Origin of the sequence: Neobacillus bataviensis LMG 21833 (assembly GCF_000307875.1) — a bacterium.
GTDB classification, from domain to species: Bacteria; Bacillota; Bacilli; order Bacillales; family Cytobacillaceae; genus Neobacillus; species Neobacillus bataviensis.
In genome coordinates, this window is the sequence record NZ_AJLS01000134.1 from 1 (window position 1) to 43747 (window position 43747).

The 43747-nt window shown below is 38.1% G+C and carries 46 protein-coding genes and 1 other annotated feature; of the genes, 36 read left to right on the top strand and 10 right to left on the bottom strand.

Going from position 1 to position 43747, the window contains the following annotated elements:
* The first annotated feature begins 82 nt into the window (after positions 1-82).
* Both BABA_RS20080 and BABA_RS26750 read left to right on the top strand, forming a co-directional pair.
* On the top strand, positions 83-943 hold the full coding sequence (locus BABA_RS20080; protein ID WP_007087075.1) for a CvfB family protein: 861 nt from the start codon (positions 83-85) through the stop codon (positions 941-943).
* A gap of 64 nt (positions 944-1007) precedes the next feature.
* Positions 1008-1139, top strand: coding sequence for a DUF3941 domain-containing protein (locus BABA_RS26750; RefSeq protein WP_007087076.1), 132 nt, complete (start codon positions 1008-1010; stop codon positions 1137-1139).
* 36 nt (positions 1140-1175) lie between these two features.
* On the opposite strand, the gene BABA_RS20085 is transcribed toward BABA_RS26750, so the two are convergent.
* Together BABA_RS20085 and BABA_RS20090 are read right to left on the bottom strand one after the other, a co-directional pair.
* Positions 1176-1514 (bottom strand): DsrE family protein, encoded by a 339-nt coding sequence (locus tag BABA_RS20085; protein ID WP_007087077.1) that lies wholly within the window; start codon positions 1512-1514, stop codon positions 1176-1178.
* 15 nt (positions 1515-1529) lie between these two features.
* Complete coding sequence (locus tag BABA_RS20090) at positions 1530-1838, bottom strand: metal-sulfur cluster assembly factor (RefSeq protein WP_007087078.1); 309 nt, start codon at positions 1836-1838, stop codon at positions 1530-1532.
* A gap of 279 nt (positions 1839-2117) precedes the next feature.
* Between BABA_RS20090 and BABA_RS20095 the strand changes: the two genes are divergently transcribed.
* The 3 genes from BABA_RS20095 to BABA_RS20100 all read left to right on the top strand — a co-directional run bounded on the left by BABA_RS20095 (position 2118) and on the right by BABA_RS20100 (position 3385).
* On the top strand, positions 2118-2933 hold the full coding sequence (locus BABA_RS20095; protein WP_007087079.1) for a Cof-type HAD-IIB family hydrolase: 816 nt from the start codon (positions 2118-2120) through the stop codon (positions 2931-2933).
* A 112-nt stretch (positions 2934-3045) separates the two neighbouring features.
* Positions 3046-3198, top strand: coding sequence for a hypothetical protein (locus BABA_RS27745; protein ID WP_007087080.1), 153 nt, complete (start codon positions 3046-3048; stop codon positions 3196-3198).
* A 1-nt stretch (position 3199) separates the two neighbouring features.
* Positions 3200-3385 carry a DUF3813 domain-containing protein gene (locus BABA_RS20100; protein ID WP_007087081.1) on the top strand — a complete coding sequence of 62 codons (186 nt, stop codon included), beginning with the start codon at positions 3200-3202 and terminating at the stop codon, positions 3383-3385.
* Between the two features lie 51 nt (positions 3386-3436).
* Here the strand turns inward: BABA_RS20100 and BABA_RS20105 are convergent, their stop codons facing one another.
* Entirely contained in the window at positions 3437-4279 is an 843-nt protein-coding gene (locus BABA_RS20105) for a YitT family protein (RefSeq protein ID WP_007087082.1), read from the bottom strand.
* A gap of 86 nt (positions 4280-4365) precedes the next feature.
* Here BABA_RS20105 and BABA_RS20110 point away from each other — a divergent pair, with 86 nt between their 5' ends.
* Positions 4366-5226 (top strand): DegV family protein, encoded by an 861-nt coding sequence (locus BABA_RS20110; protein WP_007087083.1) that lies wholly within the window; start codon positions 4366-4368, stop codon positions 5224-5226.
* A gap of 147 nt (positions 5227-5373) precedes the next feature.
* Positions 5374-6501: a TIGR04053 family radical SAM/SPASM domain-containing protein gene (locus BABA_RS20115; protein ID WP_007087084.1), complete on the top strand. Its 1128-nt coding sequence runs from the start codon at positions 5374-5376 to the stop codon at positions 6499-6501.
* 49 nt (positions 6502-6550) lie between these two features.
* Here the strand turns inward: BABA_RS20115 and BABA_RS20120 are convergent, their stop codons facing one another.
* On the bottom strand, positions 6551-7249 hold the full coding sequence (locus BABA_RS20120) for a Crp/Fnr family transcriptional regulator (RefSeq protein ID WP_007087085.1): 699 nt from the start codon (positions 7247-7249) through the stop codon (positions 6551-6553).
* A 358-nt stretch (positions 7250-7607) separates the two neighbouring features.
* Between BABA_RS20120 and moaA the strand changes: the two genes are divergently transcribed.
* A complete protein-coding gene (gene moaA, locus BABA_RS20125; protein WP_007087086.1) occupies positions 7608-8624 on the top strand; it encodes a GTP 3',8-cyclase MoaA in 1017 nt (338 codons plus the stop codon).
* Between the two features lie 67 nt (positions 8625-8691).
* Here moaA and ric read toward each other — a convergent pair whose 3' ends face one another.
* The gene (gene ric, locus BABA_RS20130; protein ID WP_007087087.1) at positions 8692-9390 is read right to left on the bottom strand and encodes an iron-sulfur cluster repair di-iron protein; all 699 of its coding nucleotides are present in this window, start codon (positions 9388-9390) and stop codon (positions 8692-8694) included.
* Positions 9391-9623: 233 nt separating this feature from the next.
* Between ric and BABA_RS20135 the strand changes: the two genes are divergently transcribed.
* The 3 genes from BABA_RS20135 to BABA_RS20145 all read left to right on the top strand — a co-directional run bounded on the left by BABA_RS20135 (position 9624) and on the right by BABA_RS20145 (position 12273).
* Positions 9624-10889, top strand: a complete 1266-nt coding sequence (locus BABA_RS20135; protein ID WP_007087088.1) for a molybdopterin molybdotransferase MoeA — start codon at positions 9624-9626, stop codon at positions 10887-10889.
* A complete protein-coding gene (mobB, locus tag BABA_RS20140) occupies positions 10877-11425 on the top strand; it encodes a molybdopterin-guanine dinucleotide biosynthesis protein B (RefSeq protein WP_007087089.1) in 549 nt (182 codons plus the stop codon). Before BABA_RS20135 ends, mobB begins: the two co-directional genes overlap by 13 nt.
* A 119-nt stretch (positions 11426-11544) precedes the next feature.
* Entirely contained in the window at positions 11545-12273 is a 729-nt protein-coding gene (locus BABA_RS20145; protein ID WP_007087090.1) for a YwiC-like family protein, read from the top strand.
* A 38-nt stretch (positions 12274-12311) separates the two neighbouring features.
* Here the strand turns inward: BABA_RS20145 and BABA_RS20150 are convergent, their stop codons facing one another.
* Positions 12312-13004: a Crp/Fnr family transcriptional regulator gene (locus BABA_RS20150; protein WP_007087091.1), complete on the bottom strand. Its 693-nt coding sequence runs from the start codon at positions 13002-13004 to the stop codon at positions 12312-12314.
* A 307-nt stretch (positions 13005-13311) separates the two neighbouring features.
* On the opposite strand from BABA_RS20150, the gene BABA_RS20155 reads away from it, so the two are divergent.
* Together BABA_RS20155 and clpB are read left to right on the top strand one after the other, a co-directional pair.
* Entirely contained in the window at positions 13312-13491 is a 180-nt protein-coding gene (locus tag BABA_RS20155; protein ID WP_007087092.1) for a YjzC family protein, read from the top strand.
* A 121-nt stretch (positions 13492-13612) separates the two neighbouring features.
* The gene (clpB, locus tag BABA_RS20160) at positions 13613-16207 is read left to right on the top strand and encodes an ATP-dependent chaperone ClpB (protein ID WP_007087093.1); all 2595 of its coding nucleotides are present in this window, start codon (positions 13613-13615) and stop codon (positions 16205-16207) included.
* A 47-nt stretch (positions 16208-16254) separates the two neighbouring features.
* Here the strand turns inward: clpB and BABA_RS20165 are convergent, their stop codons facing one another.
* A complete protein-coding gene (locus BABA_RS20165; protein WP_007087094.1) occupies positions 16255-16440 on the bottom strand; it encodes a YjzD family protein in 186 nt (61 codons plus the stop codon).
* A 185-nt stretch (positions 16441-16625) separates the two neighbouring features.
* Between BABA_RS20165 and BABA_RS20170 the strand changes: the two genes are divergently transcribed.
* The 4 genes from BABA_RS20170 to BABA_RS20185 all read left to right on the top strand — a co-directional run bounded on the left by BABA_RS20170 (position 16626) and on the right by BABA_RS20185 (position 19620).
* Entirely contained in the window at positions 16626-17348 is a 723-nt protein-coding gene (locus tag BABA_RS20170) for an alpha/beta fold hydrolase (RefSeq protein ID WP_007087095.1), read from the top strand.
* Between the two features lie 81 nt (positions 17349-17429).
* Entirely contained in the window at positions 17430-18266 is an 837-nt protein-coding gene (locus BABA_RS20175; RefSeq protein ID WP_007087096.1) for a hypothetical protein, read from the top strand.
* A 193-nt stretch (positions 18267-18459) separates the two neighbouring features.
* Positions 18460-19407, top strand: coding sequence for a BMP family ABC transporter substrate-binding protein (locus BABA_RS20180; RefSeq protein WP_007087097.1), 948 nt, complete (start codon positions 18460-18462; stop codon positions 19405-19407).
* A gap of 18 nt (positions 19408-19425) precedes the next feature.
* Complete coding sequence (locus BABA_RS20185) at positions 19426-19620, top strand: ComZ family protein (protein ID WP_007087098.1); 195 nt, start codon at positions 19426-19428, stop codon at positions 19618-19620.
* Between the two features lie 30 nt (positions 19621-19650).
* Here BABA_RS20185 and BABA_RS20190 read toward each other — a convergent pair whose 3' ends face one another.
* The gene (locus BABA_RS20190) at positions 19651-19953 is read right to left on the bottom strand and encodes a hypothetical protein (protein ID WP_007087099.1); all 303 of its coding nucleotides are present in this window, start codon (positions 19951-19953) and stop codon (positions 19651-19653) included.
* A 206-nt stretch (positions 19954-20159) separates the two neighbouring features.
* Between BABA_RS20190 and BABA_RS20195 the strand changes: the two genes are divergently transcribed.
* The 11 genes from BABA_RS20195 to BABA_RS20245 all read left to right on the top strand — a co-directional run bounded on the left by BABA_RS20195 (position 20160) and on the right by BABA_RS20245 (position 33039).
* Positions 20160-21092, top strand: a complete 933-nt coding sequence (locus tag BABA_RS20195) for a beta-ketoacyl-ACP synthase III (RefSeq protein WP_007087100.1) — start codon at positions 20160-20162, stop codon at positions 21090-21092.
* Between the two features lie 101 nt (positions 21093-21193).
* The gene (fabF, locus tag BABA_RS20200) at positions 21194-22432 is read left to right on the top strand and encodes a beta-ketoacyl-ACP synthase II (RefSeq protein WP_007087101.1); all 1239 of its coding nucleotides are present in this window, start codon (positions 21194-21196) and stop codon (positions 22430-22432) included.
* A 133-nt stretch (positions 22433-22565) separates the two neighbouring features.
* The gene (locus tag BABA_RS20205; protein ID WP_007087102.1) at positions 22566-23783 is read left to right on the top strand and encodes a MerR family transcriptional regulator; all 1218 of its coding nucleotides are present in this window, start codon (positions 22566-22568) and stop codon (positions 23781-23783) included.
* Positions 23784-23899: 116 nt separating this feature from the next.
* Positions 23900-25195, top strand: coding sequence for an MFS transporter (locus tag BABA_RS20210; protein ID WP_007087103.1), 1296 nt, complete (start codon positions 23900-23902; stop codon positions 25193-25195).
* 99 nt (positions 25196-25294) lie between these two features.
* Entirely contained in the window at positions 25295-26068 is a 774-nt protein-coding gene (locus BABA_RS20215) for a DUF2268 domain-containing putative Zn-dependent protease (RefSeq protein ID WP_007087104.1), read from the top strand.
* Between the two features lie 161 nt (positions 26069-26229).
* The gene (locus tag BABA_RS20220; RefSeq protein WP_007087105.1) at positions 26230-27252 is read left to right on the top strand and encodes an ABC transporter ATP-binding protein; all 1023 of its coding nucleotides are present in this window, start codon (positions 26230-26232) and stop codon (positions 27250-27252) included.
* On the top strand, positions 27252-28262 hold the full coding sequence (locus tag BABA_RS20225; protein ID WP_007087106.1) for an ABC transporter ATP-binding protein: 1011 nt from the start codon (positions 27252-27254) through the stop codon (positions 28260-28262). Before BABA_RS20220 ends, BABA_RS20225 begins: the two co-directional genes overlap by 1 nt.
* Before the next feature lie 77 nt (positions 28263-28339).
* The gene (opp4A, locus tag BABA_RS20230) at positions 28340-30058 is read left to right on the top strand and encodes an oligopeptide ABC transporter substrate-binding protein (protein WP_007087107.1); all 1719 of its coding nucleotides are present in this window, start codon (positions 28340-28342) and stop codon (positions 30056-30058) included.
* A gap of 151 nt (positions 30059-30209) precedes the next feature.
* On the top strand, positions 30210-31175 hold the full coding sequence (opp4B, locus tag BABA_RS20235; protein ID WP_007087108.1) for an oligopeptide ABC transporter permease: 966 nt from the start codon (positions 30210-30212) through the stop codon (positions 31173-31175).
* Positions 31176-31186: 11 nt separating this feature from the next.
* Positions 31187-32098: an oligopeptide ABC transporter permease gene (opp4C, locus tag BABA_RS20240; RefSeq protein WP_007087109.1), complete on the top strand. Its 912-nt coding sequence runs from the start codon at positions 31187-31189 to the stop codon at positions 32096-32098.
* Between the two features lie 194 nt (positions 32099-32292).
* Positions 32293-33039, top strand: coding sequence for a YjbA family protein (locus tag BABA_RS20245; RefSeq protein WP_007087110.1), 747 nt, complete (start codon positions 32293-32295; stop codon positions 33037-33039).
* A gap of 54 nt (positions 33040-33093) precedes the next feature.
* On the opposite strand, the gene trpS is transcribed toward BABA_RS20245, so the two are convergent.
* The gene (gene trpS, locus BABA_RS20250; protein WP_007087111.1) at positions 33094-34083 is read right to left on the bottom strand and encodes a tryptophan--tRNA ligase; all 990 of its coding nucleotides are present in this window, start codon (positions 34081-34083) and stop codon (positions 33094-33096) included.
* 47 nt (positions 34084-34130) lie between these two features.
* Positions 34131-34384 (bottom strand) — a binding site (T-box leader).
* Positions 34385-34881: 497 nt separating this feature from the next.
* On the opposite strand from trpS, the gene BABA_RS20255 reads away from it, so the two are divergent.
* From BABA_RS20255 to BABA_RS20285, 7 genes are all read left to right on the top strand, one after another.
* Complete coding sequence (locus tag BABA_RS20255; RefSeq protein ID WP_051186067.1) at positions 34882-36480, top strand: peptide ABC transporter substrate-binding protein; 1599 nt, start codon at positions 34882-34884, stop codon at positions 36478-36480.
* 103 nt (positions 36481-36583) lie between these two features.
* On the top strand, positions 36584-37519 hold the full coding sequence (locus tag BABA_RS20260) for an ABC transporter permease (RefSeq protein ID WP_007087113.1): 936 nt from the start codon (positions 36584-36586) through the stop codon (positions 37517-37519).
* A gap of 3 nt (positions 37520-37522) precedes the next feature.
* Positions 37523-38446, top strand: coding sequence for an ABC transporter permease (locus BABA_RS20265; protein ID WP_007087114.1), 924 nt, complete (start codon positions 37523-37525; stop codon positions 38444-38446).
* Positions 38447-38450: 4 nt separating this feature from the next.
* Positions 38451-39518, top strand: a complete 1068-nt coding sequence (locus tag BABA_RS20270; protein ID WP_007087115.1) for an ABC transporter ATP-binding protein — start codon at positions 38451-38453, stop codon at positions 39516-39518.
* Positions 39519-40454 (top strand): ABC transporter ATP-binding protein, encoded by a 936-nt coding sequence (locus BABA_RS20275; protein WP_007087116.1) that lies wholly within the window; start codon positions 39519-39521, stop codon positions 40452-40454.
* A gap of 127 nt (positions 40455-40581) precedes the next feature.
* Entirely contained in the window at positions 40582-41442 is an 861-nt protein-coding gene (locus tag BABA_RS20280) for an ABC transporter permease subunit (protein WP_007087117.1), read from the top strand.
* Positions 41435-42415: an ABC transporter permease subunit gene (locus BABA_RS20285; protein WP_007087118.1), complete on the top strand. Its 981-nt coding sequence runs from the start codon at positions 41435-41437 to the stop codon at positions 42413-42415. The genes BABA_RS20280 and BABA_RS20285 overlap by 8 nt, the downstream gene beginning before the upstream one ends.
* Before the next feature lie 51 nt (positions 42416-42466).
* On the opposite strand, the gene BABA_RS20290 is transcribed toward BABA_RS20285, so the two are convergent.
* Positions 42467-42649: a hypothetical protein gene (locus tag BABA_RS20290; RefSeq protein WP_007087119.1), complete on the bottom strand. Its 183-nt coding sequence runs from the start codon at positions 42647-42649 to the stop codon at positions 42467-42469.
* A 584-nt stretch (positions 42650-43233) separates the two neighbouring features.
* Between BABA_RS20290 and spxA the strand changes: the two genes are divergently transcribed.
* Positions 43234-43629 carry a transcriptional regulator SpxA gene (gene spxA, locus BABA_RS20295; RefSeq protein ID WP_007087120.1) on the top strand — a complete coding sequence of 132 codons (396 nt, stop codon included), beginning with the start codon at positions 43234-43236 and terminating at the stop codon, positions 43627-43629.
* The last annotated feature ends 118 nt before the right edge of the window (positions 43630-43747 follow it).

Below are 43747 nucleotides of genomic sequence, written 5' to 3' on the forward strand. Positions count from 1 at the left end.
ATGACCCCGAGCCCCTAGGCTGCTTGCGCTAGACAGTAATTTCACAGGAAAAATCTCCGAAAAAAGAAAAGGGGAGTTATATATGTCACTCAACGAATTTATAGGTCAAGCTACCACGTTAACTGTTGCGCGGAAAGCGGAATTTGGCTATTTTTTATCAGATGGAACTGAAGATGTTTTACTGCATAGTAATCAAGCACATCAGGAATTGGCAGAAGGGGACGAAGTCGAAGTCTTTTTGTTTGTTGATTCACAAGGGAGAATCTCGGCTTCGATGACGATTCCGGAAATCTCAGTTGGAGAATACGCCTGGGTAAAAGTAACAGATACGAATCCAAAAATCGGCGTCTTTTTGAATATTGGCCTGCCAAAAGATATTCTGTTAGGGGCGGATGATCTTCCTGCCCATCAATCGGTCTGGCCGAACATCGGTGATATGGTCTATGTTACCTTAAGAGTAAATCGCAATCATCTGATTTATGCGAAACAAGCCAGTGATCAAGTGATTCAATCCATTTCAGTCCACGCAACTGAGAAAGATTTTAATAAAAATGTTCAAGGGCATATATACCGTACAGCCAAGGTAGGCAGCTGGGTCTACACAATAGAAGGCTTTAAAGGTTTTATTCATGAATCACAACGCGGTAACGAGCCCCGGTTAGGTGAAAAAGTGGAAGGACGGGTTATTGACGTCAAGGAAGATGGAACCATAAATGTTTCTTTGCTTGCAAGAAAAGAGGAATCACAAGATCTGGATGCAGCCAAAATTTACGAATATTTAATGAGTAGAAACGGGGCCATGCCATATAGCGATAAAAGCGCGCCGGAAGATATACAAGAACGGTTTGACCTAAGCAAAGGGGCATTTAAACGCGCACTGGGGAAACTGATGAAAGAGGGCAAGGTCTACCAAGAAGGCAGCTGGACATATGTAAAAAACTAACTTACATACTCACTTTCTTATTGCTTACACTAAGGTTGCAAGGAATTTTGAAAGGAGCATGTAAATGCCGCACACTTCTGATAATGATAAAAAAGCAAAAGACAATAATGCCCTTCACCACGAAAAGAATATGATGCGTGAAAAAAACCGTCAGGCAGGGAAAAACCAATATTCAAAGAAAACAGACCATAAATAAAAGGAATGAGGTGCTAAGCACCTCATTCCTTTCTCTTTAAGAAATCGTTAAAACCTCATATTTTGCTGCCAAATCAATAAAGTCGCCCATTCCACTAATTTTTCCAACTTCTAATTTGTCGGATACTTCATAGTGGTCGGCACATGTCTTACATGCTAAAATATCGACACCTTTTGCTTCTAATTCCTTTAAATGAACTGAGACAAGAGAATCCTCGGTCATGGTCAGCACTCCACTATTCATACAAAAAACGGCTGCTGGGAGCTCTTCCTTTTGCTTTAGTATCGTAAAAAAAGTTTCAAGGATACTCTCACCGAGTAGTTGATCGCCCTTGCCAAGTTGGTTTGAGCTCACTAAAATCACTTTGTTTTTCATTTGCTTTATATCTCCTTAACGGATACCTAAGGCAATTTTTGCATAACGGGACATCATTTCTTTATTCCAAGGCGGATTCCAAACAATATTTACTTCCGTTTCCTTTATCTCAGGGATATCAGTTAGTGCTCTTTTCACTTGGTCGACAATGGTTCCGGCAAGTGGGCAGCCCATAGCTGTTAACGTCATCGTAACCGTAGCCATCCCCTCTTCATCCATTTCAACATCATATACTAAGCCTAAATTGACGATGTCAACACCTAACTCAGGGTCGATAACTAACTCTAAAGCACCCATAATATTTTCTTTTAATTCTTCATTCATATGGTTTCACTCCTTATCATATTTTTATTTACTTCAGGGCATGTTTTTATTACAATTTCCAAAAGGCGGTAATTAAATCCACTTTTGTTGAACATATAAAAGTATATAGCTTTTTTATCGCTATTGGTGTGAATTTTTTTACAGTATAGATATAAAATTGTTAACATAGTAAATATAGAAATAATATTAATCATTCCTACAAGTAGTGTATCATGTTATCTGATTTTTTTCTAAAGCAATGCATTCACTAGTGAAAATTTGAAATAAGAAGGAGTTTATATGGCAGAAAAGCATTTAATCGCATTAGATTTAGATGGAACATTATTAAAAGATGATAAAACCATTTCTCAAAAAAATAAGGAAATCATTCAAAAAGCAAAAGCTGAGGGTCATATTGTCATGATTGCAACCGGCAGGCCTTATCGTTCAAGCGAAATGTATTATCGTGAGTTAGAACTGAACACACCAATTGTTAATTTTAACGGGGCTTTTATGCATCACCCGCTTGATTCAAGCTGGGGATTCTATCATGAACCGCTTGATGTTAAGGTAGCAAAGGACATTGTAGAAGCCTGCAGAAGCTTTCAGTTCCACAATATTATTGCCGAAGTGATGGACGATATTTATTTCCATTACCATGATGAAAAGCTTCTAGATATTTTTAGCTTTGGCAATCCCAAAATCACTACAGGCGATTTACAAAACTTTTTAAACGATTCACCTACAAGTTTGTTAATTCATACAGAAGAAGATCAGCTTAAACAAATTCGTGATCATCTATCTGAAATCCATGCGGAAGTGATTGACCAACGAAGCTGGGCTGCCCCGTGGCATGTAATCGAAATCATTAAGGTTGGCTTAAATAAAGCTGTAGGCTTGAAAAAAGCAGCAGATTACTTTGGGATCCCAGCTGAAAGAATTATTGCTTTTGGTGATGAGGACAATGATCTGGAGATGCTTGAATATGCCGGTCATGGAATTGCCATGGGAAATGGGATTGACCAAGTAAAAAATATCGCTAATGAAGTAACCTTAAGTAATGAAGAAGATGGTGTGGGGGTATATTTGGCTGATTTGTTAAATATTAAATTTTAACCCCATTAAGCCAAGCTTTTCCTAAATGAACCGCCCATATTTGGAGCATACTATTTCCTGAGGCAGCGTTGCTGTTTCAATATGAGCTTTTTAGCATATTGGAGGGATTCGCATGGGTAGATCAAACAAATCAAAACGCTTTGTCCAGCAAGGAAAGGATACTGTTAACAAGCATGCCGAACGTATTCCTTATCACATGACCTACGCTGAAGCGGAAGCTCAGAAGATGGCCAATGTGCACGAATCCTCGCTTGGAGGAATTTAACATGGGAAACCAATTGTTCCAGGAAGCACGGAGATTTGTGGAGATGGCGAAATCCGCTAACCCTAATGACCTTGATTCTGCAGTTGTAAAAGCAAAGAACGCTCTAAGTTCTGCATTTGCAAACTCGACAGTTGCAGAACAAGCCCAGCTCCAACAAATGCAACAAGAGCTTGATCAGATCCAATAGCTGTACAAAGAAAAGCGGAAGTGCCCATATATGGCTCTTCCGCTTTTCTATCTAATCCCTTCGAAAAAATCCATAGACCCCTGTTGTCTGTACGATGTTCGTAAACGCATGGGGATCCACTTCCTTAATGATTCTTTCTAAATCATAAAGTTCATAGCGGGTGATGACAATCATCAGCATGTCCCTTGTTTCATTGGAAAATGCCCCTTTAGCAGGAATCATCGTGATGCCTCTAACAAGAGTTCCATGTATCGCTTTTTTCAAGTCTTCCGCCTTTTTCGTAATAATCATCGCTGTCAGCTTGGCATGCCTTGTATGGATCGCATCAACCACTCTCGTAGAGGCATATAAGACCACGAGTGTATAAAGGGCTTTTTCCCATCCAAATAAGAAGCCGGCGGTCACAACGATAATCCCGTTTAACACGAACATATAAGGCCCTACTGGTTTATCTTTCAGTCTAGATAAAACCATCGCAATGATATCGACGCCGCCTGTTGATGCTCCCCATTTTAAGGTTATACCAACTCCAATTGCTTGAATGACGCCGCCAAATACCGCATTCAGTAAGATATCATGTGAAAATTTATGGATTGGAATTAATGTTAGAAACAAGGAGGAGAGTAACACACTCAAAAAACTATAAATGGTAAATGATTTACCTACCTTCTTCCATCCGAGAATCGCTACCGGAATATTAAGTACAAGCAATAAGAACCCCATTGAGACATGAATGGGTGTATAATCACTTAGGACTTTCGAGAGTAATTGGGCAATTCCGGTAAAACCGCTGGAATATACATTTGCTGGAATTAGAAATAAGTTCATGGCAAGTGCATTTAACAATGCACCGACTGCAACAATAAAAGCTTTTTTCGTCTGAAGCCAAATCAATAGTATACCCCCTAATTTAAATTGTATTTTTAGGCTGAAACCGATAAACTGAAACTAAAATATATGTTATGAATGAGGTGAGCTTCATGCCGGTAAAAATACTTGCTGACAGCGCATGCGATTTACCCAAAAGTTTTTATGAAGAAAATCACGTTACGTTATTTCCTTTAAAAGTTGAAATCAAAGGACAAGAATTTGAAGATGTTAAAACCATTGATCCTAAAACGGTTTATGATGCTATCCGCAGTGGTGTAGTACCAAAAACATCTCAGGTGTCACCGCTTTTGTTTGAAGAAATTTTTACGGAAATGGCGGAAAAGAATGAAGAAGGAATTTACATAGCCTTTTCCTCCGCATTATCCGGTACATATTCAACCGCTGTTATGATTCTTGACCAAGTGAAGGAAAAATATCCAGACTTTTCTTTAACGATTGTTGATACGAAATGTGCATCCCTTGGATTTGGTCTGATTGTTCAAGAAGCAGCAAAGCTCGCGGCAAATAATGTTTCGAAAGAAAAGATTTTAGAAGATGTCCTATTTAGAAGCCAGCATATGGAGCATATTTTTACGGTAGACGATTTAGATTATTTGGCAAAAGGCGGCAGGGTTTCGAAGGCTTCTGCGTTTTTGGGTGGATTATTAAATATTAAGCCGATTTTAAATATGGAAGATGGGAAACTTGTACCCATTGAAAAAATCAGAGGAAAAAAGAAAGTATATCGCCGGATTATCGAAATCATGCACGAGCGAGGGTCTAATTTGCAGGAGCAGGTCATTGGGATTAGCCACGCAGATAATCTCGAAACGGCATTGGAGGTTAAAGCGATGTTCGAGGATGAATTTAATCCAAAAGAGGTGTATATCTCTTCGATTGGCTCAGCCGTTGGTGCACATACAGGGCCGGGTACCATTTCGATTTTCTTTTTAAACCAGCTGCCATCCTAAATTTTTATTTTTACAGCTTTCACAATTCGGACATATATGCCTCCTAGTCTGTGAGATAGTTCACTTTTTTCAAACATAGACACGTTTATAATACAAAGTATTAAAGCTGTTTGCGTTTGAAATAGCTGTTTTTAGGAGGCGTTTCATATGTCTTTTAACCGAGACTTTAATAAAGATCCATTTATCGTTATTTGGGAGCTGACACGTGCTTGCCAATTAAAATGCCTGCATTGTCGTGCAGATGCACAATACGCAAGAGATCCTCGCGAATTATCATTTGAAGAAGGCAAAAAGCTAATTGATCAAATACATGATATGAATAACCCAATCCTTGTCTTTACAGGCGGCGATCCCCTTATGAGGGAAGATGTTTTTGATATTGCTAAATATGCAGTGGAAAAAGGTGTAAGGGTTTCGATAACGCCAAGCGCTACACCGAATGTAACGATGGAGGCAATGCAGAAAGCAAAGGAAGTCGGCCTATCGCGCTGGGCTTTTAGTCTTGATGGACCAACCGCCGAGATTCATGACCATTTCCGCGGTACAGCAGGTTCGTTTGACCTGACAATGGAGAGAATTAAATATTTGCATGAACTGGAAATGCCAATCCAAATTAATACTGTTGTTTCTAGATACAATTATGAACATCTTGAAGAGATGGCTAAACTGGTTGGGGAATTAAAATGCGTGCTGTGGAGTGTCTTTTTCCTTGTTCCAACTGGAAGAGGCCAGGTAACTGACATGATTTCACCGGTGGAAACTGAAAGGGTACTCAGATGGCTGTACGACCTAAGCAAGCAGGTGTCATTCGATATTAAGACAACTGAAGCGATGCATTACCGTCGGGTTGTCATTCAGCAAAAAATGCGTGAAGCAAAGTCACAGACAGATGAAATTGATTATTTAAGTGCCTTAACGGAAAAAGGGTTAACAGGTTCCATTGATGGACTTGGACGCGCCCCTAAAGGTGTGAATGACGGAAATGGCTTTGTGTTTATTTCTCATATTGGTGATGTTTACCCAAGCGGACTGCTGCCAGTTAAAGCGGGGAATGTCCGTGAAACACCATTAGCGGAGATCTACCGGGAATCGCCAATCTTTAAGGCATTAAGAAATCCTGACGAATTCAAGGGTAAATGTGGTGTCTGTGAATTCCGTTATGTTTGCGGCGGTTCAAGATCAAGAGCCTATGCAATGACAGGTGATTATCTTGAGAGCGAACCATTCTGTGTATATATTCCTAAATCATTAAGAGAGAAACAAGCACAAAACTAGAAAAACAAGGCTGCCTCAATTAATTGAGACAGCCTTGTCAATAATGATGTTATTCTATATTACAATAAACAGCTGAGCAATTTTCACAGCCAATTTCATCTTTTAAATATTGTAAGTCTAATATTGTGATTTTCCCTTTTTTAATGGAAATAATCTTATCGCGCTTTAACTCACTAAGGATCCGATTGGTACTTTCTCGGGAGGTACCGCAGAAATTTGCCAGTTCCTGGTTGGTTAAGGGCAGGTCAATTAAGATTTCGCCCGCTTTGGGGATTCCATAGCTGTTAGACATCCGTATAAGTGTAGAAAATAAGGCACCCCGTTTTCCATTTAAGACAAGGTCGCGAAATTTAGTCTGCGTTTTGCGAAAATGATCACTCATCCATTTCATGAACTCGAAGGCAAGCTTACTATTTTGAAAAATTTCACTTTCAATTACTTCTTTTTTGATTGCAACAATTTCTCCTTCTTCTAGCACCTTAGCGCTTAAGAGATATCGTGGATTGTCAGTGAAAAGTGTTAACTCACCGCAAATATCATTGGCACTGCAAATTCGGAGCGAAAGTTCACGGCCGTCAGAAGTAATTTTACTGATTTGAATCTTGCCAGAAATAATAATGAAAAGCTCTTCTGCTATCATTCCTTCCTGAAACAGGAAACTTCCTCGTTCACTTTTAAATTTCCGGTCTGCAAATGTAAGTAATTCTTTTATCTCAATGGAATGAGTTGGCTTCATTGTTGCTGTCATCCTAAATCACCTCGTACTGATTTTTCTATACTAATCTATTTTCATTTGAATTAAGTTCGTTAGTAACATTTTATCTCATGATTAGTCGATAAAATCCAGTAAACAATGACAATATAGTGAAAACTTCGATGGATTTTGAAAAAATAAGCTAACCCATGTAGTATAAATTGATTGTAGAGAAAAGAAATAGTGGATAATGATTTCCAAAATCAATCGTTTAATCATTTACAATCATCTGTTAAGATAAGAATAATAGTAAAAAGGATTTTAATAGTGAATAAAGTAACAGCATTTTAAGTTAGTTCTTGTTACACTAAGTTATATAAAAGCTTCTTTGAAAATAATGGAGTTGAGACGAATGGAAAAAACCATTATTAAAGATAAATTAAATAGACCGTTACGCGATTTAAGAATTTCTGTCATTGATCGCTGTAATTTCCGCTGTCAATACTGTATGCCCGCTGATCAATTCGGCCCGGATTTTGAATTTCTACCTAGAAGTGCCTTGTTAACCTATGAAGAGATTGAACGTTTAGGAAAAATATTTGTCAGTTTGGGTGTAGAAAAAATCCGCTTAACCGGCGGTGAGCCACTCATGCGTAAGGATATGCCGATTCTTGTCAAAAAACTTTCTGCAATTGAAGGTTTAAGTGACATCGGCTTAACAACAAACGGTGTCCTTCTTCCGAAAGTAGCCAGTGAGTTAAAAGCAGCGGGCCTTAAAAGAGTAAATGTCAGCCTTGATACGTTAAATGATGAATTGTTTGGTCAAATTAACGGTCGCGGGGTAGGCACTGGACCTGTATTGGAAGGCATTGAAGCAGCTAAACAAGCAGGCCTTGGGGTTAAAATCAACATGGTTGTCAAAAAAGGGTTAAATGATACAGAAATCATCCCAATGGCTGAATACTGTAAAAAGCAAGGTTTAGAGCTCCGGTATATCGAGTTCATGGATGTTGGCGCAACAAACGGCTGGAAGATGGATGATGTCGTTACTAAAAAACAGATCTATCATTTATTAAAAGAGCATTTCGAAATGGAACCGGTTGACCCGGCTTATTATGGGGAAGTGGCAAAGCTCTATCGTTATAAAGATGCTGACGTGAATGTTGGGTTTATTACATCTGTTTCTGAATCTTTCTGCTCAAGCTGCACGCGTTCACGCCTGTCGGCAAATGGCCAGATTTTTACCTGTTTATTTAATGGCAATGGCCACGATATCCGGAACTTCATGAGAAATGGGGCAACCGATGAGCAAATTGCTGAGCGGATTACAGCCATTTGGAATGGCCGTGATGACAGATATTCAGATGAAAGAACTGCCGAGACACACAAAACACGTAAAAAGATTGAAATGTCCTATATTGGCGGCTAACCCCTCTCGCGAGAGGGGTTTTTATGTGCGCAAAAAAGCCCGCTTGTGATTAGCGGGCTACTGATTATTATGCGATATAACGAGGGAATAATATATTGTTTTCAAGATGAACATGCATGAAGGTTAATCCTTCTAATGCTTCCAAGCGTGCATAAACTAAACGGTACGTACCACAAGCATCTAATGGAAGTTCAAAGTCTGATGTTACTTCACGGATTTGTCGTAAAATTTCTCCCGCATGGTCGTGTTCTTTTTCAAGCTCGACTATCATATTAATGGCTTCTTCACGATTTTCAACTGTACCATCGGCAAGCTGTTTAATTAACGGGAATACGATGGCTTCCTCTTTTTCCATATGCTCAATTAATTCTTTTTTGAACTCATAAAACAGTTCATTCACTTTTAATAGTTCTGGATGGTTGTCACCATGTACACGTGATACCTTCGTAACATATGGGCTAAGATTCATTAGCTCTTCTTCCGATACACGATGATAATTTGAAATGACATGATCGATGATGGTGTTTGAATCTGAATCAGTCCAAACTTCAACATCTTTCTCAGTGTTTTCATATTTTTCAAAAACAACTTTTAATTCATCTAAAAGATTATCCATAATAAGGCCGTTTTGAGCAACTGCAAGGGATAACGGAATGTTTCCGCCACAGCAGAAATCGATGCGGTTCTTTTTGAATACGTCACTTGTTTTTGGTAATTCGTTCACAATATCTTTAACTAATGAATTTTCGGTAATAGTGAAAGTCATGGTATTTGCCTCCTAGAATTTTCATGTTAATTAACTTCTGACTCCATCATAATTGAAAATGAATCTTAATTAGGTGACCTACATCACACATCCGCTATGATTTTTTATTTTTTCCTTCAGTTTGTGACATTTGATATGTTTGCAAGGTTTTTATAGGCTTATAATGAATAGTAGTCGATTACTATTTATACATAGTATAAAATTGAATGTTTTAAGGCAGGAGCTGAATGAAATTGATAGAAAGAAGAAAACCGATTCCGATTGGGGAAGCAGTGCAAAAAATTATGGAATATCAATTACAAGGTTTAACGGAATATGTTTCGATAAATGAAAGTTTTGGCCGCTTTTTATCAGAGGATTTAATGGCAACCAGCGATGTGCCACACTTTGATCGGGCACCATATGATGGCTTTGCCGTCAGATCGATTGATACACGAGAGGCATCGCAGTCCAACTCGGTCGAATTTGAAGTGATTGACCATCTTGGAGCCGGAATGGTTTCACCAAAGGTTGTCGGGCAAAATCAAGCTGTCCGTATTATGACAGGGGCGATGATGCCAGAGGGAACAGATGCGGTCGTCATGTTTGAAGTCGCAAAAGACTACGAGAAAAATGAATCGCCGTATATGTCGATTAAACGAAGTTTTAACAAAGGTGACAATGTTTCCTTTGCAGGGGAAGACGCAAAAGAAGGTGAAGTGTTAGTAAAAAAAGGTACATTGATTAATCCGGGCATTCAAGCCATGCTGGCGACTTTTGGCTATAAGGATGTTCCAGTTGCAAAAAAACCGGTTGTCGGGTTATTTGCGACCGGAACAGAGCTATTAGAGGTGGATGAGTCGTTAGTTCCGGGGAAAATTCGCAACAGTAATTCTCATATGATTGCTGCACAAATTGAAAGAGTTGGCGGCATTGTTCAATACTTTGGAAAACTCCCGGATGAGTTCGACACATGCTTTGATGCGGTAAAAGACGCATTAACCAAAGTGGATTTATTAATTACTACCGGAGGAGTATCCGTTGGCGATTTTGATTACCTGCCAGCTATTTATAAAAAGCTGGGTGCAGAGGTTTTCTTTAATAAAGTGGCGATGCGCCCTGGAAGTGTGACGACAGTTGCAGGATACAAAGGGAAAATCCTCTTTGGTCTTTCCGGTAATCCTTCTGCATGCTATGTAGGCTTTGAATTGTTCGCGAGACCAATTATCAGAAGGCAGCTTTTTTCGAAAAAGCCACATTTAAGGAAAGAAAAGGCAGTACTAGAAGTGGACTTTCCGAAAGCCAATCCATTTACAAGGTTTGTCCGCAGCTCTACGTTTATCGAGGATGGCAGGCTAAAAGCAACGCCAAGCGGTCTGGATAAATCAAACATCATAATGAGCCTAGCAGGTGCCAATTCATTGATGATTCTTCCCGGCGGCACAAGAGGTTTTTCAGCGGGTGACGATGTAGATGTTCTATTACTTGAGGACCAGGTTGGCAGTGAGTGGCCTTGGTAAGACCGGTTATTTTTCAGGTGGTGGGTTATCAAAACAGCGGCAAAACAACGATTACATCCAAACTGATTGAAACACTGACCATCCAAGGCTTAAAAACAGTGACTATTAAACATCACGGACATGGCGGCAGGCCGGATGTGGCCGGACAAAAGGATTCAACAAAACATCTGTCAGCAGGTGCGGTTGCATCCCTAGTTGAGGGCGGTGGCAGATTGATTCTACATGCTGAGCAGTGTGAATATGGTCTTAATGAACAAATAGAATTGATGCAATTTTTTCATCCAGATGTCATTTTAGTGGAAGGGTATAAGTGGGAAGGTTATCCAAAGCTTTTATTGATAAGCGACAAACAGGATTTACCCTTAGTAGACCAGGTGAACAATGTTCAAGCTGTGGTGTATTGGAAGGAGGAGATGAACGTTCTCATTTACTCTAAATTGGATGTGCCGTCCTTTCACATATCTGATGAAGCAGCCATTGGCTGGGCTGTTGAATTCATAGAGAAACTTGTTCCTAAAATGGATGAAAAAGAGTGACAAATTGTTGAAAACAGAAGGCGAAAGCCTTCTGTTTTCATGAGTATGTGATACTCTTCACTTTTTTTTTCTAGTTGCTATCTTATAGTAATGGTAAGCAGGATTAAGGAGTGAAAGAGATGAAGTTATTTTTACCGAAACAACATGGTGCTTGGGCAATGTTGATCGTCCCTTTTTGGCTGGGTGTGATGGATGGAGGATTTTTGTGGCAGCATATTCCGTTTTTTCTAGGCTGGCTCTTATTGTATTTGGGAACTTATCCGATGCTCCTTTTATTTAAAAAGAAAAAGATTCCTTTTTATACAAAATGGACGCTCATTTATATGATACCGGCCTTATTTCTCTTACTAATACCCCTCATAGAAAGGCCTTCGATCGTTTTCTTTGGCCTTCTGATGATTCCGTTCTTTATGATAAATGCTTATTACACGTCAAGAAATCAAGACCGTGCATTTATGAATGATATAAGTGCGATTTTTGCCTTTTCGATCGCTGGCTTAGCAAGCAGTTATTTAGGGCAGGGCGTTATTGGGCTTGAAATGATCATCTTTCCCTTTTTAACATCCGTGCTGTTTTTTATTGGCTGTACTTTTTACGTTAAATCGATGATTAGGGAAAAGAAAAATATAACATTCAAATGGATCTCATGGATTTACCACTTACTGCTAGTGATAGCATGGATTGCCTGTGGCCTTTGGATTGTTGCTATTGCTTATATTCCGAGTTTACTTCGAGCCATTTTCTTTTACGGGAAAAAGTTATCTCCAAAACAAATTGGGATTTACGAAATTATTAATTCGGCGATTTTCTTTATTCTCATTGCGATTCAAATAAGTTTGCTAAAATAAAAAATCGGTCGAAATGACCGATTTTTTTATTTCTCTTCTTAGTCAACTTTACAAATTTCAATCGGACATTCCTCGCAATCGATCTCCCGTTTTAAATAATCTAGGTCATGGATAGTAATCGATCCTTTATCGCTGGAAATGATCCCAGCTTTTCTTAAATCGCTAAGCAGTCGATTGACGACTTCACGTGAGGTGCCGCAGAAATTGGCCAGTTCTTGATTTGTCAAAGGTAATTCAATCAAAATTCCTCTATTCGTTTTAACTCCATAACTATTACTGATTCGAATTAAGGTTGAGTACAAAGCACCTTTTTTTCCGTGGAGAACTAAATCACGAAACTTGGTTTGTGTTTTCCGGTATTGCAGACTCATCCATTTTATGAATTCAAAGGATAGAGGAAGATTTTGTGAAAGTTTTTCCTCTAGAGTATCTTTCATGATGACAGCCACTTCTCCACTTTCAATGACACGAGCGCTTAATAAATAACGAGAAGAGGGGGAGAATAAGTTTAATTCGCCAACAAAGTCACCTTTGGAGCACATTCTTAACGTAAGTTCTCTTCCATCTGGAATAATCTTACTAATTTGTAGAATCCCACTTTGCACGATATACAATTCATCGGCTCGCGATCCTTCTTGAAAGAGAAAAGATCCTTTTTCGATTCTTTTTATATGATGAACCGTATCAAAGAGATGGGACAACGTTACGGGCATTTCTTTTACTGACTGCATACTACTAACCACCTTTACAGGTACGAATGTTTTTTGAAAAAATAAATGCCAGTCAAGGTCGGAATTGCAAGATATTACTATAATTATATTGTTAACAAAGAATAATTAGCAATAAATGTAGAATAAGTTCATACAATCGTCAAAAACTCATCAAGTATTACTTTGGGAATTGTCTAGCTTCAGGCACCCTCCGCTTTTCTTATTTCTTAGGAAATAATGTCGATATCTGTTTGAATTTGAAAGAACTTCCTATTATGGACAAAACCAAAATGGAAACAATAAAGATGTAGATAAAGGAGGGAAGAAAGTGGGACAAAATCGTCAGTTTAAATCAGGAAAAAAGGCTCCGAATAATGGTATATATATTGAAATTGGTGAAACCGGAGATAATGTACTCCATCCTAAACAAATAAAGCTTAAAGCAGGAGATGCGTTCCCCGAGACATCCAATCATAACCGAGTTTGGACGTATCAGCGAAAGCCGTAAGAGGTTCAAAGAAGTCATCCAATTCGGATGGCTTTTTCCTTGTCCAAATTTTACTTCTATTTAGCATTTGATTTATAATTAAATTAAATAGGTCAATAATGGTCAAAAAGGAGTGAGAAAAGTGGACTTAAACCGAATGACGGAGCGGTTACAAAAAGGAATTATGGATGCCGAGACCCTGGCTATTCGAGAAAATCATCAGGAAATTGATGAACCACATTTATTTTTAACGCTAATGGATCAAGAGGATAGTCTCATTGCCGCCATTTTTGAAAAGGCAGGGATGCCCTCAGAAAAGGTAAAGAAAAATCTTTTGGATTCATTAGCCAAAAAACCTCAGGTTACCGGTAGCGGGGTTGAACAGGGAAAACTCTATATTACGGCAAAGCTGCAAAAATTATTGGTTAGCGCGGAGGAGTTTGCCTCAAAATTTGCTGATGAATATATATCGGTTGAGCATTTTTTATTAGCGGCAGCCTATGCGAATGATTCAGCAATTAAAAAAATTATCCAGGCATTTGGTAAAACACCGGAAACTATTTTAAAAGCAATAAAAGAAATAAGGGGGAACCAAAGAGTGACATCACAAAATCCCGAAGCAGGATATGATGCTCTTAAAAAATACGGCAGAGACCTCGTTGCCGAAGTAAAAGCAGGGAAAATGGATCCAGTTATCGGCAGGGATACTGAGATCCGGAATGTGATTCGGATTTTATCAAGAAAAACAAAGAATAATCCAGTGTTAATCGGTGAACCGGGGGTAGGAAAAACGGCGATTGTCGAGGGTTTGGCACAAAGGATTGTCAGAAAGGATGTCCCGGAAGGCCTTAAGGATAAAACGATTTTTTCCCTGGACATGAGCTCCTTAATCGCTGGGGCAAAATTTAGAGGCGAATTTGAAGAAAGATTGAAGGCCGTTTTAAACGAAATTAAGAAAAGTGAAGGGCAAATTTTGCTATTCATTGATGAAATTCATACAATCGTTGGCGCAGGAAAAACCGAAGGGGCGATGGATGCCGGCAATATGTTAAAGCCGATGCTTGCACGCGGAGAGCTTCATTGTATCGGTGCCACGACACTTGATGAACATAGAAAATATATTGAAAAGGATCCAGCCCTTGAGCGCAGGTTTCAACAGGTGCTTGTCCAAGAGCCGAATATAGAAGATACGATTTCCATATTAAGAGGATTAAAGGAACGCTTCGAAGTGCACCACGGGGTGAAAATTCATGATCATGCCCTTGTGGCCGCAGCAACGCTATCAGATCGCTATATTACTGACCGTTTTTTGCCTGATAAAGCGATTGACCTTGTCGATGAAGCATGTGCGATGATTCGCACCGAAATTGATTCCATGCCAACTGAACTGGATGAAGTGACACGGAGGGTCATGCAGCTTGAAATTGAGGAGGCAGCATTACGAAAAGAAAGTGATGAGGGAAGCAAATTAAGGCTTGGGGTGCTCGTAAAAGAACTTGCAGACCTAAAAGAACAGGCAAATACCATGAAGGCGAAATGGCTCCAAGAGAAACAAAGCATCCAGAAGGTGCAGGATAAAAGAGAGCAGCTTGAAAAGCTCCGCCGGGAGCTTCAGCAGGCAGAAGATAAATATGATTTAAACCGGGCTGCGGAACTTCGCCATGGGCAAATTCCATTGACAGAAAAGGAACTAAAGGAATTAGAGAGTGGAGCAGCCAAGGATGACCGTTTACTTCGGGAAGAAGTAACAGGTGAGGAAATTTCAAATATCGTCTCAAGATGGACGGGGATTCCTCTTTCTAAACTTGTTGAAGGTGAAAGAGAAAAACTACTGAAATTGGAATCCATATTGCACGAGAGGGTTATTGGGCAAAATGAAGCCGTTAACTTAGTTGCGGATGCTGTTCTTCGGGCACGTGCAGGAATAAAAGATCCAAACCGGCCAATCGGATCATTTTTATTTTTAGGGCCGACAGGTGTAGGGAAAACAGAGCTGGCAAAGGCATTGGCCGAGTCTTTATTTGACAGTGAGGAACAGATTATCCGGATAGATATGTCGGAATATATGGAAAAGCATTCAGTTTCACGTCTAATTGGTGCGCCTCCAGGTTATGTCGGTTATGAAGAAGGTGGGCAGCTGACGGAGGCAGTAAGGAGAAGGCCATATTCGGTTATTTTAATGGATGAAGTTGAAAAGGCACATCCCGAGGTATTTAATATTCTCTTACAAGCACTCGATGATGGGCGAATCACTGATTCACAAGGGCGGGTAGTAGATTTTAAAAACACCGTTATTATTATGACTTCCAATATTGGCTCACACTTCTTACTTGAACGAAGTGAAAATGAAATTGAAATTTCAGATGGAACAAGAGAAAAAGTAATGAGTCAATTGCGAACCCATTTCCGGCCGGAATTTTTAAATCGAATTGATGAGATCATCCTTTTTAAATCATTGTCATTAGCAGAAATAAAAAATATTGTTGTGAAAATGATGAAGGAACTGGAAAATAGGCTTAAACAGCAGCAAATCAATATCTCTATTAGTGAGGATGCGAAGGAGTTTATTGCCGTTAATGGATTTGATCCTATTTATGGGGCAAGGCCACTAAAAAGGTATATCCAACGGAATATTGAAACAAAGCTAGCACGTGAAATCATAGCCGGTCGCGTCTATGACCAATCGACAGTAGATATCATGATAGAAGATGGGGAAGTAGTATTAAACGTACATTAAATAAAAAAAGGTCATCCATAGATATGGAAGACCTTTTCCCCTATTTTTTAGTGTTGCTCAACAGGCTCATTAGGAATCACAGCAGCAGCAATGTAAATTAAAACAGTTACTCCCAAAGAAACAACAACACCTGGCATAAATTCAAATTTTGCACCTGGAGTCATCGAACTAACGACATATGTAAGCATTTGCACTAAAAGAAAAGACCAGAAAAAAGTCCAAAAGAATCGCACTATTTTTCACCTCTACCCTATTTTACATTAGTTATAATAGTACCATACGATAATAAAAAAATATAGAGAAAATGAATTTCTGATTTAACTTTTTGTGTAAAGTCTGAAATATGGGCAAACTCCCTTTCATCTTTTGTGAAATGGCATACAATATGTTGAGGAAATATGTAAAAGGAGATTTATCGATGGAAAATCGCAATTTTCAAATGGATGCCCAATGGAATATCATTCATTACCCCGAAAAGCCAACCGGATTTGGGATCTTAATCATCGGTGATGAACGGCATTTTGTAGATGAGAGCAAATGCTTTTGGACACAAAACGAAGGAAAGCTGGCCATAGTCAATGAACTAAAGGATGCAGGGTACACCATTTTTTCCTCAAATCTTTATGGGCGAAACTGGGGTAGTGAAAGTGCTGTCGAGCATGCTCAAAGATTATATCACCATGTGATAAGGAGCGAAATCCTTAATCATAAGATTCATATTTTGGCCGAAGGTATGGGGGCACTTGTTGCAGTCAGGTTATTGGAAAAAATGAAGGGCAGCATAAGGTCGATGATCTTACTCAACCCAATCCTGTCCTTAAAGTACCACCTTGAACAGGAAAAGGAACACAAATTTTTTTATAAAAAATTAATGAGGGAATTAACTAATGCCCACAACATGGAGCAGGCGCAGATGGAAAGTACCGTTTTTAGCATGGAAGATATTGTTCATCTCGAGTTCAACTGTCCAGTAAAGATTATTCACGTACTAGCCGGTGGAAAGTCATATACGCAATCAAAACTATACCAACAAATTATCAAGTCTCCAGTAATTAATCCTACTTACATTCTTCCAGAAAAAAAACCACAGCTCGGTAAAATATTCATAAAGTTTTTGACCAGTCATGAAACAGTACTTTAAGCTATCTTCCTCCCCAAAAAGAAATATTTCATGAATGAATTGCATAGGATTCAATAAAGCAGGTTTGGGGAGGAATTTTAAATGGACAAGGTTATTATTTTTGGAATATATGAATTTGTTAGTTTTCATACATGCAAAACCCTTTTGAATAAGGGTGTAGAGGTGACAGGGATTCACATTGATGCCCTTGAAAATAGCCCGTTTTTTGAAGAAAAACGACTTGAGGTGGGGAGAAATGCTAATTTTGTGGAACGATCCTTAACCGAGTGGAAATCACTACGAGAAGAAGTCGTGATTCCAACAACTTTCCTATTTTCAATCTATGATTTATATATGCTAAACAAAGAAACAATTTTACAAAAGGAAAAGGTCATAAAGCCGATTATCCAATTTATGGAGGAATATAAAAACAATGCGAGTATAGTGATCATTCTTCCCATCCAAATGCTCAGAGTGAAGCAAGAAAAGTCAATCGAAGCATTTATAGAACGGGTTAAAGGATGCTGCACAAACATCCAGATGGTTTATTTACCAGCCGTTTACGGGCCGTGGCAACCATCATCTTATCTATATCAAAAGGCGATTCTTTCGAAATGGATAAAGCAAGAAATCATAATGGATGAAAGAGAATGGACAGGTGATGTTTTATTTGTTGAGGATGTAACAAGGACACTCATAAAAACAATAGAAACCGGTCACCAAGGGAATTTCATAATAGAAAGTGGGGAGAAGAATTATTGGGAAGTGTGTGCCGATTATCTTCAAATAGATGGTGAATTAATTCGAGCGAACCGCAATGAACCATTGCCAGTTGATCATCAAATTGATGTCATATCTGTAGAAAAAGTAACACCATTTGAAGATTCCATCTCAAAACAAATGGAACTTGTACAACTTTTGTATTCCAAGGAATTGTAGAAAAGTGTTATTTTATGTCGAATTGGATTATAGTATGTAGAAGTATAGGAAAATTGTCTTTTCATTTCCCGAATCAAGGGTTAAAATATAAGGAAAATGAACGTCTTCTTTTCTTTTATAGGTTCAATATTTGCTCCCAGAAACAGAAAAGGACATGTATTGGAGTGTCAGCCGTTTAAAGGAGTTGCATGAAATGTTTAACCGTTTCGGGATCATGCTTTTATGTCTTCTTTTACTTGGGGCTTGCGGGGAAACAAAAACGCCTGGCAAATTACAGAAGGTGGGCTTGTTAGTTCCAGAAACAATTAATGACCAAGTATGGGGAACAAAAGGCTATAAAGGAATGTTAAAAATACAGTCAAAATTTAATGTGGATGTATTTTATAAAGAAGGAATGAATTCACAAGCCGTTGTTGAACGTGCAGTAGAGGAATTTGAGCAAAAAGGGGTTAATCTGATCTTTGGTCATGGGTCGGAGTATGCAGAATACTTTAACAATATTTCTAAAAATCATCCCAAAATACATTTCGTCAGTTTCAATGGTGATGCAAAGACCTCCAACACAACAAGTCTTAACTTTAAAGCACACGCGATGGGTTTTTTTGGCGGAATGATTGCTGCCCATATGTCTAAAACAAATAAAGTAGGAGTTTTAGCCGCATATGAATGGCAGCCGGAAATTGAAGGCTTTTATCAAGGTGCATTAGCTGAGAATAAAAAAACATCTGTCAGTATAGAATACGTTGGTAATTGGGATGATAGCACAAGGGCCACTCAATTGGCTCATCAAATGTTAGAAAACGGTGTTGATGTGGTTTATCCGGCCGGTGATGGGTTTAATGTACCTGTTATTGAGCAAGTGAAGGAAAAAGGTTCATATGTCATTGGCTATGTTTCTGACCAATCAGACTTAGGTGAATCAACTGTATTAACAAGCACACTACAGCAGGTGGACACATTATATGAAAAAGTAGCAGCACAATACAACGATGGCAAGCTAAAATCGGGTAATCTTTCTTTTGATTTTCAGGATAATGTAATTTCTCTCGGGAAGTTTAGTCCATTGGTCCCTAAAGATTTCATTGAAAATATGAACAAACAAATCAATCAATATAAGAAAACAGGAAAACTGCCCAAATAAATTTTTAAAGGAGTACATATGATTAATCAAGATAAGACATTACAATTTATGCAGATAGCGATGAAATACTTACCGGAAGCGAAAGATCAATTAGATCAAGCCGGAGTTGAATTATCAATGGAGTTAATTCAGCCATTTATGGATCTATTTACAAACGTTATGCAAGAAGCCTATGAACTTGGCAGAGCAGATGCCCTTGCTGAAAACGAATGAAGAAATAAGCTGCCCATCAAAAGTGGCAGCTTATTTCTTTTTCCAAAATTGTTCGATGACTGGATATATTTTATCGAATAACGGCTTTAGTCCCCGGACGGATTCATATAGGGTATCAATATTCATCATTAGTTCCTCATAATTGATAGTAGATTGGTTTTGCTCGGGTTCTTGGTGTTGATGATGGGGATGGTTCCGTTGATGAAGTTCTCTCCTAGAACCAAACATAAAACTAGTGAATCGGTCTTGCTCGGTATACTCCTGGGACTCCGCCCTTGTTTCCGAGAAAACCGAGCTTTTCTCCTCTTTCTCCTCTTGCACAATATTTTCCATTGTTTAGACCCTCCATTTTAGAAAGTATACTTAAAATAGAATATGACTAAACGAATAAAAGGAAAGTACATTAGCGGAGTATAGATAGTAAGAAACAGTTGCTTAATGTAGGTTTTATTTGTTAAAATTAGTACCAAGTCATAATAATTGATATTAATTCCTGTAATATAAGAGGATAGCTAGCCAATTAAAAGGAGATGGGACTTATGAGAGCGGGTATTGTCGGAATGGGCAGGTATTTACCTGAAAAAATTGTCACCAATCAGGATTTAGAAAAAATAATGGATACCACTGATGAATGGATCCGAACTCGAACAGGAATTGAAGAACGGAGAATAGCTGCTGACGATGTAAATACTTCAGACATGGCGTTTGCTGCCGCTCAAAAAGCGATTCAGGATGCAGGAATTACTGCGGAAGAGATTGATTTAATTTTAGTTGCTACAGTTACTCCAGATTCACCGTTTCCATCTGTTGCCTGCAGGATTCAAGAAAGATTAGGGGCAAAAAAGGCTGCTGCGATGGATGTTAGTGCGGCTTGCGCTGGCTTTATGTATGGAATTATTACTGCTAAACAATTTATTGAGTCGGAAGACTATAAATATGTACTTGTAGTTGGTGTAGAAAAGCTTTCTAAAATTACTGACTGGAATGATAGAAATACTGCTGTATTATTTGGAGATGCCGCAGGAGCTGCCATCATTGGTCCGGTTTCAGAAAACCGTGGTATTCTTTCCTTTGAACTAGGTGCAGACGGCACGGGTGCGAAACACCTTTACCAAGACGAGTATATCATTATGAATGGACGTGAGGTTTTCAAGTTTGCGGTACGGCAAATGGGGGAAAGCTGTGTTCATGTGTTGGAGAAGGCCGGTTTAACGAAAGAGGATGTCGATTTTCTGATCCCTCATCAAGCAAATATTCGCATTATGGAGGCATCCAGACAAAGATTAGAGCTTCCGGAAGAAAAAATGTCTAAAACAGTTAATAAATACGGCAATACCTCATCAGCATCAATCCCAATTTCATTAGTCGAAGAGTTGGAAGCAGGGAAAATTAAAGATGATGACCTGATCGTAATGGTTGGCTTTGGCGGCGGTTTAACATGGGGCGCTATTGCCATGCGTTGGGGGAAATAGAAAAGCGGAAGCGCCTTGGCTGCTTGCGCTGAATAGTTATCGAAGTTAAATGATTTTTATAGATAAAAGGAAAAAGTTAGTGTAGAAAAGGAGATGTACAAATGGAAAAGCGTAGGGTGGTAGTGACAGGCATTGGAGCGGTAACACCGTTAGGTCTTGATGCGGAAACAACATGGAAAGGGATCCTAGAAGGCAAGTCGGGCGTTGGACCGCTGACAAGAGTAAATGCCGATGAGTATCCTGCGAAGGTAGCTGCTGAAGTAAAAGATTTTAATCCTGAAGCATTCATGGATAGAAAAGATGCTCGGAAGATGGATCGGTTTACACAATTTGCAGTTGCAAGCGCGGTAATGGCTGTAAAGGATGCAGATTTAACGATTACGGAAGAAAATTCTCCACGTGTTGGAGTATGGATTGGTTCTGGAATTGGCGGAATGGAAACATTTGAACAGCAATTTGAAATCTTTCAAAAGAGAGGGTACAAACGAGTTAGTCCATTCTTTGTTCCAATGCTTATTCCTGATATGGCAACAGGACAGGTTTCAATTACGCTGGGCGCAAGAGGATTTAATTCCTGTACCGTAACGGCATGTGCAACGGGAACGAACTCCATTGGCGATGCCTTTAAAGTCATTCAGCGCGGTGATGCCGATGTAATGGTAACCGGCGGTGCAGAAGCACCAATTACAAGAATGTCTGTTGCCGGCTTCTGTGCCAATACAGCACTTTCCACAAATCCTGACCCGAAAACTGCTAGCAGACCTTTTGATAAAAACCGTGATGGTTTTGTCATTGGCGAGGGTGCAGGAATCGTTATTTTAGAAGAATTAGAGCATGCGTTAGCACGCGGGGCAAAAATTTATGCAGAAATCGTTGGCTACGGAGCAACCGGTGATGCCTATCATATTACAGCACCGGCACCAGGCGGCGAAGGTGGAGCGCGGGCAATGAAAATGGCTATAAACGATGCCGGATTAAAGCCTGATGAGATTGATTATGTAAATGCCCACGGAACAAGTACCGAATATAACGATAAGTTTGAAACACTTGCTGTTAAAGAGGTATTTGGTGAGCATGCATATAAACTTGCCATGAGCTCAACGAAATCGATGACCGGTCATCTTCTTGGCGCTGCTGGCGGTGTTGAAGCTATTTTCACCGTACTGGCGATAAAAGACAGCATGCTGCCGCCAACCATTAATTATGAAACACCAGATGAAGATTGTGACTTAGACTATGTAGTAAATACAGCACGTTCGCAAGAAATTAAGGCAGCCATGAGTAACTCGCTCGGCTTCGGTGGTCACAACGCAACAATCGTGTTCAAAAAGTATGAATAAGAACTTAGTAACGGCCAGACATCTGTCTGGTCGTTTTTTTTCAGTGAAAAGGAATTTTTGATGGGTTTGTAGAAGTACCTATTTATGAAAAAGATGAAATTTAGACAGAATGTCCATCGAAAGGAATGAAACGATGAGAATCGGAAAGTTTGCGGAAACCAATGATTTGAGTATTGATACGATTCGTCATTATATGGATCTGGGGATAATTGTTCCGGAAAAGTCGGGCGGACATTATTTTTTTGATGAGCAATGCCAAAATGAATTAGAACACATTTTGGAATTAAAAGGGATGGGCTTCAGTTTACATGAGATTAAAATGATCTTTTTTTATAAAAACTTTGGAAAATTATTGGATTATGATGAGGATTCCTACTATCGAACACTTTTTTTAGATAAATTTAAGAAGCTTGAAGAGGAAATAAAGAACTTAATCGAAATAAAAGATCGGCTAAAGTTGAAGCTTGAACATATATCAACCAAATCCACAGATTCAACCTTTATGATGGGGGTTGATTTACAGATTCTCGATCTCTTAAAATGCCTGAGATGCGGAGAAACACTGATCCTCCAAGATGGGATTATTAGCAGAAATCAAATTATGGACGGTAAGCTGCACTGTGATTGCGGCACAGAGTATCTGATTGAATCGGGTATTGTAAAAGTAGGTGAATCAAACAGTTCAATTATGGGGCTGACTATTGAACACCAAATTCATGAATACATTCAGGAAACGGATCCGCTCTATTTGGAAAATTTGCAGAAAGGACTGCACTGGTCAAAAAGGAAGCTTGATCAAGTTGATTTACATCATCGTGTGTTACTCGAATTAGGGTCAGGCTTCGGATTTTTCCTGCGAAATATTTTCCAAGATCTGCCGGATGATTGTCTCTATATTGCCGTTGACCATAGCCTGGAAAAACAGCGTATTTTGAAAAGTTTACTTGAAAGAACGGGCTCCAAGAGAAGAATTCTTTTTATTTGTGCGGATTTTCTCGAAATACCGATAAAAGATCATTCTGTCGATATGATCATTGATTCATCAGGTACAAGCAATTATAGCTTTCATCACGATACGTTTTTGCTACATGAAGTGGATTCACTGGTTAAATCTGACGGTTTTTTATTGGGAACTTATATTGCCTTTAAAAACTTCAGTCCTAAAAGTAAAATTTCTGCCAAATTCAGAGACAATTTTACCGTTGATAAAATCAGGAAAAATATTGACAAGTTAAAGTATAAACCTCTAGAGGAGAGGAATTCGGAATATGTCGATAAAGGCGGGAGGTATGAAGATTTCTTTGTTAAAGGAGAAGAGATCTTTTCTTATTCGTTTTTTGGAAAAAGGTAGGGTAAACCCTACCTTTTTCATTTTGCCATCATAAAATTCATGGATTATGCCTATTGCTGTTGGGTTCACCCTACCCATTATGCTATTTATAGAAGAAAAAGTAGGGGGAATGATTCATGGAAACTTTCCATTTAAGTACGGCAAAGGTGAAGGACAGAAAAGAAGCGAAAAATATTTTTCTTTATGCTACTGGAAAAACCATTTCCATATTTGGTACAGCTATTTATAGTTTTGCGTTAGGGTTATACGTGTTAAAGCTGACGGGATCAGCGTTAAGCTTTGCTGTAACCCTCATTTTGGGAATAGTACCAATGATTATTATTAATCCATTAGCTGGAGTAATTGCGGATAAATTCAATAAAAGGATCTTAGTGGTTTCGATGGATCTACTAAGTGGAATCCTATTAGTTACTGTTTATTTGTTAAGTAATCTGTATGGATTAAGTTTAATACTGATCTATGCCACCACCCTCCTTTTGACGGTATTTACCACCTTCTTTGGTGTTGGAGTGGAAGCCGGTAAGCCAAACATGGTCTCTGAAAAAATGCTGATGGATATCAATTCTGTTTCAAAAATTATTGACTCTGTCTCCTCAATATTGGGTCCAATGTTAGGGGGATTTGTGTTTGCAATCTTTGATATTGAAACCTTTATCCTCATTAATGGAATTTCGTTCATCCTTTCCGGGCTATCCATGCTCTTTATTGACTTCAACCTTTTCAATCATCAATCGAATGCGGACCATTCAGGTGGAAAAATTCATTTGATACAGGATTTAAAGGACGGCTTTCAGTATTTGTTTAGTAAAAAGAGTCTGATGAGTATATTTATTTTGTTAATAACGATAAATTTCTTTCTTGGCTTTGCAGTGACGATTCCTTTACCATATTTCATTAATACCATCCTGCAGCTTGGATCGAAGGAGTTCGGTATGATCCAGGGGGCTTTCCCTTTGGGTATGATCCTAGGGGCTGTTTTGGTTAAAAAAGCTACTGAAAAAATTTCTTATTCCAATTTGTTAAAGGGTTTAAGCTTTTCCCTAGCGATCTTTATGATTATTTCAGGAATGCCAGTCATCCCTAATGACCTGCAAATTAATCCTGTTATTGTCACGGGCTTTTACAGTGCGGTAATGTTTAGTTTTGGATTCATCATAGCATTTATTGATATACCTCTTGCCTATTTTATGCAAAAGGAAATTCCAGATGAATATCGGGGAAGAGTCCTCAGCATTAGTATTAGTATTGGGAAAGCGATGCTTCCTGTAGCGATGATTGCTTCAGGAACTTTATTAAACTACATTCCAGCCTATATTATGCCTATAGCAGGTGGAATCCTGTTCCTTCTAATTAATTTGCGTTCATCGAACAAGATAAAGATTGAAATCAATGCGGAAAAAGCAACCTCTTAGCTGTTTAAGTTTTTTATCATCCTATTTTTTCAAAGAACTTCTTCTAAAAAAATTCATAAAATGTCCAGAGGGAGAACTTGAGGTAGATGGGGTGAAAAAGTGGGAATCATTCGAACGGATCAATGGTTAAAGGAAGAGTTTGATCGTCCGACAAAACTCTGTGAAAGGCTTTGCCCATATTTTAAGGGGCAAAAAGCAAAGGAAATTTACAACCAGTTAATGGGTTTTGGAATGTATCGTCCGTCTCGTTCCGCCTACAGCAATCTAAACGACATGGTGGATCAAAACGTATGGGAAAAAGTCGAAGTGATATTCCGTAAATATAAAAATAAATGGAATGGACCAGATGTACCTGTTTTTCTCTTTCCGGTAGACAACCAATCTGGATTTTTTTTTAGGAGAGAAGAAAAACGGAAAGCCGGAGTTTCCTTCCCTGATAAAATGTTTCTTTTTCTCGCGCATTTAGAAGACCCGAAAGAAATGGAGGCAATTTTTATTCATGAATACCACCATGTCTGCCGCTTAAGCATGTTAAATAAAAAAATGGAAGACTATACACTTCTTGATTCCATCGTCATTGAGGGGCTGGCAGAATATGCCGTATTAAAACATTGCGGTAAGGAATATTTAGCCAATTGGTGCCGTATGTATACAGAAAAGGAACTTACAAATTTTTGGGATCGATATTTAAAAAAACAACTGAGCATAAAAAAGAATGAAAGAGGGCACGATGAACTTTTATTTGGAGGGGGGAGAGTTCCTAAATTGCTTGGATATGCAGCAGGGTATAATGTTGTTGGTAAATTTTACGAAAAACATCATTATTCTACAAAACTATCTTTTACTATTCCTGCTGCAAAATATATTAAATAAGCTTTCCAAAAAAAGCCTTGTATTAAGGCTTTTTCTAATTCTGAAAATGCGAAAATTTCCAATTTTGTAAAAGGTCTTGCAATTGTAACAATTCCGTAATATAATTCTATTTAAATATAACGAATAAACAGAATAATCCAAAAAAGGTAAGAAGGTGTACTATGAGCACAAAAAAGGTACAACGCAAAGAGGCACCGCTGCTCGAAGTGAAGAATTTAGAGACAGCCTTTGATATTGATGGTACTGATTACAATGCTGTAGATAATGTTTCCTTTCAGGTAAAGCCACGGCAAATAGTTGGTGTTGTAGGGGAATCAGGCTGCGGAAAATCGGTTATGAGTCTCTCGATTATGCAGCTGCTTCCAAAAGGCATTGGAAAGGTCAAATCTGGTGAAATCATTTTTGATGGAATTAATCTAGAGAAAATGTCCGAATCCCAAATTAATAAGATCCGTGGGAAGGATGTTTCAATGATCTTTCAAGAGCCAATGACCTCACTAAATCCAGTATTTACAATTGGCTATCAATTGCAGGAAGTACTTTTTAACCATTTGAAGATTTCTAAACGCGAAGCACGGCAGAAAGCAATTGCTCTTTTAAAAAGTGTAGGAATTTCTCGGCCTGAGAAAATTGTTGATGAATATCCACATCAATTGTCCGGTGGAATGAGGCAGAGGGTTATGATAGCAATTGCCATAGCCTGTCAGCCTAAATTATTAATTGCAGACGAACCAACAACAGCCCTTGATGTGACAGTTCAGGCACAAATATTGGAGCTTTTAAAAGAAATTCAAGAGGTAAATGATATGTCCGTTATTCTGATCACACATGATTTAGGAGTAGTAGCGGAAATGTGTGATGAAGTCATCGTGATGTATGCAGGAAAGATTGTTGAACGAACAGATGTTGATACATTGTTTCATAACCCTAAACATCCATATACAACATTACTTTTGGGTGCAATCCCGAAAATGGATGGAACAGAAGAGCGCTTGAGCTCCATTCAAGGGATCGTTCCATCACTTACAAATATGCCGAAGGCTGGCTGCCGATTCGCCCATCGATGTCCAAAGGCAATGCCCGAATGCACAACTATTACCCCATTGCTCCGAGATATCGAACAGGGCCATGAGGTTGCTTGTTTACTCTTTGAAACAAGTAAACCGAGAGAAGGGGTGAGGTAATGAGTTCAGTTTCAATACATAATAAAGATAGCGCTTTCACTAATTTCGAAAATCTTTTAGAGATTCATAATCTTAAAACCTATTACCCTGTTAAAGGTGGATTTTTTAAACGTACTATAGGAAATGTAAAAGCGGTTGATAATATCACTTTCGAGATTAAGAAAGGGGAAACACTTGGACTAGTAGGTGAATCGGGCTGCGGTAAATCAACTGCAGGACGGACCATTTTGCGATTATTGAAACCTACAGAGGGCAGCATCCTTTTTGATGGAAAAGATATTACGAGAATTCACGGTAAACACTTGCGAGAGATTCGTAAGGATATGCAAATGGTTTTCCAGGATCCGTACGCTTCCTTAAATCCAATGCAAATGGTAGGAGATATCATTGCTGAACCGATTTATAACTTTACAAAAAAAAGTAAAACAGAATTAAAAAAAGAAGTCATGGATTTACTAGATAAAGTTGGTCTGCCGCCAGATGCATATTATAAGTATGCACATGAATTTTCCGGCGGTCAGCGCCAAAGAATTGGTATTGCCCGTTCTCTTGCACTTAGGCCGAAATTAATCATTGCCGATGAACCGGTATCCGCACTTGACGTTTCCGTACAATCCCAGGTGCTAAATCTATTAAAAGATTTACAGGAAGAATTTGATTTAACCTTCCTGTTTATCGCCCATGATTTAAGTGTGGTAAAACATATGAGTGATCGAATTGGAGTTATGTACTTGGGCAATATGGTAGAGATTGCGGATAAGGGTCTCCTTTATGCAGAACCTCTCCATCCATACACACAGGCTTTAATATCTGCGATCCCATCGCCAGATCCAAGGATTAAGAAGGAAAGAATTATCTTAAGAGGAGATGTGCCGAGTCCTATAAATCCTCCATCCGGATGTCCATTTCATCCGCGCTGTCCAATGGCAATGGAGGAATGTTCAAAACTTAAACCGGTATTAAAGGAAGTTAAGCCCTCTCACCGAGTCGCTTGCCACCTTTATTCATAAAGCGGAAGCGCCTTGTTCAGGCTGCTTGCGCTAGATAGTAATCAAGTTTTACCAAAAATCTTATAGGGGGGAAACAAATGAAGAAACGAAGTATGCTTATGCTAGCGGCATTAATGCTTGTCCTATCGGCATTTTTATCGGCTTGCAGCGGCGGAGAAAAAGCAGGTACAAAGGAAAAGGACAAGGAAGGTACTAACAGTGGTGAAACAGCAGGTAAGCCGCAGGATGGCGGAACATTAGTATATGCATTGGATTCATCTCCGAAAGGTATTTTTAACTTTGCTTTCTATGATGATGCTGTTGATTCTCAAGTGCTCGATCTCTTTGATGAAAACTTAATCGATTATGATGAAAACTTGAAGGCACAGCCACATATTGCCTCATGGAAAACAACAGACAATAAGGTATATGACTTTGAGATTAAAAAAGGCGTAAAATGGCATAATGGCGAAGAATTGTCAGTGAAAGACTGGGAATTCGCATTATACACGCTTGCTGACAAGGATTACGAAAATTCTCGCTTTGAAAATGTAAGAACAATTGAAGGCGCTCAAGATTTCCATGATGGAAAAGCGGATAAAATCTCAGGTATTAAAGTAATTGACGATTACAACATTCAAATTACTTTTGATAAGGCTCGTGTAAACAATTTGGAAAATGTGTGGACATATCCATTGTCCCGTAAGGAATTTGAAGGTATTGCTGTTAAAGATATGCCGGCATCTGCACAAGTTCGTACGAAGCCAGTCGGTTTAGGACCATTTAAGGTAACAAAAGTGGTTCCAGGTGAATCTGTAGAAATGGAACGCTTTGACGATTACTTCGGAGGCAAGCCGCATATTGAGAAGCTTGTCGTTAAAGTTATCGATCCATCTCTATCCGTTGGGGAACTTAAAAATGGCACACTTGATATGACTGCGTTCCATCCAAGTATTATTGATCAAGTAAAAGCACTTGATAATGTTAATGTAATCACATATCCAGGATTAAGCTATTACTATGTTGGTTTCCGCTTAGGTACATGGGATGGCGAGAAAAATATCATGAATGAGCCAAAATATCAAAACCTAAAACTGCGCCAAGCAATGTATTATGCTATTAACCGTGAAGAATGGGTTAAAGCGTTCTTCTTTGGTGTAGGTAAACCAGTAAACCGTCCAATTCCAACAAATCACTGGATTGCTGCAGACAATAAAGACCTAGAGCAATTCAAATATGATCCAGAAAAAGCGAAGAAATTATTAGACGAAGCAGGCTATAAAGATGTTGATGGCGACGGCTTCCGTGAAGATCCAAATGGCAAGAAATTTGTTGTTAACTTTAGTCACTACGCAACGCAAAACCCTACGTTTGAATCGCGAGCGAAAGCAATGACTCAATATTGGGAAGCAGTTGGTTTAAAAACGAAACTTAATATGGTAGATTTTAACCTTTATTATGACATGCTGGATAAGGCTGATAAATCTATGGAAGTATACTTTGCTGGCTGGTCAACTGGTACGGATCCGGATCCTACTGGACTTTGGAGTTCGAAAGCACTTTGGAACCATCCTCGCTGGGTTAATGAAGAGAGCGATAAATTATTAGATCAAGCACTAGATATGAGTGTTGTCGGTACTGATGCCAATAAACGTAAAGATTTATATGTACAGTGGCAGAAGCTATTCATGAAGGAACTTCCTGGATTACCAATTGCTGAACTTGAAGAAACAATGGCCGTTAGCAAGCGGGTTCAAGGCGCTAAATTTGACGTATCAGGGATGAATCGTCCAAATGAATGGTGGATTAAGCAATAATTAAAGCAGACAAATGATTCAATTTTAAACTAAATGATGTTCTTTCGGAGGGACCAGGGACAGTCTGTTCACTAGTCCCTCCTATTTTACAAACGAATATGGGATTACATAAATTTTCCATACTAAACAAGTTAAGACAAGGAGAATGCACATGTTAAAGTATGCATTTCGAAGAATATTGGGCATGATTCCTATGTTATTCCTTATTTCCATTGTGGTCTTTACTTTGGCAAAATTAATGCCTGGAGATTCTCTCGGCGGGGAAATTGATCCAACCAAAACGAATCCACAATATATTGCGGAAATGAGGGAAAAATTGGGCTATAACGACCCGTTGCCACAGCAGTATGCTCGTTGGATTGGTAAATTTGTACAAGGCGATTTTGGGAAATCCACACGTTTTAAAATTCCGGCTGCTGAGGTAATTAGCGAACGCATGCCTAACACCATATTACTAGGATGTACTTCTCTCCTCATTACCTATATCCTTGCTTTCCTAATGGGAACATATGCTGGACGAAAACCATACACACTTTCGGATAATTTAATTGGCGGAATAAATTATTTAGGTTTGTCTATTCCATCGTTTATCGCCGGGGTAGTTGCCATCTTCCTATTTTCCTTTACACTCGGTTGGTTTCCATCGAATGGCTCTGTTGATATTGGTTTAACTGAAGGGACGATTGAATATTGGTTAAGCCGCCTGCATCACGTATTCTTACCAGCTTTAGTTCTTGGATTATTAAGTACTGCAAGTTATACCCAATTTTTACGTAACGATATTATTGAAAATAGCCGGAAAGATTTTGTCCGCACTGCACGTGCGAAAGGGACAGCAGAAAGAAAAATTTATAATGTTCATATATTAAGAAACTCGATTATTCCGCTTATTACATTTTTAGGTTTTGATTTAGTTGCGATTATCAGTGGTGCAATTATCACCGAAACGATTTTTACTTATCCAGGTCTTGGACAACTATTCTTACAATCTGTAGGAACCAGAGATTATTCGGTATTAATGACGTTGACAATGTTATTCTCCTTCTTAACACTAATCGGCAACTTGGTTGCTGATATATTATACGGTGTGGTAGATCCGAGAATTAGGCTAGATTAGGGGGGAAAGAGATGGAAATTATAACTCAGAAAAAAACTAAAATTAGTACAGTACCCCCGCAAAAAAGTTTATCACCATGGGCAATTGCCCGGAAAAAATTTCTGAAAAATAAATTGGCCTTGATAAGTCTCATTTTTTTAATCATTGTAGCAGTTGTTTCTTTCCTTGCACCGTATATTACGACGGCTGACGTTACAAGAATTAATATCGGCCAAATGTCATTAGAGCCATCAAGTAAGCATTGGCTGGGTACAGATAAGGCAGGCCGGGATGTATTTACACGATTATTGTATGGCGGTCGGATTTCATTGCTTGTTGGAATGAGCTGTACATTATTTGTAATTGTTCTTGGTACTTTAATCGGTTCCATTTCAGGTTACTTCGGCGGTGCAGCTGATAGCTTATTAATGAGATTTACTGATTTTATCTTAAACTTTCCTTTTCTAGTATTTGTAATTGTTCTAAATGCCATTCTTTTTGGTAAAGTAAATGGATTATGGGTTTTGATCGGAACCATTAGCATTCTAAGTTGGGGCGGGATTGCTAGGATAGTACGAAGTAAAATCCTGGCCGAGAAAGAAAATGAATACATTACTGCTGCCATTTCTATTGGTTGTTCGCCAGCAAAGATCATTGTAAAACATCTACTGCCAAACATTTTATCTACTATTATTGTTCAGGCGACCATTACATTTGCAACGATGATTGTAGCGGAGACAGGTTTAAGCTTTCTTGGCTTTGGTGTGCCGCAAGAAATTCCAAGCTGGGGGAATATGTTGAATTCGGCAAATGAGCCGGACGTGCTCCAATTTAAACTTTGGATTTGGGTTCCACCTGCGTTAATTATTACCATCACCATCTTATCGATCAACTTTATTGGTGAAGGTTTAAAAGACGCATTTAATCCGAAATCAAGAAGATAAAAATCTACCATCCCGATATGGTAGATTTTTTTGTCACTAAAACCGGACTCGGTTATAAAAAATGGTACACCCCCATATACATTTCGGTAACTGGCTTAAATTTGAATTGGGGCAAAATATATATAAAGGAATAATTTAACTAACCTCTGCCTATACTGATTGACAAACAGTTTCTTGAAGTGAGGGGTTGTATCATGTTGTATCTTCATGATGTATGGGTAAATTGGTTTGAAGGTGAAGAAAACGGCTATAATGTCTGTCACTTTCATGAATGGCGCAAGGATGATGGAGTGGAGCTGTTGGATCAGGCACCACTGATAAAAGTCGAGCCAATTCTTTTTAACTATATTGAAAATGATCTGTCAGAACTGCCGCAGCAGCTGCTTGACGACATTTACCAGAAGGCCTATTTGAGGAAAAACCATGAACGAGTTCAGCTTGACTATTGCTTTGTTGTAACAGATGGGGTGGGGATATTAGCCATTGATACAATTGGCTATACTATTCCGATTCGAAAAAGCAGATTAATACCGAGGCAAGAACAATTAGTTTATGAAATGATCAGTCAGCATGAAGCAAAACAATATCATTTTTATGGAAAGCCTCAAACAAAGGATTTCCATATTTTATCACCTGAACCAGATCTAATGAGGGGCTTAACTAGAAAAGAAAGACAGCTAAAACAGCTATTATTTATGGCTCTTGATCAATTGCTTTCATCCAATAACGAGGCAGAGGTACGCTATTGGTATACGGAATGGTGTCCGGAGCAGTATTCGACCATTCAAGAATTGAATTTTGAAGCTGCCTGGGAACAATTATTTGAAGAAACAAAGTATGGCTGGACAAAACGCCATGAAACGTTTTGTGAAAATCTAATTAAAGGGCAGCCGTTTTTTGAAAAGCTATGGGAAATGGAGCACGGCCCAAAAGTAAACTAAAAAGCCTGGCGCAAAAGGTATGCCTTGCACACCTTTTGCGGACAGGCTTTTAGTTTATCTTCTTTTCCTTCCCAGCCCCATAGCATTTTCCATTTTCTTAAGTGTTCTGCTAGCGACTTGGTTAGCTTTTTCAGCTCCGCGATCCAATATATCGTCCAACTCACTAGACTCCATTAAGTTGTAGTATTTTTCCTGAATCGGAATAAAGAAGTTAGCAACCACTTCAGCGAGATCGCCTTTAAAATCTCCGTAGCCTCTCCCCGTATACAACTCTTCGAGTTCTGTAATTGACTTTCCGCCAAGGATAGAATAAATGGATAACAGGTTAGATACTCCAGGTTTATTGACTGTATCAAATTTCACAACCCCATCTGAATCGGTAACAGCACTTTTAATTTTCTTCACAATTTGAATTGGCTCATCCAATGGAGTGATAAAAGCCTTTTTGTTTGGATCAGATTTACTCATTTTTTTCGTCGGCTCCTGGAGTGACATAATTCTAGCTCCAACCTTAGGCAGACTTATTTCTGGAATTGTAAGAACATCGTTATACTTCTTATTAAAACGTTCTGCCAAATCCCTCGTTAGTTCCATATGTTGCTTTTGATCCTCGCCAACAGGAACAAGATTGGCATTATACAGTAAAATATCGGCAGCCATTAATGGGGGATAAGTCAACAAACTGGCTGAAACTGCTTCTTTTCCCGAAGATTTATCTTTGAATTGTGTCATTCTTTCCAATTCTCCGATATAGGAAATACATTGCATCATCCATCCTGCCTGAGCGTGGGCAGGGACTTCTGATTGAATAAACAAGGTTGCCTTCTCCGGATTGATTCCAACGGCAAGGTATAATGCCGCTAGACTGCGAATATTTTTCCTTAATGTTTGCGGATCCTGGGGAACCGTGATGGCATGTTGGTCAACAATGCAGAAGAAGCAATTGTATTCGTTTTGTAATTCGACGAATTGTTTCAATGCCCCTATATAGTTCCCTAGTGTAATTGTTCCACTTGGTTGAATACCTGAAAAAATTGTTTTCATCTGTGTTTCCTCCTAAAATAAATAAAAAACCATTCGTCCCCAAAATTACTAGGGACGAATGGTTCGCGGGACCACCCTAAATTACTCAAAAGAGTCACTCAGTTCTAAATCACCGTACTCTGACGATTTAGATTCCTTGTAACGTAAGGAAAACGTCTATTCCTACTTGTTTAATCAAGAAAATTAAAGGTTCAGAAAGAAGCTCCAAAGTCCATTCCGTATTGCTTCGTGTTTGTTTCCACCTGCCACAAACTCTCTAAATCGAAGGAAAATACGTACTACTCTTTATCATTGCTTAACAACTGCTATTGGATTACTCACATTATAAGGGATTTACATAATTAATTTCAAGTCTGTCAAAAGTAAAATAGGAGCGTTAACATAATTAGTCCATTAATTGGTAGTGGAGAATAAGAAAAAAGTTATTTTGATATAATCTAATGAAAATTATTTCAAATTGGAAAATTATAAAATAATTATGAGGGACGGTTGTGAGAAGGATAAGGAAATAAAGTAAGGAAATTTACAAAATCTATGCAAAACATTGATTTATAAGGGAATTTTAAGCTTTCCTTTTTTAAAATGTCTTAATAAAATTAAATTATATTACAACTATTTGTAATCATAACGTAAAGAATGTATCTAATCTGTAAATTTAAAATTAAAAAATTATGTACAAATTTATTAAAATATGTATAATAGAAAATGTAGTAATTTTTCAGAATAATAGAAAAGGGAGGTCTACAAGTGAAAAAATCAAAACTTTCACTACTATTAGTATTATCGCTAGTGTTAAGCATGTTCCTTGCAGCTTGTTCTGGGAAAGATAACGCAGACAGCGGCGATAAAGGCAAAGAAGGAGATTCTGGTAAGAAAAATGTGCCTCAAGAACTAAAAATGAATATTAGTACTGAGCCATTTTCATTACACCCTGGTTTAGCAAATGATTCAACATCAGGCGGCGTTATTCGACAAGTATTTGAAGGCTTAACTCGCATCGACAAGGATGGCAAGCCTCAACCTGCAATGGCGGCAGAAATTAAAACTTCTGATGATTTGAAAACGTACACATTCAAACTTCGTGATTCTAAATGGTCAAATGGAGATCCTGTAGTTGCAGAAGACTTTGCATATGCATGGAAATGGGCAGCTGATCCTAAAAATGAATCGCAATATGCTTATCAGCTTTATTACGTTAAAAATGCACAAGCAATTAACGAAGGTACTGCTGATGCAGATACACTTGGTGTAAAAGTTGTAGATGATAAAACTTTAGAAGTTACACTTGAAAACCCAACACCTTATTTCTTGGAGTTAACAGCTTTCTATACTTATTCTCCAATTAATAGCAAAATTGCAAAAGCAAATCCTGACTGGAATAAAGATGCTGGTGATCAATATACTTCCAACGGTCCTTTCAAAATGGTGGAATGGAAGCATAGCGATAAAATTGTTCTTGAAAAGAACGATAACTATTGGGATAAAGACACAGTAAAGCTTACTAAAATTGATATGTCTATGATCAATGATGGAAATACAGAATTGAATATGTTTAAGAATGGTGAATTAGATTGGGCAGGTTCTCCACTTGGAAAACTTCCTATCGACGTTCTTCCACAGTTGAAGTCTGATGGTTCACTTCATACACAAGCAATTGCAGGGGTTTATTGGTATAAATTTAATACTGAAAAGCCACCATTGAATAATGCAAATATCCGTAAAGCACTTGCTTATGCGATTAATCGTAAGGCAATCGTAGAAAATGTAACCCTTGGTGGACAAATTCCTGCAATGGCAGTAGTTCCTCCATCCATGGTTAAAGAAAATCAAAAAGGTTACTATAAAGATGCTGACGTTGCAAAAGCAAAAGAATTCTTAGCTGCTGGCTTAAAAGATCTTGGTTTAGCAGATGCTTCTAAGCTTCCAACGATTACTCTTTCTTATAACACTGATGAAGGTCACCAAAAGATTGCACAAGCGATTCAAGATATGTGGAAAAAAGAACTTGGAATTGACGTAAAACTTGAAAACGAAGAATGGAAAGTTTACATTACTAAACTTCATTCCGGGGATTACCAAGTTGGACGTATGGGCTGGTTGGGTGACTTTAATGACCCAATTAACTTCCTAGAATTGTTCCGCGACAAAAAAGGTGGAAACAATGATACGAACTGGGAAAATGCTGATTTCAAGAAACTATTGAATGATTCTCAAACAGAACCTGATGCAGCAAAGCGTTCACAAATGTTAAAAGATGCAGAAAAGATCTTTATGGATGAAATGCCAGTTGCACCAATTTACTTCTACACTAATTCTTGGGTACAAAATGAAAAATTAAAAGGTGTCGTTGTATCCGGTCTTGGTGATGTACAATTTAAATGGGCTCATTTTGAATAAAACCCAATTAAATTTCTAAAATTAGAACAAAGGTATATGGGATTATTCCCGTATACCTTCGTCTCTTTAAAGGTTCTTTTAGCAAAATATGGAGGTGTGTCCTTTGGTAAAATATTTTAGCAAACGTTTGCTGTATATGGTTTTTTCCTTACTCTTAATTATAACGGCAACGTTTTTCTTAATGAGAATTGCACCAGGAAACCCATTTACATCTGAAAAAAAATTACCTCCTCAAATTGAGGCAAGTCTTAACGAACACTATGGACTAAATCAACCTTGGTATGTTCAATATGGTGATTATTTATATAGAATTGTTCAGTGGGATTTCGGTCCATCATTTAAATATGAATCACGGACTGTCAATGATTTGATTAATGATGGATTTCCGGTTTCATTAGCACTTGGGGTTGAAGCTATTTTATTTGCTGTTGCGGTCGGTGTTTTATTAGGAGTTATCGCTGCATTGAACCACAATAAATGGCAGGATTATTCCGCAATGGTCGTGGCCGTCTTCGGGATATCAGTTCCATCATTTATCATGGCAACGTTTTTACAATATTTCTTTGCCATTAAACTTGGTTTGTTTCCAGTTGCCAGGTGGGAAACTTTTTCACATACCATTTTACCGGCTTTGGCCCTTGGAGCAGGTCCGATGGCATATATCGCACGGTTGACTCGATCAAGCATGCTTGAGGTATTAAGTAACGATTATATTAAAACGGCGAAGGCAAAGGGCTTAAGCAAGGGTACAATGATAATGAAACATACAATTCGTAATGCTATGCTTCCAGTTGTATCTTACATGGGTCCACTATCTGCGGGTATTATTACAGGAAGTTTTGTTATCGAAAAAATATTTGGAATTCCAGGATTAGGTTCACATTTTGTTTTAAGTATTTCGAACCGAGATTATACAGTCATTATGGGTGTTACAGTCTTTTATAGTATTTTATTATTATTCTCGATTCTCCTTGTCGACATTGCATATGGACTGATTGATCCGCGTATTAAATTGGCCAGCGGAAAGAAAGGAGAATAAATCATGCAGCAAATTTCAAAAGAAAAATTTCAAATTGTTGGTGCAAAAGCATCTGATGCCGAAAAAATTTCAAAGCCAAGCCTTTCGTTTTGGAAGGATGTAACTATTCGTTTCCGAAAAAACAAGCTTGCCATGTTTGGAGTTGTCTTATTAGTAATCCTAATTTTCATGGCAATCTTTGGACCATATATGACTAAATATGATTATGCTTCAAACGATTTAATGAATACAAATAAACCGCCATCCGGAACCCATTGGTTTGGGACAGATGACCTAGGTAGGGATATGTTTACCCGGACTTGGCAAGGGGCTAGGATCTCACTATTTATCGGTGTTGCTGCAGCTCTGATTGACTTTGTAATAGGTGTCACTTGGGGTGGAATAGCTGCCTACAAGGGCGGCCGTGTTGATGAAATAATGATGCGAATTGCTGATATTTTATATGGTGTACCGTATTTACTGCTCGTCATTCTTTTAATGGTTGTATTGGGGGCAGATTTAGGGACGATGATTCTTGCGATGACCATTACCGGTTGGATCAATATGTCAAGGATTGTTCGCGGTGAGGTATTGTCTCTTAAAAGTCATGAATATGTTTTGGCTGCAAGGACACTTGGGGCAAGTGTTTCACGAGTAATGGGACGTCATTTAATCCCAAATGCAATGGGGTCAATCCTAGTCACCATGACATTAACCATTCCTTCAGCTATTTTTACTGAATCCTTTTTAAGTTTCCTTGGTCTTGGTTTAACACCACCGTTAGCAAGTTGGGGAACGATGGCAAACGACGGATTAGCATCTATTCAGTATTATCCTTGGCGATTATTTTTCCCAGCAATGCTAATTGCTATGACAATTTTCGCGTTTAACGTTATCGGTGATGGATTGCGTGATGCCTTAGATCCACGCTTACGAAATAAGGGGTGAGAATATGGAAAAGATACTTGAAGTAAAAGACTTAAAAGTCTCATTCCAGGTTTACGGGGGAGAGGTTCAAGCTGTTCGTGGTGTTAGCTTTGATCTTTTTAAAGGTGAGACTCTTGCCGTTGTTGGGGAATCTGGATCCGGTAAATCGGTTTTGACTCAAACAATCATGAAGCTAATTCCAATGCCTCCCGGAAAAATAACCGGTGGACAAATGTTATTTAATGGAGAAGATATTGTCCGTAAAACGGATAAAGAAATGGAAAAAATCCGTGGGAAAGAAATCAGTATGATTTTCCAAGATCCAATGACATCTCTTAACCCAACCATGAGAATCGGACTACAGATTATGGAAGTATTAACTAAACATCAAAATATGAAATCTACTCAAGCAAAAGAAAGAGCAGTTGAATTGCTTCGATTAGTTGGTATTCCAATGCCGGAAAAACGGGTAAATCAGTATCCACATGAATTTTCTGGTGGTATGAGGCAGCGTGCAATGATTGCGATTGCGCTTGCTGCAAACCCAAGGCTGTTAATCGCTGATGAACCAACAACAGCACTGGATGTAACCATCCAAGCTCAAATTTTGGATTTGATGAAGGATTTACAGAAGAAAATGGACACATCTATCATTTTTATTACACATGACTTAGGTGTAGTAGCAAATGTTGCGGATCGTGTCGCCGTTATGTATGCGGGTCAGATTGTTGAGGTCGGAACTGTTGATGAAATCTTTTATGATCCACGCCATCCTTATACTTGGGGTCTGCTAGCTTCGATGCCAAGCTTGGATAGTGATCAAAAAACAGAGTTGACGGCAATTCCGGGGACTCCACCGGACTTAACAAACCCTCCAAAAGGGGATGCATTTGCTGCCAGAAATGAATATGCACTGGCAATTGACTTCGAAGAGGAACCACCAATGTTCCAAATTTCGGAAACGCATTTTGCGAAAACATGGCTTCTGCATCCGGATGCGCCGAAAGTGGAACCACCTGAAGCTGTAAAACGACGGATTCGAAAATTGTCCTCTACCTTTGAAAAACCGATTCTTATAAAGGAGGGGAAATAAATGGCAGAGAAACTTTTAGAAATTTCCCATTTAAAGCAGTATTTTAATATTGGTCGTCCAAACCAAGTAAAAGCTGTTGATGATGTAAGTTTTGATATTTACAAGGGTGAAACGCTTGGTCTTGTGGGTGAATCTGGCTGCGGGAAATCGACTACTGGTCGTTCCATCATTCGATTATACAATGCCACCAGTGGACAAGTTCTCTTCAATGGAGAAAATGTTCATGGAAAAAAATCAAAATCAGAATTAAAGAAATTCAACCGCAAAATGCAAATGATTTTCCAAGACCCTTATGCATCATTAAACCCTAGAATGACGGTAGCTGATATTATTGCTGAGGGAATTGACATTCACGGTTTAGCTAAAACCAAAAAGGAACGGATGGAACGAGTATATCAATTGCTTGAAACAGTTGGACTGAATAAAGAGCACGCAAATCGTTATCCACATGAATTCTCTGGCGGTCAAAGACAAAGAATTGGAATTGCCCGAGCATTAGCAGTAGAGCCAGAGTTTATTATTGCGGATGAACCTATATCTGCTTTAGACGTTTCCATTCAAGCTCAAGTTGTAAATTTAATGAAGCAACTTCAACGTGAAAAAGGGCTTACTTATTTGTTTATCGCACACGATTTATCGATGGTCAAATATATTAGTGATCGGATCGGGGTAATGTACTTTGGAAAATTAGTAGAGTTAGCCTCTGCTGAAGATCTTTATAAAAATCCAATGCACCCATACACGAAATCACTGTTATCAGCCATTCCACTGCCTGATCCAGAATCGGAAAGAACAAGACACCGGATCATGTACGATCCTGGCATGCATAACTACAATGATAATGAAAAAGTAGAAATGCGTGAAATTAGTCCAGGCCATTTTGTTTACTGCTCTGATAAAGAATTTGAACAATACAAAGGCCAATATAAAAAATAAAACGATCTCACTTGAGATCGTTTTATTTTTCAATAAATGTTTTTTAAATATATTGAAAATTATTGACAATATCCATTAAAAAATGGAAAATAATATATAGCACTATAGTTTTACCAGGGGGACGATGATGAGAATACTGCAACAAACGATAATTATTTTTCTTTTAATAGTATTCATTTCCGCCATTCCAGTGATTATGGTAGTGAATCCTGTTGAACAAAAGCTTTATTGGGATTTTAGCAATTTAGGGCATTTGTATGTGGATTTTATTAAAGAACTCGGAAATGGCGGGCTAGGCACCTACACTTTAGGCGATCAAGAAAGATCCATTTCAGATGATATAGGGTCATATTTTATAACAAGTCTGGAATTATTGTTCTTTGGAGTACTAATAGCGGTATTTGTTAGTTTACTTTTTGGGATTTTTTTGAGTCGGTTTAAGTTAACCCGATTGATTAATATACTCCTTAACATACTTTCAACAATTCCTGATTTTATTTTAATTATTTTTTCTTTGGTATTAGCAATTATGGTCTACCAGATCACTGGTTTTAGAATCATTTCATTTAGGCAAGATGCAGGAGTATTAAATATATGGTTTCCGATGTTATTAGTAGGAATATCTCCTACCCTGTATATGTTTAAATTAGTAACCGTAAAATATTATCAATTGAGTGGAGAAGATTATATTCGAACAGCGGTTTCGAAAGGGCTGCGTGTTAATTACATAAACTTTCAACATATTTATAAAAATATTGAACCTTTTATGATAGCGGAACTTACAAAAATAGTTTCCCTGGCAATTGGCAATCTGTTTATTATTGAATATTTATTGAATGTATCAGGGATTACAAAATTTATCTTTCAAAGCTATCAATTTCAACCTGTTACAATTGGCTTGTTTTCAATGCTGCTTATTTCATTAATCGTTTATATTTCTATTAGACTAATACTTTACATATTTAAAAGAGGATTTATTTATGAATAAACTAATATCTTTCAACTATTCTCTGTTTTTTGGGGTAATGTTAACAGTTATTATTATCTTTTTAGTCATATTTGGTCCCGCAATGGCGCCGCATACAATAACTGAAACTCTTAAAACTACCTATACAAATGGGACAATATTAGCTCCTCCATTAGAACCATTTAAATCAATGGACTATCCGCTGGGGACAGATCGCTGGGGTTATGATCTTTTGTCCATGCTTCTTTACGGTGTAAGGTATACTGTAATCATTTCATTTACTGTCACGTTTATTAAAATGGCAGTTGGAACTAGTCTTGGGTTATATGTTGGTACTTGGAAGAAAACTCCACAATGGCTTGAAGCATTTGAAACTTCGTGGAGCTATGTACCTCTCTTTCTTATTCTCTTTTTCTTTCTTCAACCCATTAATTTTGATGGTAAGCTTGACTCATCGACATTAATTTATTACTTTATTTTGATTACTTCTGTTATCAGTATTCCAAGTATTGTATCTTCAGTCCGAAAAAAGTCTATCGAAATATCAAAATTTACTTATCTCGATGCAGCGCACACGTTAGGAGCGAATCGGCATCGAATTGTTTGGAAGCATATTTTTCCACAACTGAAGGAATCGTTGCTGGTTATGTTTATATTAGAAATCGTCCAAGTGATTGCACTGATGGGGCAGCTTGCATTAATGAATTTATTTATTGGCGGGACAATTTACAGACCTGATTCTAAAATTTATTTGTCGGTAACAAAGGAGATAGCGGGATTAGTTGGTTCAGCACGGGGAAATATTTATGGTGGTTCGACTTTCATTTTATATATTCCATTACTTGCTTTATTCATTATGACTGTTTCATTTAGTTTATTGGCAAACGGTTTAAAAAATCGTTATCAAGCTAATTATCAGCGGACCCCATGGATCAAAACCGGCTTTGAGCCAAAGTTAAAGCCTAAGAGAAAACTATATAAAAAAACAGGATAAACTAAATAAAGAAAGACAAAATCTTCTAGAGACTTTGTCTTTCTTCAAAACTCATTTTCTTCCGCCAACAGCTTTCCAACCTGTCCGGTATTTTGCACTCTCATCTGTAAATTCGGTTCGATGTTTACCACCGAATATTTTTTCGCCGATACCGTTGGAGATCACACCCATAAAGGCCGTCAACCCAATGATTAGCAATGCGACCATGGATAAATCAGCTATGTAACCCATCATGATAAAAACCCCTCCATTTTAACTAATCAGAATATTCATCATGCAAAATTAAATATCCTCTTACCCTTATTTTAAAAGAACTTAAGACGTATTGAAAGAGGAAAATAAATAATCAATCAGATAGGTTTCTAAAATAATGAATGCGTTTTCAATTTCCCTTTATAATTGAGAATGAAGTTAATAATATGTTAAGTAATTATTGGTTAAATAATGAAAAGCAATGGTGTACCATATTATTTAAAAAAACACCCTTAAAAAGGGTACCATCAGAAACGAACCTTTTGGAAAAGAAAGAAATGTAATTAAATTATTTACGATAAATGGTAATAATTTATGAAACCTTTTGAGGAATCATTCGTCTAATATAATGTAACAGAAAATAAGGATGTATTTTCAGCCATTCAATAATTTTTGAAAAAAGGATACCTTTTTTAGAAGCTGTGGTGTATAATTAATGATATAAATTACTTATTTATAATAATTTTAATTAAGAATACTTAATCTTTCACAATTACAAGTTTCAAATCCATTATACAGGGTATTATTAATATAAATCGTAAATTAATGAGGAGTGTGAAGAACAGATGGTAACACTATACACTTCACCAAGTTGTACATCATGTAGAAAAGCTAAATCATGGTTGGAAGAGCATGAAATCCCATACAATGAAAGAAATATTTTCTCTGAACCATTATCGATGGAGGAAATTAAAGAGATTCTTCGTATGACGGAAGACGGTACTGATGAAATCATTTCCACCAGATCAAAAACATTCCAAAAACTAGATGTAAATTTAGATTCAATGCCACTTCAAGATTTATTCCGGTTGATAAAAGATAATCCAGGGCTATTACGCCGTCCAATCATCATCGATGAAAAACGATTACAGGTTGGGTATAACGAAGATGAAATTAGACGGTTCCTGCCAAGACGAGTGAGAACGTTCCAATTGCGTGAAGCACAACGCATGGTAAATTAATTAATAAGACCTTCTAAATGGAGGTCTTTTTTTGTACAGAGATAAGAAAGTATAAATTTTGACTTTGAGAATTGTCCAGCTCCAGCGCCCTAGCGGCTAGTGTCCTTCGCTCTCCGCC

What these genes read in the sequence shown, in the direction of transcription:
- BABA_RS26750 (WP_007087076.1), top strand. Translation starts at nt 1,008, where the DNA reads ATGCCGCACACTTCTGATAATGATAAAAAAGCAAAAGACAATAATGCC.
- trpS (WP_007087111.1), bottom strand. Translation starts at nt 34,083, where the DNA reads ATGAAAACAATTTTTTCAGGTATTCAACCAAGTGGAACAATTACACTA.
- BABA_RS20225 (WP_007087106.1), top strand. Translation starts at nt 27,252, where the DNA reads ATGAGTTCAGTTTCAATACATAATAAAGATAGCGCTTTCACTAATTTC.
- BABA_RS20080 (WP_007087075.1), top strand. Translation starts at nt 83, where the DNA reads ATGTCACTCAACGAATTTATAGGTCAAGCTACCACGTTAACTGTTGCG.
- BABA_RS20275 (WP_007087116.1), top strand. Translation starts at nt 39,519, where the DNA reads ATGGCAGAGAAACTTTTAGAAATTTCCCATTTAAAGCAGTATTTTAAT.
- BABA_RS20115 (WP_007087084.1), top strand. Translation starts at nt 5,374, where the DNA reads ATGTCTTTTAACCGAGACTTTAATAAAGATCCATTTATCGTTATTTGG.
- opp4A (WP_007087107.1), top strand. Translation starts at nt 28,340, where the DNA reads ATGAAGAAACGAAGTATGCTTATGCTAGCGGCATTAATGCTTGTCCTA.
- BABA_RS20220 (WP_007087105.1), top strand. Translation starts at nt 26,230, where the DNA reads ATGAGCACAAAAAAGGTACAACGCAAAGAGGCACCGCTGCTCGAAGTG.
- BABA_RS20145 (WP_007087090.1), top strand. Translation starts at nt 11,545, where the DNA reads ATGAAGTTATTTTTACCGAAACAACATGGTGCTTGGGCAATGTTGATC.
- BABA_RS20210 (WP_007087103.1), top strand. Translation starts at nt 23,900, where the DNA reads ATGGAAACTTTCCATTTAAGTACGGCAAAGGTGAAGGACAGAAAAGAA.
- moaA (WP_007087086.1), top strand. Translation starts at nt 7,608, where the DNA reads ATGGAAAAAACCATTATTAAAGATAAATTAAATAGACCGTTACGCGAT.
- BABA_RS20270 (WP_007087115.1), top strand. Translation starts at nt 38,451, where the DNA reads ATGGAAAAGATACTTGAAGTAAAAGACTTAAAAGTCTCATTCCAGGTT.
- BABA_RS20150 (WP_007087091.1), bottom strand. Translation starts at nt 13,004, where the DNA reads ATGCAGTCAGTAAAAGAAATGCCCGTAACGTTGTCCCATCTCTTTGAT.
- BABA_RS20100 (WP_007087081.1), top strand. Translation starts at nt 3,200, where the DNA reads ATGGGAAACCAATTGTTCCAGGAAGCACGGAGATTTGTGGAGATGGCG.
- BABA_RS20185 (WP_007087098.1), top strand. Translation starts at nt 19,426, where the DNA reads ATGATTAATCAAGATAAGACATTACAATTTATGCAGATAGCGATGAAA.
- BABA_RS20180 (WP_007087097.1), top strand. Translation starts at nt 18,460, where the DNA reads ATGTTTAACCGTTTCGGGATCATGCTTTTATGTCTTCTTTTACTTGGG.
- BABA_RS20245 (WP_007087110.1), top strand. Translation starts at nt 32,293, where the DNA reads ATGTTGTATCTTCATGATGTATGGGTAAATTGGTTTGAAGGTGAAGAA.
- BABA_RS20190 (WP_007087099.1), bottom strand. Translation starts at nt 19,953, where the DNA reads ATGGAAAATATTGTGCAAGAGGAGAAAGAGGAGAAAAGCTCGGTTTTC.
- spxA (WP_007087120.1), top strand. Translation starts at nt 43,234, where the DNA reads ATGGTAACACTATACACTTCACCAAGTTGTACATCATGTAGAAAAGCT.
- BABA_RS20175 (WP_007087096.1), top strand. Translation starts at nt 17,430, where the DNA reads ATGGACAAGGTTATTATTTTTGGAATATATGAATTTGTTAGTTTTCAT.
- BABA_RS20095 (WP_007087079.1), top strand. Translation starts at nt 2,118, where the DNA reads ATGGCAGAAAAGCATTTAATCGCATTAGATTTAGATGGAACATTATTA.
- BABA_RS20090 (WP_007087078.1), bottom strand. Translation starts at nt 1,838, where the DNA reads ATGAATGAAGAATTAAAAGAAAATATTATGGGTGCTTTAGAGTTAGTT.
- BABA_RS20285 (WP_007087118.1), top strand. Translation starts at nt 41,435, where the DNA reads ATGAATAAACTAATATCTTTCAACTATTCTCTGTTTTTTGGGGTAATG.
- BABA_RS20170 (WP_007087095.1), top strand. Translation starts at nt 16,626, where the DNA reads ATGGAAAATCGCAATTTTCAAATGGATGCCCAATGGAATATCATTCAT.
- BABA_RS20205 (WP_007087102.1), top strand. Translation starts at nt 22,566, where the DNA reads ATGAGAATCGGAAAGTTTGCGGAAACCAATGATTTGAGTATTGATACG.
- BABA_RS20110 (WP_007087083.1), top strand. Translation starts at nt 4,366, where the DNA reads ATGCCGGTAAAAATACTTGCTGACAGCGCATGCGATTTACCCAAAAGT.
- ric (WP_007087087.1), bottom strand. Translation starts at nt 9,390, where the DNA reads ATGACTTTCACTATTACCGAAAATTCATTAGTTAAAGATATTGTGAAC.
- BABA_RS20085 (WP_007087077.1), bottom strand. Translation starts at nt 1,514, where the DNA reads ATGAAAAACAAAGTGATTTTAGTGAGCTCAAACCAACTTGGCAAGGGC.
- BABA_RS27745 (WP_007087080.1), top strand. Translation starts at nt 3,046, where the DNA reads ATGGGTAGATCAAACAAATCAAAACGCTTTGTCCAGCAAGGAAAGGAT.
- BABA_RS20265 (WP_007087114.1), top strand. Translation starts at nt 37,523, where the DNA reads ATGCAGCAAATTTCAAAAGAAAAATTTCAAATTGTTGGTGCAAAAGCA.
- fabF (WP_007087101.1), top strand. Translation starts at nt 21,194, where the DNA reads ATGGAAAAGCGTAGGGTGGTAGTGACAGGCATTGGAGCGGTAACACCG.
- BABA_RS20290 (WP_007087119.1), bottom strand. Translation starts at nt 42,649, where the DNA reads ATGATGGGTTACATAGCTGATTTATCCATGGTCGCATTGCTAATCATT.
- BABA_RS20195 (WP_007087100.1), top strand. Translation starts at nt 20,160, where the DNA reads ATGAGAGCGGGTATTGTCGGAATGGGCAGGTATTTACCTGAAAAAATT.
- BABA_RS20255 (WP_051186067.1), top strand. Translation starts at nt 34,882, where the DNA reads ATGTTCCTTGCAGCTTGTTCTGGGAAAGATAACGCAGACAGCGGCGAT.
- BABA_RS20120 (WP_007087085.1), bottom strand. Translation starts at nt 7,249, where the DNA reads ATGACAGCAACAATGAAGCCAACTCATTCCATTGAGATAAAAGAATTA.
- BABA_RS20280 (WP_007087117.1), top strand. Translation starts at nt 40,582, where the DNA reads ATGAGAATACTGCAACAAACGATAATTATTTTTCTTTTAATAGTATTC.
- opp4B (WP_007087108.1), top strand. Translation starts at nt 30,210, where the DNA reads ATGTTAAAGTATGCATTTCGAAGAATATTGGGCATGATTCCTATGTTA.
- opp4C (WP_007087109.1), top strand. Translation starts at nt 31,187, where the DNA reads ATGGAAATTATAACTCAGAAAAAAACTAAAATTAGTACAGTACCCCCG.